This window comes from uncultured Shimia sp. (assembly GCF_947493595.1).
Lineage (GTDB): Bacteria > Pseudomonadota > Alphaproteobacteria > Rhodobacterales > Rhodobacteraceae > Shimia.
This window is the reverse complement of sequence record NZ_CANLRL010000002.1, coordinates 398,843-456,513: the sequence shown is the minus strand read 5'-3', so window position 1 is coordinate 456,513 and position 57,671 is coordinate 398,843. Positions and strand designations below refer to the sequence as shown.

Annotated in this window: 51 protein-coding genes (2 of these 51 running past the window's edge); 25 read left to right on the top strand and 26 right to left on the bottom strand. The window is 57.0% G+C overall.

From position 1 onward, the window contains the following. Positions 1–514, top strand: the 3' portion of a protein-coding gene (locus Q0955_RS07730; protein WP_299422627.1) for a DMT family transporter. The gene continues 353 nt to the left of window position 1, outside the view; 514 of the gene's 867 nt are visible here — the last part of the coding sequence; the start codon falls outside the window, past its left edge; the stop codon is at positions 512–514. A 1-nt stretch (position 515) separates the two neighbouring features. On the opposite strand, the gene Q0955_RS07725 is transcribed toward Q0955_RS07730, so the two are convergent. Then, positions 516–2,468, bottom strand: a complete 1,953-nt coding sequence (locus Q0955_RS07725) for a lytic transglycosylase domain-containing protein (RefSeq protein WP_299422624.1) — start codon at positions 2,466–2,468, stop codon at positions 516–518. Between the two features lie 163 nt (positions 2,469–2,631). On the opposite strand from Q0955_RS07725, the gene dapA reads away from it, so the two are divergent. Next, positions 2,632–3,504, top strand: a complete 873-nt coding sequence (dapA, locus tag Q0955_RS07720; protein WP_299422621.1) for a 4-hydroxy-tetrahydrodipicolinate synthase — start codon at positions 2,632–2,634, stop codon at positions 3,502–3,504. Positions 3,505–3,673: 169 nt separating this feature from the next. On the opposite strand, the gene ubiB is transcribed toward dapA, so the two are convergent. Both ubiB and ubiE read right to left on the bottom strand, forming a co-directional pair. After that, on the bottom strand, positions 3,674–5,209 hold the full coding sequence (gene ubiB, locus Q0955_RS07715; protein ID WP_299422619.1) for a 2-polyprenylphenol 6-hydroxylase: 1,536 nt from the start codon (positions 5,207–5,209) through the stop codon (positions 3,674–3,676). Further along, the gene (gene ubiE, locus Q0955_RS07710; RefSeq protein WP_299422616.1) at positions 5,206–5,955 is read right to left on the bottom strand and encodes a bifunctional demethylmenaquinone methyltransferase/2-methoxy-6-polyprenyl-1,4-benzoquinol methylase UbiE; all 750 of its coding nucleotides are present in this window, start codon (positions 5,953–5,955) and stop codon (positions 5,206–5,208) included. Before ubiE ends, ubiB begins: the two co-directional genes overlap by 4 nt. 153 nt (positions 5,956–6,108) lie before the next feature. Between ubiE and mutM the strand changes: the two genes are divergently transcribed. The 7 genes from mutM (at position 6,109) to Q0955_RS07675 (ending at position 14,139) form a co-directional block, all read left to right on the top strand. Beyond that, positions 6,109–6,960 carry a bifunctional DNA-formamidopyrimidine glycosylase/DNA-(apurinic or apyrimidinic site) lyase gene (mutM, locus tag Q0955_RS07705; RefSeq protein WP_299422613.1) on the top strand — a complete coding sequence of 284 codons (852 nt, stop codon included), beginning with the start codon at positions 6,109–6,111 and terminating at the stop codon, positions 6,958–6,960. A 63-nt stretch (positions 6,961–7,023) separates the two neighbouring features. Then, on the top strand, positions 7,024–7,800 hold the full coding sequence (locus Q0955_RS07700; RefSeq protein WP_283424760.1) for an enoyl-CoA hydratase: 777 nt from the start codon (positions 7,024–7,026) through the stop codon (positions 7,798–7,800). A gap of 137 nt (positions 7,801–7,937) precedes the next feature. Beyond that, positions 7,938–9,065 carry a cytochrome c peroxidase gene (locus tag Q0955_RS07695; RefSeq protein ID WP_299422608.1) on the top strand — a complete coding sequence of 376 codons (1,128 nt, stop codon included), beginning with the start codon at positions 7,938–7,940 and terminating at the stop codon, positions 9,063–9,065. A 131-nt stretch (positions 9,066–9,196) separates the two neighbouring features. Continuing rightward, entirely contained in the window at positions 9,197–10,456 is a 1,260-nt protein-coding gene (locus tag Q0955_RS07690) for an imelysin family protein (protein WP_299422606.1), read from the top strand. A 76-nt stretch (positions 10,457–10,532) separates the two neighbouring features. Continuing rightward, positions 10,533–12,044 carry a di-heme oxidoredictase family protein gene (locus Q0955_RS07685; protein WP_299422603.1) on the top strand — a complete coding sequence of 504 codons (1,512 nt, stop codon included), beginning with the start codon at positions 10,533–10,535 and terminating at the stop codon, positions 12,042–12,044. Positions 12,045–12,046: 2 nt separating this feature from the next. Beyond that, positions 12,047–13,063: an imelysin family protein gene (locus tag Q0955_RS07680; protein ID WP_299422600.1), complete on the top strand. Its 1,017-nt coding sequence runs from the start codon at positions 12,047–12,049 to the stop codon at positions 13,061–13,063. Continuing rightward, positions 13,063–14,139, top strand: coding sequence for a DUF1513 domain-containing protein (locus tag Q0955_RS07675; RefSeq protein ID WP_299422597.1), 1,077 nt, complete (start codon positions 13,063–13,065; stop codon positions 14,137–14,139). Before Q0955_RS07680 ends, Q0955_RS07675 begins: the two co-directional genes overlap by 1 nt. 8 nt (positions 14,140–14,147) lie before the next feature. On the opposite strand, the gene Q0955_RS07670 is transcribed toward Q0955_RS07675, so the two are convergent. Continuing rightward, complete coding sequence (locus Q0955_RS07670) at positions 14,148–14,906, bottom strand: hypothetical protein (RefSeq protein WP_299422594.1); 759 nt, start codon at positions 14,904–14,906, stop codon at positions 14,148–14,150. Positions 14,907–15,051: 145 nt separating this feature from the next. Here Q0955_RS07670 and Q0955_RS07665 point away from each other — a divergent pair, with 145 nt between their 5' ends. The 7 genes from Q0955_RS07665 (at position 15,052) to Q0955_RS07635 (ending at position 19,818) form a co-directional block, all read left to right on the top strand. Continuing rightward, positions 15,052–15,663 (top strand): ribonuclease D, encoded by a 612-nt coding sequence (locus Q0955_RS07665; protein WP_299422591.1) that lies wholly within the window; start codon positions 15,052–15,054, stop codon positions 15,661–15,663. A 12-nt stretch (positions 15,664–15,675) separates the two neighbouring features. After that, the gene (locus Q0955_RS07660) at positions 15,676–16,650 is read left to right on the top strand and encodes a KpsF/GutQ family sugar-phosphate isomerase (protein WP_299422588.1); all 975 of its coding nucleotides are present in this window, start codon (positions 15,676–15,678) and stop codon (positions 16,648–16,650) included. A gap of 4 nt (positions 16,651–16,654) precedes the next feature. Continuing rightward, the gene (lptC, locus tag Q0955_RS07655) at positions 16,655–17,266 is read left to right on the top strand and encodes an LPS export ABC transporter periplasmic protein LptC (RefSeq protein WP_299422586.1); all 612 of its coding nucleotides are present in this window, start codon (positions 16,655–16,657) and stop codon (positions 17,264–17,266) included. 4 nt (positions 17,267–17,270) lie between these two features. Next, positions 17,271–17,753, top strand: coding sequence for a lipopolysaccharide transport periplasmic protein LptA (gene lptA / locus Q0955_RS07650; RefSeq protein WP_299422583.1), 483 nt, complete (start codon positions 17,271–17,273; stop codon positions 17,751–17,753). Positions 17,754–17,755: 2 nt separating this feature from the next. Then, positions 17,756–18,514, top strand: coding sequence for an LPS export ABC transporter ATP-binding protein (lptB, locus tag Q0955_RS07645; RefSeq protein WP_299422580.1), 759 nt, complete (start codon positions 17,756–17,758; stop codon positions 18,512–18,514). Positions 18,515–18,744: 230 nt separating this feature from the next. Next, complete coding sequence (raiA, locus tag Q0955_RS07640; protein ID WP_299422577.1) at positions 18,745–19,311, top strand: ribosome-associated translation inhibitor RaiA; 567 nt, start codon at positions 18,745–18,747, stop codon at positions 19,309–19,311. 42 nt (positions 19,312–19,353) lie between these two features. Next, positions 19,354–19,818, top strand: a complete 465-nt coding sequence (locus tag Q0955_RS07635) for a PTS sugar transporter subunit IIA (protein ID WP_299422574.1) — start codon at positions 19,354–19,356, stop codon at positions 19,816–19,818. Between the two features lie 59 nt (positions 19,819–19,877). Here the strand turns inward: Q0955_RS07635 and Q0955_RS07630 are convergent, their stop codons facing one another. From Q0955_RS07630 to Q0955_RS07600, 7 genes are all read right to left on the bottom strand, one after another. Further along, on the bottom strand, positions 19,878–21,302 hold the full coding sequence (locus Q0955_RS07630) for a sulfotransferase family 2 domain-containing protein (protein ID WP_299422572.1): 1,425 nt from the start codon (positions 21,300–21,302) through the stop codon (positions 19,878–19,880). 5 nt (positions 21,303–21,307) lie between these two features. Further along, entirely contained in the window at positions 21,308–23,005 is a 1,698-nt protein-coding gene (locus Q0955_RS07625) for a beta-1,6-N-acetylglucosaminyltransferase (RefSeq protein WP_299422569.1), read from the bottom strand. Beyond that, positions 23,002–24,012: a glycosyltransferase family 2 protein gene (locus Q0955_RS07620; protein WP_299422566.1), complete on the bottom strand. Its 1,011-nt coding sequence runs from the start codon at positions 24,010–24,012 to the stop codon at positions 23,002–23,004. The genes Q0955_RS07625 and Q0955_RS07620 overlap by 4 nt, the downstream gene beginning before the upstream one ends. A gap of 48 nt (positions 24,013–24,060) precedes the next feature. Continuing rightward, positions 24,061–25,269, bottom strand: a complete 1,209-nt coding sequence (locus Q0955_RS07615) for a glycosyltransferase family 1 protein (RefSeq protein ID WP_299422563.1) — start codon at positions 25,267–25,269, stop codon at positions 24,061–24,063. 22 nt (positions 25,270–25,291) lie between these two features. Beyond that, positions 25,292–26,275 carry a UDP-glucose 4-epimerase GalE gene (gene galE / locus Q0955_RS07610; RefSeq protein WP_299422561.1) on the bottom strand — a complete coding sequence of 328 codons (984 nt, stop codon included), beginning with the start codon at positions 26,273–26,275 and terminating at the stop codon, positions 25,292–25,294. 23 nt (positions 26,276–26,298) lie between these two features. Beyond that, positions 26,299–27,192 (bottom strand): UTP--glucose-1-phosphate uridylyltransferase GalU, encoded by an 894-nt coding sequence (galU, locus tag Q0955_RS07605; protein WP_299422553.1) that lies wholly within the window; start codon positions 27,190–27,192, stop codon positions 26,299–26,301. Positions 27,193–27,390: 198 nt separating this feature from the next. Next, entirely contained in the window at positions 27,391–28,467 is a 1,077-nt protein-coding gene (locus Q0955_RS07600) for a polysaccharide biosynthesis/export family protein (RefSeq protein ID WP_299422540.1), read from the bottom strand. Positions 28,468–28,925: 458 nt separating this feature from the next. On the opposite strand from Q0955_RS07600, the gene Q0955_RS07595 reads away from it, so the two are divergent. Further along, on the top strand, positions 28,926–30,773 hold the full coding sequence (locus Q0955_RS07595; protein WP_299422527.1) for a nucleoside-diphosphate sugar epimerase/dehydratase: 1,848 nt from the start codon (positions 28,926–28,928) through the stop codon (positions 30,771–30,773). A 6-nt stretch (positions 30,774–30,779) separates the two neighbouring features. Here the strand turns inward: Q0955_RS07595 and Q0955_RS07590 are convergent, their stop codons facing one another. From Q0955_RS07590 to cysQ, 4 genes are read right to left on the bottom strand one after another with little or no spacing between them, the layout of a single operon-like run. Beyond that, entirely contained in the window at positions 30,780–31,808 is a 1,029-nt protein-coding gene (locus tag Q0955_RS07590) for an SDR family NAD(P)-dependent oxidoreductase (protein ID WP_299422517.1), read from the bottom strand. Beyond that, positions 31,805–33,106 (bottom strand): glycosyltransferase, encoded by a 1,302-nt coding sequence (locus Q0955_RS07585; protein WP_299422508.1) that lies wholly within the window; start codon positions 33,104–33,106, stop codon positions 31,805–31,807. Before Q0955_RS07585 ends, Q0955_RS07590 begins: the two co-directional genes overlap by 4 nt. Then, on the bottom strand, positions 33,103–33,903 hold the full coding sequence (locus tag Q0955_RS07580; protein WP_299422501.1) for a manno-octulosonate cytidylyltransferase: 801 nt from the start codon (positions 33,901–33,903) through the stop codon (positions 33,103–33,105). Before Q0955_RS07580 ends, Q0955_RS07585 begins: the two co-directional genes overlap by 4 nt. Further along, entirely contained in the window at positions 33,903–34,700 is a 798-nt protein-coding gene (cysQ, locus tag Q0955_RS07575; protein ID WP_299422484.1) for a 3'(2'),5'-bisphosphate nucleotidase CysQ, read from the bottom strand. Before cysQ ends, Q0955_RS07580 begins: the two co-directional genes overlap by 1 nt. Before the next feature lie 118 nt (positions 34,701–34,818). On the opposite strand from cysQ, the gene Q0955_RS07570 reads away from it, so the two are divergent. Then, positions 34,819–35,640, top strand: coding sequence for an ABC transporter permease (locus Q0955_RS07570; RefSeq protein ID WP_299422476.1), 822 nt, complete (start codon positions 34,819–34,821; stop codon positions 35,638–35,640). Next, a complete protein-coding gene (locus Q0955_RS07565; RefSeq protein ID WP_299422469.1) occupies positions 35,637–36,233 on the top strand; it encodes an SH3 domain-containing protein in 597 nt (198 codons plus the stop codon). Before Q0955_RS07570 ends, Q0955_RS07565 begins: the two co-directional genes overlap by 4 nt. A gap of 23 nt (positions 36,234–36,256) precedes the next feature. Here the strand turns inward: Q0955_RS07565 and Q0955_RS07560 are convergent, their stop codons facing one another. Beyond that, positions 36,257–36,871 (bottom strand): alpha-ketoglutarate-dependent dioxygenase AlkB, encoded by a 615-nt coding sequence (locus tag Q0955_RS07560; protein ID WP_299422459.1) that lies wholly within the window; start codon positions 36,869–36,871, stop codon positions 36,257–36,259. 206 nt (positions 36,872–37,077) lie between these two features. On the opposite strand from Q0955_RS07560, the gene dnaK reads away from it, so the two are divergent. After that, positions 37,078–38,994, top strand: coding sequence for a molecular chaperone DnaK (dnaK, locus tag Q0955_RS07555; protein ID WP_299422447.1), 1,917 nt, complete (start codon positions 37,078–37,080; stop codon positions 38,992–38,994). A gap of 80 nt (positions 38,995–39,074) precedes the next feature. Continuing rightward, positions 39,075–40,226: a molecular chaperone DnaJ gene (gene dnaJ, locus Q0955_RS07550; protein WP_299422435.1), complete on the top strand. Its 1,152-nt coding sequence runs from the start codon at positions 39,075–39,077 to the stop codon at positions 40,224–40,226. A 144-nt stretch (positions 40,227–40,370) separates the two neighbouring features. Here dnaJ and Q0955_RS07545 read toward each other — a convergent pair whose 3' ends face one another. Together Q0955_RS07545 and Q0955_RS07540 are read right to left on the bottom strand one after the other, a co-directional pair. Next, complete coding sequence (locus tag Q0955_RS07545; RefSeq protein WP_299422426.1) at positions 40,371–41,033, bottom strand: hypothetical protein; 663 nt, start codon at positions 41,031–41,033, stop codon at positions 40,371–40,373. Between the two features lie 132 nt (positions 41,034–41,165). Continuing rightward, positions 41,166–42,005, bottom strand: coding sequence for an amino acid ABC transporter substrate-binding protein (locus tag Q0955_RS07540; RefSeq protein ID WP_299422412.1), 840 nt, complete (start codon positions 42,003–42,005; stop codon positions 41,166–41,168). A gap of 205 nt (positions 42,006–42,210) precedes the next feature. Between Q0955_RS07540 and radC the strand changes: the two genes are divergently transcribed. Further along, complete coding sequence (gene radC / locus Q0955_RS07535) at positions 42,211–42,972, top strand: DNA repair protein RadC (RefSeq protein ID WP_299422400.1); 762 nt, start codon at positions 42,211–42,213, stop codon at positions 42,970–42,972. Between the two features lies 1 nt (position 42,973). Here the strand turns inward: radC and Q0955_RS07530 are convergent, their stop codons facing one another. Genes Q0955_RS07530 through secA form a run of 3 tightly spaced genes read right to left on the bottom strand, consistent with a single transcriptional unit; the run spans position 42,974 to position 48,374 of the window. Next, on the bottom strand, positions 42,974–44,533 hold the full coding sequence (locus Q0955_RS07530) for a phosphate ABC transporter substrate-binding/OmpA family protein (RefSeq protein WP_299422388.1): 1,560 nt from the start codon (positions 44,531–44,533) through the stop codon (positions 42,974–42,976). Positions 44,534–44,554: 21 nt separating this feature from the next. After that, the gene (locus Q0955_RS07525) at positions 44,555–45,709 is read right to left on the bottom strand and encodes a translocase (RefSeq protein WP_299422375.1); all 1,155 of its coding nucleotides are present in this window, start codon (positions 45,707–45,709) and stop codon (positions 44,555–44,557) included. Then, a complete protein-coding gene (secA, locus tag Q0955_RS07520) occupies positions 45,663–48,374 on the bottom strand; it encodes a preprotein translocase subunit SecA (protein ID WP_299422364.1) in 2,712 nt (903 codons plus the stop codon). The genes Q0955_RS07525 and secA overlap by 47 nt, the downstream gene beginning before the upstream one ends. 170 nt (positions 48,375–48,544) lie before the next feature. On the opposite strand from secA, the gene Q0955_RS07515 reads away from it, so the two are divergent. From Q0955_RS07515 to mutT, 3 genes are read left to right on the top strand one after another with little or no spacing between them, the layout of a single operon-like run. Next, positions 48,545–49,417, top strand: coding sequence for a peptidylprolyl isomerase (locus tag Q0955_RS07515; protein ID WP_299422341.1), 873 nt, complete (start codon positions 48,545–48,547; stop codon positions 49,415–49,417). Beyond that, positions 49,418–50,647, top strand: a complete 1,230-nt coding sequence (gene argJ / locus Q0955_RS07510) for a bifunctional glutamate N-acetyltransferase/amino-acid acetyltransferase ArgJ (protein ID WP_299422330.1) — start codon at positions 49,418–49,420, stop codon at positions 50,645–50,647. Beyond that, on the top strand, positions 50,644–51,042 hold the full coding sequence (mutT, locus tag Q0955_RS07505; RefSeq protein ID WP_299422319.1) for an 8-oxo-dGTP diphosphatase MutT: 399 nt from the start codon (positions 50,644–50,646) through the stop codon (positions 51,040–51,042). The genes argJ and mutT overlap by 4 nt, the downstream gene beginning before the upstream one ends. 380 nt (positions 51,043–51,422) lie before the next feature. Here mutT and infB read toward each other — a convergent pair whose 3' ends face one another. From infB to Q0955_RS07480, 5 genes are all read right to left on the bottom strand, one after another. Further along, positions 51,423–53,915, bottom strand: coding sequence for a translation initiation factor IF-2 (gene infB, locus Q0955_RS07500; RefSeq protein ID WP_299422307.1), 2,493 nt, complete (start codon positions 53,913–53,915; stop codon positions 51,423–51,425). Next, positions 53,912–54,544 carry an RNA-binding protein gene (locus Q0955_RS07495; protein WP_299422295.1) on the bottom strand — a complete coding sequence of 211 codons (633 nt, stop codon included), beginning with the start codon at positions 54,542–54,544 and terminating at the stop codon, positions 53,912–53,914. The genes infB and Q0955_RS07495 overlap by 4 nt, the downstream gene beginning before the upstream one ends. A 23-nt stretch (positions 54,545–54,567) precedes the next feature. Then, positions 54,568–56,184: a transcription termination factor NusA gene (nusA, locus tag Q0955_RS07490; protein WP_299422282.1), complete on the bottom strand. Its 1,617-nt coding sequence runs from the start codon at positions 56,182–56,184 to the stop codon at positions 54,568–54,570. Positions 56,185–56,188: 4 nt separating this feature from the next. After that, complete coding sequence (rimP, locus tag Q0955_RS07485) at positions 56,189–56,782, bottom strand: ribosome maturation factor RimP (protein WP_299422269.1); 594 nt, start codon at positions 56,780–56,782, stop codon at positions 56,189–56,191. A 142-nt stretch (positions 56,783–56,924) separates the two neighbouring features. Next, positions 56,925–57,671, bottom strand: the 3' end of a protein-coding gene (locus tag Q0955_RS07480; protein WP_299422258.1) for an ABC transporter substrate-binding protein. The gene runs 759 nt beyond the window's last position; 747 of the gene's 1,506 nt are visible here — the last part of the coding sequence; the start codon falls outside the window, past its right edge; its stop codon occupies positions 56,925–56,927.

Here is a 57,671-nt window from a genome sequence, read left to right as displayed (position 1 = left end):
TTTAGGCGAGCGTGTCGGCTGGCGTCGCTGGGCCGCAATCGGCGTCGGCGCGGTTGGCGTTTTGATCATCCTGCAACCCGGCTCCGGCGTCTTCAGCCCCGCCGCCATTGTGCCACTTGTTGGCGCGCTGATGTTTGCGGTCTACGGCCTCATGACCCGCTACGTCGCCCGGGGTGACACTGGCCAAACCAGCTTTTTCTACACTGGCGTGATCGGCTGCATCGTCATGACCGCCATTGGCCTGTTCTTTTGGGAGCCCATTTCGGGCAACGACTGGCTCTGGATGGGCACGCTCTGTTGCACCGGTGTCTTCGGCCACTGGTTGCTGATCCGCACATATGAGGTGGCCGAGGCCAGCGCGGTGCAGCCCTTTGCCTACCTGCAACTGCCCTTTGCCGCCGCGCTTGGCATGGCCGCCTTTGGTGAGACTTTGCGCCTAAACGTGGCCATTGGCGCAGGCATTGTGCTGGCCGCAGGTCTGTTCACTTGGTGGCGAGAACGCCAATCCGCCTGAGTCATTCGCGCACTTTGATGGTGCCACCCGTGATCTCCTGACCAAACGGCACCGGATGTGGATCTTTACCCAACCGCGCACGATAGACTGGCAAGCTCTCGGACACCCGCATCACATAGTTGCGGGTTTCGTTGAACGGGATCATCTCGATCCAGTCAATCATCGCCTCAACCGATCCACCACGCGGATCTCCATTGCTCGCCATCCAGCGTGTAGGGCGATGTGGACCCGCATTATAACCTGCAGAAATCATGATGATATTACCGTCAAACCGTTCCGCCAACCCAGCCAGATAGGCACTGCCCAACCGCGCGTTGTAGCCCGGATCAGAGGTCAGATTACCCAGCACATAGACTTCCCCAATCTCCGCAGACACATCCCGCGCCGTGCCCGGCATCAACTGCATCAAGCCCCGCGCGCCTGCATGGCTCACCACCAACGGATCAAACTCGCTCTCTCGCCGCGCAATTGCCAAGGACAGCTCATCCGCCACCGGCAGTTTCTGATCGACCAGCGGATGCAGCGGATAATACGGCCCCGGCAGAGTTACCCCCATGCGCACCATTTGTTTGCCCAGCATCACCGCAATATGCGGTTGCCCCAGGTCCAACGCCATCTGGCCCAGTTGGCCCAGACCCGTGCGATCCTGTGTCTCGCTCAAATGCACCCAAAACCGTTCCGCCAGGCTCAACTCGCCCGCCGCCAACAAGGCACGCGCCGCTTTGTGCACACTTGATGTGGTCCAGCTCGCCTTCTGCCAATCCGGAAATCGCTCTTGGCCAGACAAGGCCGGATCATGCGCAATCCCGGCCTTCTCCGCCGCCAATAGCCCATAGAAACTGGTCTGATGCGCGCCACCCGCCACGTAGGCCTGTTGCGCGGTGGTCTTATCGCCCATCGCCTCATAGGCACGGCCCAGCCAATAGCCCGCGCGCCCCAGCGAAATTGGCGTTTCCACCGACTGGGCAAAATTCAAAAAATGCGCGGCAGCCTCCTCCGGCCGGTTCAAAAACCGCAACGCCAGATAGCCCGCCAGCCACTCACAATCGGAATAGGCATAGCCCGCCTCAGGCGTCAGCTTATGGGTCGCAGCCAAGGCATAGGCGGTTTTGTAGTTCCCCGCGCGCATCTGATTTCGGATCAAGGACCGGCGCCGTGGGGCCCATTCCTCTGGCTCCCCCAACGTGCCCGCTTTGCTGCGCGCCAGGATCAACTCAATGGCGCTGTCGTTGCGGTCTTTGCGATGCCGCCAAACAAACCGCTCATGCGCCAACCCCGGATCATCCTGCAAACTGTCCGGCACAGCCGCAATCAACCCGTCCACACCTTTGGCCATCGCCCGCAGCCCAAGCCGTGCCTTGGCCAAAGCCACCCAACCTTCCGGCACATGGGCATACATCGCCTCAGAGTTGGAGGTCCAATTCTTCCACAGCATCGCATCCAGCCGCGCTGTGTGATGTGGTTTTAACAAATCCCCATAACGCGCAAGATAGTCCGCCTTGGTGGTGTTGTTCATCGCCATGGTGCGCCAGGCTTCCACAATCGTGGCCTGCGCCGCGCCCTCCTCACCGGCCTGCATCAGAACCTTGGCCTGCGCCAATGCCCCTTCGGCAGTCTGTGCCGGACCATGCACAAAGAACGACAACGCCATCTCGCCGCTCACATCCTCAAACGCTGCCTCCGACTGCTTACGCAAATAAGGCAACCCCGGCCAATCGCCGCGCCGATCCAAAAACGCCAAGACCTGATCTGCCGAGCCTTCGCCCGCGCGCAATCTATGCCACTCCACAATGTCACGTGTGACCTGATCGGTCTCACGCACCGCCTTGGCGGCTCCGTCCCAATCTTTGGCACGGATTGAGGTCATCGCAGCGCGAAGTTCGTCGCGAAACTGCGCATTTGCGGGAACAGCGACCAGCAAGGCCACAAACAGAGTCAGAAAAAGACGCAACATGGCTTGCATTTTCCTATGCCAGACAGGATAGAACCCGCACGATACGCCGCGCACCCGAAGGCCTCAACTCACAATCTTGGCAAGTGGGCAACTTCCCGCTAGGGTCCGCGCGATTTACCAAAATGGGCAATTCCGCCCAGCTACGCATAAAAAGGAGCGTGCCATGTTCAAAGGGTCCTACCCCGCACTCATCACGCCGTTTACGAACGGCGAGCTGGATTTGGAAACGCTCAAGAAGATCGTCGAGTGGCACATTGGTGAAGGCACCGATGGTTTTGTGCCCGTGGGCACCACCGGTGAAAGCCCAACGCTGAGCCACGAAGAGCACGAAACTATGGTGAGCGAAGTGGTGAAAGCCGCCGCTGGCCGCGTGCCAGTGATCGCAGGCGCCGGCTCCAACAACACTCTGGAAGCCATCCGCTTTGCCCAGCACGCCGAGAAAGTGGGCGCAGATGGCATCCTTGTGGTGACACCGTACTACAACAAGCCAACACAACGCGGCCTGATCGCACATTTTACCGCGGTGCATGACTGCTGTGAGTTGCCGATCATCATCTACAACATCCCTGGCCGCTCGGTTGTCGACATGACACCGGAAACCATGGGCGAGCTGGCCAAGCTGCCACGTATTGTGGGTGTGAAAGACGCCACTGGCGATCTGGCCCGTCCAAGCCAGCAACGTGCCAGCTGTGGCGCAGACTTCATTCAGCTGTCCGGCGAAGACGCGACAGCTCTGGGCTTCAACGCGCACGGCGGTGTCGGCTGCATCTCCGTGACAGCCAACGTCGCGCCAAAACTCTGCGCCGAATTCCAGGCGGCCACTCTTTCTGGCGACTACGCCAAAGCGCTGGAGTATCAGGACAAGCTGATGCCACTGCACGAGGCCATCTTTGTTGAGCCCGGTCTGGTGGGTGCGAAATACGCGATGTCCCGCTTGGGCATGTGCAACGAAGAGGTCCGCCTGCCACTGACCGGTCTGACCGACGCCACAAAGGCACAGATCGACGCCGCCATGGCGCACGCAGGTCTGCTTTAACAAGGCGGCAAGCCCCCCCCAAAAAAAAGAGAGACGCCCCAACGGGCGCCTCATTTGCGTTGGGTCCGGCTCAGCTTACGCAGAGCCTGGGGCAGCGCCTAAAGCCTTCATTTGGCAAGAAATATCCCGGGGTGAATTGGCCACAGGCCAAGAGGGGCTGGCCCCTCTGTCAGTGCCAGAGCGCCAAGCCAAACGCCAAAGTTGCCACCGTGCCAAAAACACCAAGCCCGATGCCGGATATCATCCAGGGCCATACGGGACGAGATAGCTGGGCCTTATCCTCGGACTGCGCAATCAACGCCGCCTCCACCATCGCCGGCAGTCGTGGCCCAAAGCGTGACAACACCCGCGCGGTCTTGGCCAGATCACTGAGCACTGCCCGTGGTCCAATGCTGCCTTTGATGTAGTCCGCCACAACAGGTTTCGCCACATCCCAGATGTTCACGCGCGGATCCAACGATCGCGCCACACCTTCCACCACAACCATGGTGCGCTGCAGCAGGATCAACTCGGTGCGGGTCTCCATGCCAAAACGCTCTGTGACTTCAAATAGGTAGCTCAACAGCCGTCCCATCGAAATCCGCGTCGCGTCCATGCCAAAGATTGGCTCGCCCACCGCCCGCAAGGCGCGTGCAAATTCATCCACATCCTGATCTGCCGGCACATAGCCCGCCTCAAAATGCACCTCGGCTACACGTTTGTAATCCCGCTGAATGAAGCCATAGAGAATTTCCGCATAAACCCGACGTGTATACTCGTCGATGTAGCCCATGATGCCAAAGTCATAGACAATGATATCCCCGTTGGCGGCAACCTTCATGTTGCCCTGGTGCATGTCCGCATGGAAATACCCATCGCGCAACGCATGGTTCAGGAACAGTTCCAGAATCCGACTGCCCAGCGCATGGCGATCATGTCCTGCTGCATCCAAAGCCTCGTTGTCGCCTATGGGCGCGCCTTCCGCCCAGCCCAGCGTCATCACCCGGCGCGCGGAATGCTCCCACTGAACGGTGGGCACCTGATACCCAGGATCCTCCGCCGAATTGGCCGCATATTCACTGGCATTTGCACTCTCAAGACGCAGGTCCAGTTCTGATGTCACACCACGGTCAAAATGCTCAATCACATCCCGCGGCCGCAATCGGCGCGAGCCAGGCGACAGGATTTCGATGGTGTTGGCCGCCAGATAGAAGGCATCGATGTCTTTGCGAAACGCCTTCTCGATACCTGGACGCAGGATTTTCACCGCAACCTCTTCACCGGTTTCCCGCAACCGGGCGCGGTGCACTTGCGCAATCGACGCCGCAGCCACCGGCTCCGAAAACTCGGAGAAAATCTCATCCACAGGCTGACCCAACTCAGATTCAACCTCTGCCTTGGCTGTGACCAAATCAAATGGCGGCAGCTTGTCCTGCAACACGCGCAACTCGCCGGCCAAATCGCCGCCCACAACGTCGGGACGTGTCGACAGTACCTGTCCAAACTTGATGTAAGCGGGCCCCAGCGCTGTCAGCGCACGCGGCAAAGGCGGCGCCTCTGCATCCCCCTTGTAGCCCAGCCATTGAAACGGCCAAACCAATCCACGCAGCACGACGCGCACCAAGGTAGGTGCCTCAAACGCATCCATCACCACCTTCATCGCGCCGGTGCGCTCTAGCGTGGCGCCGGTGCGGATCAGTCGGATAATATTGTGCGGCCCTCTCACAGCTTCCAACCCGAATGCAGTGCGGCAATGCCCATGGTCAGATTGCGGTACTTGGCATTCTCAAACCCAGCGGTTTTCACCATATCCAGGAACGTGTCCTGATCCGGGAATTTACGGATGCTCTCGACCAGATACTGATAGCTGTCGCGATCATTGGCGATCACTTTGCCCATCTGCGGAATGATGTTGAACGAATAGAGGTCATAGACCTTCTGCATCATGTCATTGGGAATCTGACTGAATTCCAGAACCATCAAGCGCCCACCGGGCTTCAGAACCCGAAACGCTTCATTCAGCGCTTCCTGCGGCCGCGTCACATTCCGAATGCCAAAACTGATGGTGTAGACGTCAAACGTGTTGTCCTCAAACGGCAGCGCCATCGCGTCCCCAACCACCCAGTCGAGGCTCTCAGACATATGGTCCGCTTCCGCTCGCTGGCGCCCTGCCACCAACATCGGTTCCGTCAAATCACACACTGTGGCATGGCCACTTCCCGCGCGTTTCAGGAATTTGAACGACACATCGCCGGTCCCGCCCGCCACATCCAGAAGCTTCTGCCCCGGACGGGGTGCCAGCCAATCCATCATCGCGTCTTTCCAGATGCGGTGGATGCCCATCGACATAACATCATTCATAATGTCGTATTTGCTGGCAACCGAGCCAAAAACGCCCTGTACGCGCCCGGCCTTCTCGGCCTCAGGCACAGTTTCAAAGCCAAAATGGGTGGTGTTATTGCTATCCGCCATGATGCGAAATCCTCTTGGTTGCCACATTCATATAGGGCTGTCCAAACAGGTACAATGCGCTGATTTGGCACCGGCTTTGTGCGCCAAAACGCGGCTTGATCCCGCCCAGCAACCTCGCGCATGGTCTGAGTGTCTTGGAACCCAGAGGTGAGAATGCCTGAACTGCCCGAAGTCGAAACCGTACGCCGTGGTCTGCAACCTGCCATGGAAGGGGCGACCATTGCCCGTGCGCAGGTCAATCGCCCCGACTTGCGCTGGCCCTTCCCTGAGCGCATGGCCGAACGGCTCACCGGCGCAAAAGTGACACAGCTGCGCCGCCGCTCCAAATACATCCTCGCAGACCTCGACACCAACGAGTCGTTGCTCATCCATCTTGGCATGTCTGGCCGCATGACCGTCTCCGGCGACCCGCTGGGACAATTTGCCCACGACCACCCGAAGGCTGAAAAACATGACCATGTGGTGTTTGACATGGACAACGGCGCACGCATCACCTTCAACGACCCCCGCCGCTTTGGTGCCATGGATCTTTTGCCAAGCGACAACACCGAAACACACACCCTCATTGCCAAGCTTGGCCCCGAGCCACTGGGTAATGATTTCCACGAATCCTATCTGGCTAAGCGACTCAGCAAAAAGAACACGCCCATCAAATCTGCCCTGCTCGATCAACGCATCGTGGCGGGCTTGGGCAACATCTATGTCTGTGAGGCGCTCTTTCGCGCAGGGATAGCGCCAAAACGCAAAGCAGGGGCGATTTCGCAAGCGCGCGCACACAGTCTTGTGCCTATCATCCGCGATGTTTTGCAGGAGGCCATAGACGCCGGAGGAAGTTCGTTACGTGACTTCCGCCAAGCCGACGGCGAACTGGGATATTTTCAACACAGTTTTGACGTCTACGGACGCGAGGGAGAACCCTGTAAAACCCCCGATTGCACTAGCAAAATATGCCGAATCACCCAATCTGGCCGCTCGTCTTTCTACTGCCCGCAATGCCAAAGATAGCTTGATCCAGTTTCATCAAATGGTAATCAATCACTCCTGACCGGAACAATGAAAGCATAACTCATGGCTTTTGAGACGATCATCGTCGATATCGAAGACCACGTCGCCCTTATCAAGCTGAACCGCCCAGACGCATTGAACGCCCTGAGCCAGCAGTTGATTGGGGAACTCCAGGAAGCGCTGGAAAGCGCCGACGCCAACGACAAGGTGCGCTGCATCGTCATCACGGGCTCCGAGAAGGCTTTCGCCGCAGGCGCCGACATCAAAGAGATGTCGGCGATGAGCTTTGCGGACGTGAACCTCTCCAACCTGTTTGCCGAGTTTGGCGACCGCATCCAAGACATCCGCAAGCCTGTCATCGCGGCCGTATCCGGCTACGCCTTGGGTGGCGGCTGTGAATTGGCGATGGCTTGTGACTTCATCATCGCTTCTGAGACCGCGAAATTTGGCCAGCCAGAGATCAATCTCGGCGTAATCGCCGGCATCGGCGGCAGCCAACGCCTGACCCGCGCTGTGGGCAAGTCCAAATCCATGGACATGAACCTGACCGGCCGCTTCATGAACGCCGAAGAAGCGGAGCGTTCCGGCCTTGTGAGCCGTGTTGTGCCTGCCAAAAAGCTGATGGAAGAAACCATGAGCGCCGCGCAGAAGATCGCAGAGAAATCTCTGATCGCCGCGCGCACCGCCAAAGAGGCTGTGAATCGCAGCTTTGAAAGCTCCCTGCGTGAAGGTCTTCTGTTCGAACGCCGCGCCTTCCACTCGCTGTTTGCGACCGAAGATCAGAAAGAAGGCATGGCCGCCTTTATGGAAAAGCGCGAAGCACAATTCCGCGACCGCTGATCCGACCGCACAATTATTGAAAAGCCCTCGCAATGCCGGGGGCTTTTTGTTTTTTGGGGTGCGGCAAGACGGCAGTTGACCCGCTCAATAAACAGGCGCAAAAAACTGACAAAACTAGTCAGAAATGGGACACCCCAATGTATCGCTCTCTCGCTATTGCATGTGTGCTCGCCTCCTCGCCAGCTTTGGCGGAAGACGTCCCCACCACTCTAGAAGCCCTCGGTGAACGCCTGTTCTTTGATGTGAACCTCTCGGCCAACCGCACCCAATCTTGCGCCACTTGCCATGATCCAGAGCGCGGCTTTGCCGACCCGCGTGGCATGGCCTCGATTGGCGATGATGGTGAGTCGCTCGGAGATCGCAACGCACCCAGCGCCGCTTATGCCGCCTTCACACCAGAGTTCCACAAAAACGCAGATGGCATTTGGACGGGCGGCCAATTCTGGGATGGCCGCGCCAACCGCCTGGAGGATCAAGCCGGCGGCCCGCCGCTGAATCCTATCGAAATGGGCATGGCTGATGAGGCCGCTGTGATCACACGCCTTCTCGAAGATCCGATCTACACACAGGCTTTCCCGGCCCTGTTTGACGGGGATGTTCTCAGCGATCCGGCAACCGGCTACACTGCCATGACCGACGCCATTGCCGCCTTTGAGCGCACCGAGGTGTTTGCGCCGTTTGACAGCAAATACGACCGTTTCCTGCGCGGCGAAGTCGAATTGACCCGCGAAGAAGACCTCGGCCGCGTCCTGTTTTTCTCTGAGCAGTTCACCAACTGCAACCTGTGCCACCAGCTGGGCACAAACGCGATGGACCCACAGGAGACGTTCTCCAACTACGAACACCACAACATCGGCGTTCCGGAAAACCTGTCCCTGCGCGCCCTCAACGGCGTGAAACCCGGCACCGTGGACGTCGGCCTTGCCGCGCATCCGGATATGGACAGCAACCCGACCCTGCGCGGTAAATTCAAAACCCCCACCTTGCGCAATGTGGCCGTCACCGGTCCCTATATGCACAACGGCGTGTTTGAAGACCTGCGCACCGTTGTGTTGTTCTACAACCAATTCAACACCACCGATCCCGCACGCCGCACCAACCCGGAAACCGGCAAGACCTTCCGCATGCCTGCCGTGCCTGCAACCTTGGCATTTGAAGAGCTAACGCACGGCCCAGCACTCGATGATCAGCGTGTCGATGCCATTGTCGCCTTCCTCAAGACCCTGACCGACGCGCGCTACGAACACCTGCTCGACGCGCAATAAGATCTATTTTCGGCACCTCTTTGAGTGCGGGGCATTCCGTCGCACTCAAAAACATACAAAATTAATAAGGATTGACGAAGTCGACAAAAGTAGTCAGTTATGCCCGCAATTCTCAACAGGGACCGGATTCCATGACTCGTACATTTTTGACCACTTCTGCGGCTGTGCTCGCACTGACCGCCCCGGCTTTCGCCGCCAACAAAGCGGACGTCGTTGCCAACTACGCAGACATCGCCGCCGCCAAATACGAAGACAGCCTGATCACCGCCAAAACACTGCAAGCGGCTGTGAACGCGCTGATCGAAAACCCATCCGCCGAAGCGCTGCACAACGCCCAAGGCGCATGGTTGGCCTCCCGCGTGCCGTACCAGCAGACCGAAGTTTACCGCTTTGGCAACGCCGCTGTGGATGACTGGGAAGGCAAAGTGAACGCTTGGCCACTGGACGAAGGTCTGATCGACTATGTAGACGCTGCCTACGGTGGCCCATCAGACGAGAACCCGCTAGCCGCGCTGAACGTGATCGCCAACGCGTCTTTCGAAATCTCCGGCGAAACCATTGACGCCGCAGAAATCACCCCAGCCCTGCTGGAAAGCCTGCACGAAGCTGACGGCGTAGAAGCCAACGTTGCCACCGGCTACCATGCCATCGAATTCCTGCTCTGGGGCCAGGACATGAACGGCCACAACCACGGCGCGGGTGACCGCCCTTGGACCGACTTCGCAGCGGGCGACGCCTGCACCGGCGACAACTGTGACCGTCGCGGCGCCTACCTGAAAGCCGCAACCGACCTGCTGGTCTCCGATCTGGAATTCATGGCCGCTCAGTGGTCCACAGACGGCGAAGCCCGGGCAACAGTTACCGGCAACGCGGACGCTGGCATCGTGGCCATCCTAACCGGCATGGGCTCCCTGTCCTACGGCGAGCAAGCTGGTGAGCGTATGCGCCTTGGCCTGCTGCTGAACGATCCAGAAGAAGAGCACGACTGCTTCTCCGACAACACCCACAACAGCCACTACTACGACGGCCTGGGCATCCAGAACGTCTACCTTGGTGAATACGTGCGTGTAGATGGCTCCTTGGTGTCTGGCCCATCCGTGTCTGATCTCGTGGCAGAAGTGAACGCCGATCTGGACGCAGAGCTGCAATCCAAGCTCTCCACCACCATGATGTCGCTGGGCCGCATCAAAACCGCCGCCGAGGCAGGTTTCTCCTACGACCAAATGCTGGAACGCGGCAACGCAGCTGGCGAAGCACTGGTCATGGGGGGCGTGGACGGTCTGGTGGATCAGACCAAATCCATCGAAGCCGCTGTGACGGCGCTTGGCTTGGACAACCTGGCGTTTGAAGGCTCCGACAGCCTCGACAACCCAGACGCTGTGTTCCACTAATACCAACGTCACCGACGTAAGACATGTGAGGGGCGGCCATCCCGCCGCCCCTTTTTTACTTTCCAAGGCCCCGCCAATGCGACTTTCCTCCGCCACGGTCTTCTGCACACTCTTTGCCAGCACGTCAGCCCACGCACTGGATGACCGCCACCTCAACGTCGTGCCCCGCACCGACGACGAGGTCCAGCGCATCCAAAGCGTCACCGCCGCCCCCACCGATTTTTCCAAACCGCATAGGTTTGAATCCCGCCCTGCTGGCGCCGCCACGGTCCCGGCTCGCACCGATGCCTTTGCTTTCAAACAACCCTCAGCCAATCTCAGCAAAGAAGATGGCCTCACCTTCCGCATGGGTGAAGCGATGTTTGACAAACTCTGGGTCTCCTCCCCCAGCTCCACCCTGGCCTCCGACGGCCTCGGCCCGCTGTACAACGCGCGCAACTGCCTTGGCTGCCACCAACGTGCCGGACGCGGCCACGCACCGGACAGCCCTGAGGATGACGCGCTATCGCTGGCGATCAAGCTGGCCATCCCCGGCCAACAAGGGGACCAAATTCACCAAATCGAAGATTTCCTCGCAACACGTCCTGAGCCGACCTACGGCAGCCAAATCCAGGATTTCAGCCTGCCCGGCCACCCCGCCGAAGCTCGCATTGAAGTCACCTTCGAAGACTTCGACGTCGTGTTGTCCGGCGGCGAGACCGCGACACTGCGACGCCCATCTTATGCCCTGCAAGACCTCGGCTATGGAACGCTACACGCGGACGTGATGCTCAGCCCCCGCGTTGCGCCGCAAATGATCGGCCTCGGCCTTCTAGATGCCATCCCCGCTGATGACATCCTTGCAAACGCCGATCCCGACGACGCAAACGGCGATGGCATCTCCGGGCGCCCCAACATCACATGGTCGGTTGAATACCAACGCCCCATGCTGGGCCGCTTTGGCCTCAAGGCGGGTGCCCCCACCCTGCGCCAACAATCCGCCGCGGCCTTTGCGGCAGATATCGGTATCTCCACTCCCCTGTTTGAAGCGGGCCACGGCGACTGCACCACCGCGCAGGTCGACTGCATTAACAGCCCCCATGGCGACGGTGATGTGCGGGTGTTTGAGGTTGATGAGATCGGCCTCGACCTAGTGACCTTCTACAGCGCCAACCTCGCCGTACCCGCCCGCCGCGACGTGGATGATCCAGAAGTGTTGCGCGGCAAAAAAGTCTTTCACACCACCGGCTGCGCCTCCTGCCACACGCCGTCCTTTGTGACCCACCGGCTCCAAGACCAGCCCGCCCAAAGCTTTCAGCTGATCTGGCCCTACACCGATATGCTGTTGCACGACATGGGACCGGATCTGGCTGACAACCGCCCCGAAGGGCGCGCGACGGGACAAGAGTGGCGCACACCACCGCTCTGGGGCATTGGCCTCACCGGTCAGGTGTCCGGCCACACGCAATTGCTGCACGACGGCCGCGCCCGCAATATCCTCGAAGCCATCCTCTGGCATGGCGGCGAAGCGCAGCCTATGAGAGACACCGTGATCACCATGCCACCCGAAGACCGTGCCACCCTCATCCGATTTATCGAAAGCCTCTGACCATGCGCCTGCTTGCCCTGACCACCTCCCTCCTGCTTGCGCATCCCGCCTGGGCGCTGGATCCCGCTGCGCTGGTGGACACAGCAATCGACAACCACATCTTACCCGGCTTCACCGCCTTGTCAGAGGCCACCGGCGCGCTCAAAAACACCGCAGCAGAAGACTGCGCCAACAACTCCGCCGCCCTGCGCGCCGCCTATCACGAGGGCTTTAACGCTTGGATGGCCGTCAGCCACCTGCGCTTTGGCCCCACCGAAGAGGAAGAGCGGGCTTTCTCCCTCGCCTTCTGGCCTGACACCAAGGGCTTTACCCCCAAAGCGCTCTCCAAACTCATCTCCACCGAAGACCCCGCCGTATTGGACGCGGAGGCTTTTGCGGAGGTCTCTATCGCCGCGCATGGCTTTTTTGCTCTGGAGTTCCTGCTCTATGATGAGCGCATCCAAACCCTCGGAAGTGACGCCTATCGCTGCACGCTGATCCAAGCCGTCACCAAAGACATTGACCGCAATGCCAATGCCATTCTGGCGGATTGGCAAAACGGCTACGCCGATCTCATGCGCACCCCGTCAAAAGAGGGCCGTTACACCACTGATCTCGCGGCTGTGGCCGAGCTGTTCAAAACGCTCGACACCGGCCTGCAATTTAACGAAGAGGCCCGCCTCGGGCGCCCGCTAGGCACCTTTGACAAACCCCGCCCCCTGCGCGCCGAAGCTCGCAGATCGGAACGCAGCCTGCAAAACATCACAGTGTCTCTCGCCTCTTTGGAGCAACTTGCGCATATCCTCGCCACACAAACACCGACCCCGGCCAAATCGCTCAACGGCGCATTTTCTCTGGCCTTGGGACACGCAACAGAGTTGGAAGATGACCCAGCCTTTGCCGGCGTTGCCAACATTCAGGGCCGCCTGCGTGTCGAAATCCTACAGCAATACATCGGCAACATCCGCAGCTTTGTCCTGTTAGAACTTGGCCCAGCCCTCGATGTCACCGCTGGCTTCAACGCGCTGGACGGCGACTGATGGTCACCCGCCGCCGCATGCTCGCAGGCCTCGCCGCCACAAGCCTTCTGCCCAGCGCGGGCTGGAGCAGCGTCGGCACACCCGACTACCTCTCCGCCGCCCGCGCGCCCAACGGCAGCTACCTGCTCGCAGGCCTCACCACGACCGGTGAGATCACCTTCACCATCCCGTTGCCCGCCCGCGGCCACGCAGCCGCTGCACACCCAGAACGGGCTGAGGCGGTTGCTTTCGCCCGCCGTCCCGGCAGCTTTGCTTTGGTGATGGACTGCCGCGACGGTACAGTCCTGACAACGCTCACCACCCCGGAAGGCCGCCACTTCTACGGCCACGGCGCGTTTTCCACTGACGGCAGCACGCTCTTCACGTCCGAGAATGACTTTGAAGCGGGGGAAGGCATCATCGGCCTCTGGGATGTCACCCAAAACTACACCCGTATCGGGGAATTCTCTTCCGGCGGCGTCGGCCCGCATGATCTCAAAATCATGCCAGACGGCCAATCACTTGTCGTTGCCAACGGCGGCATCGAGACCCACCCCGACATGGGCCGCAGCAAGCTCAACATCCCGGTGATGCAACCTAATCTCAGCTATGTTAGCTTGGCGGGAGAAGTCCTGGAACAGGTCGAACTGCCCGCCGCGCTGCACAAAAACTCAATCCGTCATTTGGCTGTGCGCACTGACGGGCTCGTTGCCTTCGCCATGCAATGGCAAGGCAGCAAATCCGTCGCTCCACCCCTGCTTGGCCTGCACCGACGCGGCACTGAGGCGGAACTCCTCACCGCGCCCCCGACAGCACAGCAACAACTGCAAGGCTACGCCGGCAGCGTGGCCCTCTCAAACGACGGTCGCCTCGTCGCCATCACCTCGCCGCGCGGTAATGTCCTGCATGTCTTTGACACCGAGACTGCCCAGCCCAGCGCGATCCTTTCGGCAAAAGATGTCTGTGGCATTGGCCCGGCATCAGACGGGTTTCTCTTCACCACCGGCACGGGCATCATCGGCACACTGCAAAGCGACACCGCGCAGCACGCCTTGCAGTGGGACAATCACCTGATCGCGATTACACCGCAAACCTAGGTCACATCTCAGACCAGCGGTTTGTTCTCGGACAGAAACAGATCCATCACCACCGGAATCGCCTTGAACTCCAAGGCCCGCCCCTCCGGCCGCTTCTGCAACGGTTTGGTCACCCATTCTGTCCACCGCAACCAGCGACACCAACGCTGCGCCAAAGGCCAAATCGCCGGATCCGCAGCACCGCGATAAGCCTCCACAGCCTCCCGCAAACTGCCCCGCATCTGTGGCGAATGTGCCGCCACATTAAACGCAAACACCACCAAATCCCGCGCCTGCCCGACCGGCGTGTTGTTGGCATGCTTGTAACGCTCAAAATCCAAAAGCAGCATCTGCCCGTCCACATGACACATGTCTTTAGGACTGGGCCGCCCATGGGCAAACCCCAACTTATGGAAACCAGCCAACATCTCACTGGCGTCCAAAAGCATCTGATCCCGCCTTGCCGCGTCCGTTTCATGGTTCAGCAAGTGACGCAAATCGCGGCCACAATCCGGCAACACCAAAAAATCAGCCCCTTCAGCCATCAATCTCGGCACTGGCGCGTTTGCTGCGTTCATCTCCTGATACGCGAGCCGCTCCCGCTCAAACGCTTTGCGCGGATCACCTTTCTGCAAGCGGTAGCGCAGCTCCAGTTGCTCCACCCGCTTGATCCAGAACACCTGCCCTTCAATCTCGATCCGCTGCACACGCGGCCCATCTTTACGCGCTTCGGTCTCAAGCGTCGCACGCAGCGCATCACTCACGGTTTGGGGGGCTTTGTTATCCATGGCCGATACTTAGGATGTCGCGCCTGCGCCGTAAAGCCACGCGGCCCAAGCAACCCCATGCCACATTAACAACAATCCCGTGCGAAACATTGAAACACGCCACACAAAGCCGTAAGTGCTTGTCATCAGAGACATAGAGGCACCCATGGCAAATTTCCTGTATCAAAACGACCTGCCTGACGACCTGGACCTTGGTCCGGTTGTCGCGATTGACTGCGAAACCATGGGGCTGAACCCCCACCGCGACCGGTTGTGTGTTGTGCAAATGTCTGGTGGCGACGGCAACGCGCACCTCGTACAGGTGGCAAAAGGCCAAACCGAGGCGCCCAATCTTTGCAAAATGCTCGAAGACCCAAATGTGTTGAAACTCTTCCACTTTGGCCGTTTTGACATTGCTGCAATGTATCACGCCTTTGGCGCCCTCACTGCGCCGGTCTACTGCACCAAAATTGCCTCCAAACTGGTGCGCACGTACACTGATCGCCACGGCCTGAAAAACCTGCTGCAGGAATTGCTGAGCGTCGACGTCTCCAAACAGCAGCAAATGAGCGATTGGGGCGCAAAAACCCTGACCGAGGCACAGCTCGACTACGCTGCTTCCGACGTGCTCTATCTGCATGGCCTACGCGAGAAGCTGAACGAACGCCTTGCCCGCGAAGGCCGGACCGAAGTGGCGCAGGCCTGCTTTGATTTCCTGCCCACCCGCGCCAAACTTGATCTGGCCGGCTGGCCGGAACAGGACATCTTTTCGCACTAACGGAGCCGCCCCATGACGGATGCCGACAAGCAGACATTTCTGGACACCGCCCGCCGCGTGATCTCCATTGAGACCGCCGCCCTAACGGCCTTGGGCGAGGGGCTGGGCGTGGAGTTTGGCGAGGCGGTTGCGCTGCTTTTGTCCGCCAAAGGCCGGGTGATCATCTCCGGCATGGGCAAATCCGGCCACATCGCCCGCAAAATTGCCGCCACCTTTGCCTCCACCGGCACCCCGGCGCATTTTGTGCATCCCGCGGAAGCCAGCCACGGTGACCTTGGCATGATGGCGCAGGGCGACGTTGCACTGGTGCTCTCCAACTCCGGCGAAACTCCGGAGCTGGCCGATCTCGTGGCCTATACACGTCGCTTCAACATCCCGCTGATTGGCGTCGCCAGCCGCGCGGAAAGCACCTTGATCAAACAAAGCGACGTGGGTCTGATCCTGCCCAAAGCCGAAGAAGCCTGCGGCACTGGTGTGGTGCCCACCACAACCACCACCATGACGCTCGCGCTTGGCGATGCCCTTGCTGTGGCGCTCATGGAACACCGCCGGTTCACGCCGGAAAACTTCCGCGAGTTCCATCCGGGCGGCAAACTGGGAGCGCAGCTTTCCCGCGTGCGCGATTTGATGCATGTTGGCGAAGCACTGCCCCTGATCAACGCACAAACCCCGATGAGCGACGCGTTGCTGGAAATCAGCCAAAAAGGCTTTGGCGTTGTTGGCGTCACCAATGACAGCGGCGCGCTCCTCGGCATTGTCACCGACGGGGACTTGCGCCGCCACATGGACGGCCTGCTGGACCGAACCGCCATCGAGGTCATGACCGCCGATCCGCAAACCATCGCGCCGGGCGCCTTGGCCGAAGAGGCGGTAGCAATCATGAACCAACGCAAGATCACCTGTCTGTTTGTGATTGACCCCAATGGCGCAGGCACCCCCGAGGGCCTCTTGCACATCCACGACTGCCTGCGCGCTGGGCTCGGCTAAACCGGTGGTACGCCGGCTCACATATTCCAACTTGGTGGCCTGGCTGAAGGTGCTTCTGCCCCTGACCGCGCTTGGCATCCTGTCAACGCTGTTTCTGATTTCCCACGAAGTGGATCTGGAAAGCGCGATCCCCTTTGCAGACGTGGAACTTGAAAAACGCCTGCGCGATCGTCAAATCACCGCACCGTATATCTCCGGAAAAACCAACGACGGCCATCACATCACGCTGACCTCCGCCACCGCGCACCCGGATATCGACGACCCGTCCCGCATCATCGCTGATCAAGTTGGCGCCTTGATCAGCACCACAGAGGGCACCGAAATCACCGTGCGCGCTGAAGCCGGAGAAATGAGCAGCACGTTCAACGAAGTCGAGCTGGCTGGGGAGGTCGAAGTGGTCACCTCCGCGGGCTACACCATCACCACCGACAGCATGTTGTTTGGCCTGGAAGACGCCCGCGCCGAAACCGCCGGCAGCATCACCGCAGAAAGTGCCTTGGGCACACTTGAGGCAGGCCGCATGGCTCTGCGCCCCTCTGGGGAAAACAATGAAATTTATTTGTTTTTCACAAAAGGTGTGCGACTGGTATACACGCCCCAAAATGAGACGAGGTGACCCTGTGAAATTGATCCGTGCTTTGGCAATCTCCCTTCTGGCGGTGACTCCCGTCGCAGGGATGGCACAGGGGTTTCAGGTTGGCTTTGGCCAGATGCAACAGGACACCGGCCTGCCCGTGGAAGTCACGGCAGAGGCCCTTTCTGTAAACCAATCAGATGGCAGCGCTGTTTTTGAAGGCAAAGTGGACGTGTCCCAGGGCGACATGCGTATGACGGCCGACAAGGTCAATGTGCACTACAATCAGGATACCCAGGCCATTGCGCGCCTTGTGGCCGAAGGCAATGTGCTGCTGGTGCAGGGCCCCGATGCAGCAGAAGCCAATCAAGCGATCTACAGCATCGACGATGGCACCGTAGAGATGACCGGCAACGTCACTGTGGTGCAGTCCAAAACCACGATCACCGCTGATAAAATGCGCCTCAATCTCACCGACAACACCGCGCAGATGACCGGCAACGTTAAAACAGTTCTGAAGTCTCAGTAACCATGGCCAAACCCGATCTCTCCGTCACCCAAGGCAGCTCTGGCTTGCAAGTGCAAAGCCTGCGCAAGGCGTATCGCAAACGTGTTGTGATCCGTGATTTTTCGATGGAGTTGAACCGTGGCGAGGTTGTGGCCTTGCTTGGCCCCAACGGCTCCGGCAAAACCACCACCTTCTACGCTGTGGCCGGTCTTCTGGTGCCGGAAGGGGGGCGCGTCTCCATCGATGGGCGCGACGTGACCACCCTGCCCATGTATCGCCGCGCCAAACTTGGCATTGGCTACCTGCCGCAGGAAATGTCGATTTTTCGGGGTCTCTCTGTAGAAGACAACATCACCGCAATCCTCGACATCACGCACAAAGACCGCCACAAGCGCCGCGAGCGCCTCGAGGAACTGCTCAGCGAGTTCTCCATCGAGCACCTGCGCCGAGCACCTGCGCTGGCCCTGTCTGGTGGCGAACGCCGTCGCGTGGAAATTGCCCGCTGCCTCGCAGCGGATCCAAAATACTTGTTGCTCGACGAGCCGTTTGCCGGTGTGGACCCTATCTCTGTCGGGGACATCCGCCATCTGGTGGCCGACCTCAAAAAACGGGGCATCGGTGTATTGATCACCGACCACAATGTACGTGAGACTCTTGAGATTGTGGACCGCGCCTACATCCTGCACGACGGCAAGGTGCTTATGTCCGGCACGCCGGACGAGGTGGTCGAAAACGAAAACGTGCGCCGTGTCTACTTGGGCGAGAACTTCCGTATCTCCTGACCCTCTCGCGGAAATCCGCATAATCTTGCGCTCGATCATTGACTCTTTCCCGTCGGCCTACTCAAATGGATTCATGACATTTGATCGACCCCCCGCAGTGACCGTGGTGGCCTTCGTAAAAAGGCCTGGTCTTTCGCAAGGGTTGGCAATGTCGATTTCCAGCATTCGGACCTAACTGATAACGGGCAGCTCAAGCCCGTGGTCCGACATGTCATCGAAAAGGAGACAGGATGCGCTATCAGATTACCGGAAAACACATCGACGTTGGTGATGCTCTGCAAACTCACGTGAAAACGGAGTTGGGCAGCGTGCTCGAGAAATATGCGGGCCGACCCACCGACGCGACGATCACGTTCTCCAAACACGCGCACGAATATGTCTGCGAGGCCACTGTGCATCTGTCCACTGGACTGACCGCACAGGCCAAAGCACATGAAACTGAAATCTACGCCGCTTTTGACAGTTGTGCGGAAAAAATGGACAAACAACTGCGTCGGTACAAGCGCCGACTGAAGGATCACCACAAGGAACGTCAGGACCCGGTTGAACTTTTCGGCGCTTCCTCGTATATCCTCGCGCCTGAAGCTGAAGAACATGAAGCCGAGCCTGAGCTGCAGCCAGTCATCGTCGCAGAGATGGAAACCAAGATCCCATCCTTGAGCGTTGGCGAAGCCGTAATGCAGATGGAACTTGCGGGATCGCCGGTGCTGGTCTTCAAGAACGAAGGTAAAGACGGATTGAACGTGGTCTATCGCCGTGAGGACGGCAATATTGGCTGGATCGATCCGCAAGCATAAGTGAGTAAGCGCATCAAAGCGCGCTCCGGAGATACAGGCCCTATGGACCTTTCTACGATCCTCAAGCCTGAGGCGGTACGTGTTGTCACAGCCGCCTCAAGCAAAAAGCGTTTGTTGCAAGAATTTGGCGACCTCGCGGAGTCGGCCTACGGGCTGACAGCGCCGGCTGTTGTCGAAGCTCTCATTGAACGCGAAACTCTTGGCCCCACTGGCGTGGGTCACGGGGTTGCCCTGCCGCACGCCCGTTTCGAAGGGCTACAAAGCGTTGTCGGCGCCTTTATCCTTTTGGAAAAGCCGGTTGATTTCAACGCGGTGGACCGCCAGCCCATCGACATCGCCTTTGCGCTGTTTGCGCCGGAAGAAGCAGGCGTTGAACATCTGAAAGCTCTGGCAAAGGTCTCTCGGCACCTGCGTGAGGCCTCGATCTGCGCCAAGCTGCGCGCCAATCCGGACGCAACAACGTTGTTCACGATCCTAACGGAAAGCGACAATGTCCAGGCTGCCTAAGCCAGCCCAAAAATCGAGAGTTTACCACGCGCCGCAGCCCTGCTGACGGCGCGTTTTTTTTACTTCCAGCTCTCAAACCCAAACGCAATATAGTCGCGCTTGTAGATGTCCTTACAGAGCTTCTCGATCTCTGCGTCATAAATCTCTTCGAGCGACACCGGATGCCCGGGGTCAACAACTTCAGGATCAGGCGCGTCCACGCGCCCAACCTGCATCGCCAGCGCCGGCAAATAGCTCATCATCTCGTCTTCACGCACAATCATATCTGGCAAGGCCAAGTCACCGAATCCCTGCATGGCCGTGGCCTGGCTCACCCAATGCGCATCCTGCCTCAGGCTGGTTTGCCCCGCCAGATTCGCCTTTACGAACCCTAGGAACGCCACAAATCCGGCGCGGTGCTCCTCTGCAGTATACCCCGCGCCTGGTGGGTCTTTTGGCAAAGGCATCTTGTAGACACGCCGCAGCGTTTTTCGGATCTGCTTATAAACGCCCTGATCGGCCGCTAGAATGCACTCACAAAACGCCGCATGAACCCGCGCCACCGGATGGCGAACCACCGTAAAGCTTCGGTGCCCTTTGTGGGTTTTCTTCCACTGACGCAGGCTTTTCTGACTAAAATTTCGGATCAATCCATCGTCCGCAACCCGGTCCAGTTGAGCCATCCATTGCGTCACTGTCGCCTGTGGTCCAGACCGCATCGGCAGGTACAACAATGGCGCCGCTGCACAGGCCACATAGCTTGGCACCGTCGCCCCGCGTCGCGGTTCAAAGTTCGGCGTGCGATTGAGGTTGAACCTGTCCAAATCAGCCAGCGCCAGCGTCACTTCGCCAAAATTGGACACTTTTTCCGACAATGGGCTTGGGTTCTGCCGCTTGAGCTTCTGATTGAGCGCTTCAAGCTCTTCCTCATGCCCTAGGAAGCGCGCCAGACCATTCATCACCTGAATGTCCTGTAAGTCCTCATAGGCCACATAAAACGCCGTCTGTCCGCTCAATTGCAGCGCCCGCATCAACGACACCTGAAAGTCCTGCAGCTCTTCCACATGGCGTCGGAATTCAAGCCCGTCAAATTTGACTGTGCTGTCACGCCGGCGACGCACGTCGGTCAATTTCCACTGGCCGGTTTCCTGGGCAATTTTCCAACTCACGTAGCTGTCCAAAGGGTTGCGCGTCAGCACAATCTTGGCACAGCGCGGATCCTCCAACATCGTATTGAGGACACGGGGTTCATGATCGTGGAAATATCGAAACCCAGACAACACCTCATTCGATTTCACAGCATCAATCATGACCTGCGGATCATCGGTCCGTTGCTCAAGCGTCACCCCAAGGCTGTCATCCTTGTTGGGGTACCCAATAAAGTGAGGATTGAACACTTCGCCCAAACAACTCAGCCCCTCAAACTCATTGATATTGGCTTCAAGAAAGTTGGATCCGGTCCGCATTTCGGCAAAGACCACAAAGTAATCAAAGGGGCTGGTCATAATATTTACTGCACCAAATAGGGTTTCCGTGGCGGCTTCTTCTGATCCGCCTCACCTTGAGATACTGGGAAATCTCCCATCAGGTAAGGGTGCATGCCTTGGTTTTTCAGGTTTTGCAGGAACTGACCAAAACCGGTCAAATCCGTCATTGTCGGCGCCTCAGCTAAGCGGCGGGCCTTTTCCGGGCCAATCTCGTCAATAATGGTCTGCAACGGCTCCATGGGGGCTTCGATGAACTCTGCCAAAGTCCAAATACGCACCCGCGCCTTGGCATAGGGGCTGCGCAACGCAAACAACTGGTCATTTTCCAGTTTCTGAAGCCGCGCGGCCTCTTTGCGAATATCCGCAAAGTTCAGGTTCGACTTGAACAACGGGATCGCCCACGCACCGCTGATCACCGACACCTGCGCGTTGGGGTCTTTGGCAAAGAACCACACCGGTGCCCCTTCGTCACGCGGCCCCACCTGAAAACACTGGCGCTCACCACGTGTGTTCCAGATCAAGCTGGTCAAAAAGGCAATCGAGTTGTAATCGCGGTTTTTTGGCGCGTCACTCAACGCCCCATTGATCACTTTCTGCCCCCCATCAAACTCAGCACCTTCTGGCGCAAACAAATGCCCATGCACCCGTGCACCTGTCGCGCGCGCCAACCACGGCTCAAAGTCCTCAAAAAGCTGCGTGAACCCCTGAAAAACGGAATATCGCCCAAAGGTCATGCCGTTTTCCCAACCTTCATTTGGAAACCGGCTTTGCATATAGAGGCCCGTGCGCCCTTTGGTCCGGCGCTCCACCGCTTTGGCAAAAATCCGGTCGATCTTGGCCGGATTGGGCTCGCTCATCTTGATCGCCCCCTCGGGGCTGCGCAAAAATCCGTTGTAAAGCTTGTTGGCACGTGGCCAGATCTTACGGGCCACAAAACAATCTGAGCGCCGCAAGAGCTGCAAATGATCGTCGTAAAAAATATGCGGCTTACCTTGGAAATCGAATTTCGAAAGCGTCAGAGACCGGCTTTCGATATTGCTCGAATACAGCCGTGACAGGGTTTGGAAATAGCTCTCATCCGGGATCCACACCCGCTTGAAATACTTGTCAAACGTGTCGCGATCCGGATCCTGCAAAATCGCAGATAACGTCTGGCGTGTCAGACACCACCACTGGCTGCCCATATGTGGCACAACCCCGTTTGGAATCTTGCGCTTCACCCGCAAAAACCGCTGAATATCCACCCATTTGTCAAACAGGAAGCGGTGCTTCTTCCAGGAAAACGGGAAGTGCAGCGTAAACCGTTCCGCATCCAAGCCGCCCACGGTCCAGGGCACATCCGCCGTGGTCGCACTCTCGATAAAATCCGTACGTGGCCGCGCCGCCAAATAGTCTTTGAGCTCCTGCACCGGCCGCAATGGCAAGCAGGATCCAGACGACAGGTAGATGTGGCGCACCTCCGGGAACTCTGCCAGCATGGTCTCCCCTGCGGCTTGGCTGGCCGCGACCAACCCCCAATTGCCCCACTCACATTTGTGCCGCTTGCAAAACCGCACATCCGGCACGTCTTCCAACGCTTTGACAAACTTCTTGTGGACCTTCGGCTTCACTGAGGCATCCACATGGATCACCACCGGACAGCCATATTTGGTCCAATGCCGCGCCACTTGCTCCGCCCGGTCAAACGCGGTGTGCACCAACATGAGAATGCCCACACTCATGCCCAGTTCCCCTTGGACATGAGCCCCAGAATCTCAAGCTGGCGCCAATTGATGTATTTCTCGCTCCATTTACACCACAACTCCGGCGCATCCCGCAGCCGCTCGGCATATGCCTTGTATTCCACACTGGCGGAGTAGTGCTGATTGCGCTCCAGCTCCTCTTCCGCCTTGGCGGTAAACGTATCAAGGAACTTCGCATGAAGCAGAAGGCCGGAAGCCTTCTCCCCGCCCCATTCGTCATAAACCTGGTTCAAACCACGCGGCAGCAGCATATGGGTCGAGCTGGCATAACAATAGCGCCGGTTCCATTTCACCAACGGAATTTTGTTTAGCGCAGGCGCCAATTCCGGTTCATTTGGAAAGAACACCCGCGACCGGGGCCCACCTTGAATCCAAAGGTTCCCGTACTGCGGGTTCTTGGTCATTGTGTAATTGCCCGCATCAAACCAGCAGGCAATCTCCATAGGGTCTTGCCCCGCCTGATACGGCTGCTCGGTGATTGGTCCACGCGGATACATATCCAGCAACATCGCGCTGAACGACTTGATCGAACTCGCATCCAGCCAATCGGTCAACGCCCGAATCGGACGCGTGTCACAGAACGGGTAGATAAAGAACTCATCGGGGTCCACGGTCAGGCACCAATGATTGTGCCCATAGCGAAACTGCAACCAGTTGAGCCAATCCACGCCAAATTTGGATTTCTTATAGCTCTTGCGGGTGTGCCAGACAGACACATCCGGCTGCTCCATCAGATACTCCAGCGAACCGTCATCGCTGTCGTTGTCCACAATGAGAAAGTGGTTGATACCCTTATTACGGTAGTAATCGAGAAAATACGGCAGCCGGACATGCTCGTTGCGCAGAGTGGAAAATGCCAACAAGTCCGACGACTTGATCTGCGCCGTGCGGTCCACCATGCTGCGCAATTCACGCCGCTTACGGATGGCGCGCGCAAGGCGATGCCGGCGTCTGATCCGAAGCCGATATGATTGCAGCGCGCTCACCCCTGTCTCAACCTTTCCTATTCTCTGAAGGTCCGACCACAGGATCTATCACGTGACCCTTAAGACCGTGTTGAAATGCCCCTCCCAGGTAGGGGGAGAAAAGCACGCTTCTGGTCCCGATCCGGACTCCTGTGCCACCGCCTGTGCTGTCGCCAGAGACCTGATTATTGTTTCCCATAGATAAACATCTGAAACGCTTGCGTAAATGGGATAATCCCCAAGAATTTCCCGTAAAACGGGGAGGGTATTTGCCACCACTGGCCGCCCCATCGCCGCTGCTTCCACCGGTGGTAGGCCAAACCCCTCCGCAAAACTTGGAAACAGAACCCCTGCCGCTCCGGTAACAAGATCACGCAACGCAGCGTCATCTAAATCGTTAAATTCCAACAGAAACCTGTCTCTCAACGGTGTTGATTCGAGACGCTCCAGAACGTCCCGACTTTCCCATCCACGACGCCCTGCAATCACCAGACGCGGGATATCCGATGCGGGCCACCGCTCAGCAAGGCCTTCCCAAAGATCCAACAAGAAGCCGATATTTTTGCGCGGCTCGATTGTGCCCACATGCAAGAAATAGGGCGCTTCAATCTTTGGATCGGCGTCATTGTTCTCGTTTTCGAAAAAATCGAGCTCCACCCCAAGGTGCGCAACCTCAACGGGAGGCACGGACCCCAAGGGCGACATATGGCGAGCAATGTCACTGCCCGACACATGTGAATTGGTCAGGATCAAATCCGCATAACTGGCACAGCGCTTCAAAATGGCCGCCAGCTTTTGGACAGATTGCGGCGTCTGATACTGCGGGTGGTCCAGCGGGATGGTGTCATGCAAAAAAACGGTGATCTTGCCGCCCTTAATGCTCTTCACCGCCTGTGCCACACGGGTTGTAAATGTGGTCTGATCGACATTGATGTAAACGCAGCCCTCGGGCAAATGCCGCCGTAGAATGCGCGCCAACACCCTCGGGCGCGCCCGCGCTATCGCCACCTGTCGCGCCAGCGTGTCCGGCACCCGCCGCGGACTGTCTGCACGGTGCCGCATCCGGGACACAAAATCCGGTGCCGGCCACCCCCGCCGCCCCTCAATGGCGTCCAGACAAACCTGCATGCCATCCCGATCCAGCAGCACATACCCCAGCCCGGTGCGCACCAAACCAAAGCACGGTACACCATCCGCCAAAAGCGCACGCAAATACGCCAGACACACTCGGTCCACGCCAGACGGCCGCCGCCCCGAAAGGGCCAGCACCCGTGTCATTTCCAGAAGTCGAGCGGGAGGATTACTTGTCGTAATACCCGGTCTGATGCCATCTCCATGCATCGGCAATCATCAGGTCCATTTTGGAGCGTTTCGGCTCCCACCCTAGCTCTTTCTCGGCCCGTGTCGAGCCGGAGACCAGCTTTGTGCAATCCCCTGCACGGCGTGGACCCTCATTGTATGGCACTTCGCGATTGGTCACCGCACGCGACTGGTCAATCACCTCACGCACGGAAAATCCGGTGCCGGTGCCCAGATTGAACACGCGACTGCCATGCCCATCCAAAAGACGCTTCAACCCAAGCACATGGGCATCCACAAGATCGCAGACATGCACGTAGTCACGAATGCAGGTGCCATCGGGCGTGTCGTAATCGGTGCCAAAAATGGTCAGCGCATCGCGTTTTCCGTCAATCGCATCCAACATAAGCGGGATCAAATGGGTTTCCGGCTGGTGGAACTCGCCAACCTCGGCATCCGGATCCGCCCCCGCCACATTGAAGTACCGGAAGATCACGGAATGCAGCCCATACGCCGCATCAAAGTCACGCAACATGTCCTCAATGGCCCGCTTGGACGCGCCATAAGCATTGATCGGCAATTGCTCGACACTCTCGTCCAAGGTCACGTTGTCGTGGTCACCATAGGTCGCACAGGTGGAGGAAAACACAAAGTTGCGCACGCCGGCATCCACCGTCGCTTCAATCAGATTCAGCGAGCCCTGCACATTGTTGCGCCAGTACTTGCCCGGCTCCTTCATGCTTTCGCCAACCTGGGACAATGCTGCAAAATGCATCACCGCAACCGGTTCATATTTGGCAAACATCGCATCCAGTTGCCCACGGTCAAGCAAGTCCCCTTGCTCAAACGGGCCAAACTTCACCGCATCTTCCCATCCGGTCACGAGGTTGTCGAAAGTAACAGGAATAAAACCTGCATTGGCCAATGCTTTACAGGCGTGCGAGCCAATATAGCCCGCGCCGCCAGTGACGATTATGTGGTTCACAATCGTAGTCCTTTCAGGGAGTCTTATTCCGCCGCGCGACGCGCCACCACCAGCTCTTCAAGATACTGGGACAACTCATCACGCAGATCGTCTCGCTCTAGTGCAAAGGCCACAGTCGCCTGCAAGAAGCCCGCTTTGGAACCACAGTCGTAACGGCGTCCCTGGAAGCGATAGCCAAACACATTTTCACCTTTGGCAATCTCGGTGGCAATCGCATCGGTCAGCTGGATCTCACCGCCCGCGCCTTCACCCTGTCCTTTGAGGTTGGTGAAGATGTCCGGCGTCAAAATATAACGGCCAATCACCGCCAGATTGGACGGCTCGGTCCCTGGTGCAGGTTTCTCCACCATGCCCTTAACAGAAACCATCGCCCCCATGTCTTCTTTCACATCCAGCACGCCATAGGAGGAGGCTTTTGCCGGCGGCACTTCCATCGCCGCAACCATGCAGCCACCGGTTTCCTGATAAGCATCCACCATCTGCTTGAGACAGGAAGTTTCACCGGCAATCACATCATCCGGCAGGATCACAGCAAATGGCTCATCCGCCACCAAACGGCTGGCACAGGCCACCGCATGTCCAAGCCCCATGGCTTTGTGCTGACGAATATAAGCAATTGCACCACTTTCCATATTGGTGGCTTCCACAGCCTCCAACAGCTCGGTCTTGCCTTTTTCGCGTAGGGTTTGCTCCAATTGGGGCGCACAGTCGAAATAGTCCTCAAGCGCACCTTTGCCGCGCGAGGTTACAAAGATGAATTCCGTGATTCCCGCCTCACGCGCTTCGTCAATCGCATATTGGATCAGCGGACGATCCACCAATGTCATGATTTCCTTGGGTACTGATTTTGTCGCCGGCAAAAACCGGGTCCCCATGCCCGCTACAGGAAAAATGGCCTTGGTAACTTTACGCTGCATTAGTCGCTCTCTCTGGTCACTGTGCTGTGGCGTCACATAGTTGGACACCAACCTACAAACTATCGATTAAGTGATGAAAATTCTGTTTCAAATTACTTTTGGCGATAACACGATTTTGCGTCCATTTCTACACAAACAAAGCAAGCCGTTCGTGTCTTGCCAACGTCGCCTTTCTAACGTGCGGTTTTTACAACCGCATTAGTTAAATGCGTTCGATATCGCAAACATCGAACCCAACAAAGCAATCACCGCCTGGGCTGGCTTCACCGCCGACTCACTGGCAACCACGATATCTGCCGGCTGCACATGAAAGTTCTTGGCACCAAACAACTCGTCTGCCTTGGTCAGATCAAACCGGAAAATCACGTGCTGCGACGATGGACCTGTCCCATCTTGACGGACGGCGGACTCCGGATACTGACGCAACACAAATAGCCCCTGCGGGTTGGCGCGGGCGTCATTCAAGCCCCCCAACAAAGACACCGCCTCAAGCGCGGTAATGTGCTCCTGGTGGAAATAGACCAGCTCTTCCTTGGTGGTAGAACCTACCGCTATAAAATAGCGCTCTTCTTCCTCAACAATCAGTTGATCGCCACCGCGCATAATAACGTTCTTGGCTGGATCTTTCAGCAGGCTATCCAGTGGGATTTCGTAAGACTTTCCTTGACGCTGCAACCGCACCAGCGGATTTTTTATGCTTTCACTCACTCCACCGGACTGCGCAACTACCGACAGGATAGAAACATTGCGATCCGAAAGCGGCAACCGGCTGGGCGACGCCACACCAGTGACGACATCCACCGAATTGGCCGGTCCGGGCGTAACATCAATCTGAACCTGAGCGGACGGTGCAATCGGTGTCATCTGCCCCTGAATTTTTTCACGTGCCTGATACGGCGTTAGCCCGGCCACCATAATATCATTCACGTATGGCACAAAAATCGTGCCTGCTTCCGTGACCTCCACTGGCCGTAGTGGCACGGACCGGTCCGCCGGACCAAGCAACAGCGAGTTTTCCTGATTGTCCCAAACCGTCAGCGTGACCCGATCGCCGGTCTGGATGACCCGGCTTTTCGGCCCCGGCGCGCGGGCAAACCAATGGTAATGGCCGTGCCAGCCGGTCTCAGGCCACTTACCGATCTGGGTGACATTTTTTCGGGAAACTTCTGTGACCTGGATATCTTCGGGCACCGCAGACTCGCCGACGAGTTCAGACGCGATAGGGCCACCACGCGGTAGCGAGCACGCAGCAATGGAAAGCATGGCCAGCGCCAATACTGCCTTCAAACTCAAGTGCCCCATAACTTGCCTCATAAAATTTTCCACTCTTTTAGAACCGGTTTCCGCACAAAAACAAGCACCGATTGTTAACTTTTACCAAGACTGTGTCCCGTCTGACTCCGTGACGTGTCGGTGAAGGTACCAACGCTTCCTCTTGTGCAAGAGGCCAATATGCCTCCAATTTGGGCACGCTCATCAAAGGATCGGCAGTTATTAACAAAAGCACTAGAAACCAATTCAAATTTTTCAAAACCTGTAATATAAGCAATCTGTGTTTGCCCCAAAGCAGCGCAACCAGACGACCCACGACAAATACTCTCCGGGAAGAACTCCCACATTTTTGAGCGAAGTCTCAAGACGTATTTTTAGACGATCTTATTTGACCCGATTTGTGAGCAAACATTATGCTTTTCAAAGTCCTATCCAATCTGACGCATTTTCAGAAAGCGTGCGTGCTTTTGCTCGTCGACTTGTCAGCCGCTGCGCTCGCGCTCTGTTTGGCCTTTTCCAACACCACCGAATCGACTTCCTGGACCACCGTTGCCTGGTACCTTCCGATTGTGCTCGCTCTTAGCGCCATTACCTTGCACGGCCTTGGCCTAAACCGTGTAAAATTAAACACTTTTGGCATGGACGAAGTTGCCAAGGTGGTGGTGGTTGCCGTCGTTGTATCCGGCATTGGATACGGTGTGACCAAAGTCTTTGGCCCGTCGTATTTCACTGTCGAAACTATGGTAGAATTTGGCGCATTGTTTGCCTTTCTCTCGGTTGGCAGCCGCTTTCTCATGCTGCGCATCGTCGAGCGGATCTACGCCTCCCAAATGCCGCGCAAACAGGTGCTCATCTATGGCGCGGGGCAAACCGGTCAGCAAATGGCCGCCGCCCTGCAAACCGATGACGAGTTCAAAGCCTTTGGATTTGTTGACGACGATCCAGGCCTCTTAAAGCTCACCATTTTAGGCCTGAAAGTGCACTCACCAAAGCGCATCGCCTCTATCGTGCGGCGCAACCGAATTGACCGTGTTGTGCTCGCCATGCCCTCCGCCAACCAAGCTGTACGGCTACGGATTGGCAAACGCCTGTCTGGGTTGAACTGCGAAGTGCTGGCCCTGCCCTCCTTTGCCGACATTGTTTTGCGCGGCGAAGAAGTCACCGCTGCGGCGCCTATTAAGCTCGACAGCCTGCTTGGGCGTGATGCTGTGGAAAATGAGCTGCCCCAGACCGAAGGCACTTATCGCGACCATCGGATCCTCGTGACAGGCGCCGGTGGGTCCATTGGCGGCGAACTCTGTCGGCAAATTGCCCGATGCCGCCCCAAAGAATTGGTCCTGGTCGATCACAGCGAGTTTGCGCTTTATAAAGTTGCCAGTGAGCTGAAACAGGAAAACCCAGGTCTTCGCATGACTGCCGTTTTGGGCAGCATCGAACACCCGGAACTGATGCGTGAAATCTTAATCAAGCATCAGATCGAGGTGGTGTTCCACGCCGCGGCTTACAAGCACGTGAACCTGGTCGAAGCCAACGCCTTTGAAGGCGTGCGCAACAACGTGATTGGCACCCGTGTGTTGGCCGAAGAGGCGCGTCTGGCACGCGTGGATCGTTTCATCTTGGTCTCCACTGACAAAGCTGTGCGCCCGTCGTCGATGATGGGCAGCACCAAACGCATGGCGGAACTTGTCATCCAGGATCTCGCCAAACGGTCTGAGCACACCAAATTTTCCATGGTGCGCTTTGGCAATGTTCTGGGCTCTTCCGGCTCGGTGATCCCGTTGTTCCAGCAACAAATCCGCGATCTCGGACCAGTGACAGTGACCCATCCAGAGGTCACCCGTTACTTCATGACCATCGACGAAGCCGTGCGATTGGTTCTGCTGGCGGGCAGCTTCTCCCGCGGCGGCGATGTGTTTGTCTTGGACATGGGTGAGCCGGTGTCGATCTATGAAATGGCCCGCAAGATGATTGAGGCCGCAGGCCATTCCATTCGCGATGAAGACAACCCCGGCGGCGACATCGCAATCAGCTTCACGGGGCTGCAAACCGGCGAGAAAATGCACGAAGAGCTGCTCATCGGCAGCGACATGTTGACCACGCCACACCCCAAGATCATGCGGGCGCAGGAAAAAATGCTTTCTGAGCTGCAAGTTGCTAGCGCGCTGCAAGATCTCCGACGCGCCATCGAGGCCCGCGACCTCCCCCTGCTGACCGCGACCCTGCAACGCTACGTGGAAAACGAAGAAACCGAAGTTGCGGCACTGACTTCGCCCAAAACTCCGGCCCTCTCTGTTGTGGGTGAATCCTAAGCGCCTTTAAACGCTGTAATACTCGCGATACCACGCCACAAATTTCGCAACGCCCTCTTCCACGGGCGTTTGCGGAATGGTGCCCGTCAACTGCTCCAGCAAACTTGCATCCGCCCAGGTTGCCGGAACATCACCCGGCTGCATGTCCATGAAGTTTTTCTTTGCCTCTTGGCCAAGTGCGGCCTCAATGGCCGCCACATACTTCATCAACTGAACCGGCTGACCATTGCCAATATTGACCACCCGCCATGGTGCCACCGGGCTTAGGCTATCACCTGTGCGCGCCACGTCGCGTGCCTCCGCCGCCTCTGGCACAGCCTCAATCAGGTTCACAATCCCGGTCACCAGATCATCGATGTAGGTGAAGTCCCGGCTCATATCACCGTGGTTATAAATGTCGATCGCGCTGCCTTCCAAAATCGCCTTGGTGAATTTGAACAGCGCCATATCCGGCCGCCCCCAAGGGCCATAAACCGTGAAGAACCGGAACATCGTCGTCGGCAGGTGATAGAGATGCGCATAGGAATGCGCCATGACCTCATTGGCTTTCTTTGTGGCTGCATAAAACGACATCTGATTGTCTGTCTTATGGGTCTCTGCATAAGGCATCTCGGTGTTCGCGCCGTAAGCCGAACTGGTGGACGCCAACAACATATGCTGCGGCGGATAGGCCCGCGCGGCCTCCAGCAACTCAAACGTGCCTACAAGATTGGCCTCCACGTAGGAGCGCGGCGCATCAATCGAGTAGCGCACCCCGGCCTGCGCTGCGAGGTGGATCACCACATCCGGCTTGTGCGCCGCAAACAACCCCATCAACACGCCGTCACCTTCCAGCCGATCTTCCACAGCGGTGAACTGTCCGCTCTGCTTCAGGATCGCATGACGCCGCTCCTTTAAGGTCACATCGTAATAGTCGGTCATCGCGTCCAACCCGACAACCTTCCAGCCCTCCTGCAACAACCGCTCCGCGGTGTGAAAGCCAATGAACCCGGCGGTGCCTGTCACCAGCGCGGTACGTTGTTGATCCTGCGTCATGATCTGCTCCGTTTCTGAGCCTGTTGTTTTGATTGCAATCGTTTGGGAAGCAGTGTCTCCGACAAAAGCCGCTGGGCTGCAACCCGTTGAAATTCTTGCCTCAGGCGCGCGCCGTACCCGCCAATGCGGAACAATGACTGTCGCCGCTCGGACCGACCAAACAGCCCACCGCGTTGCAGCCAAAACCCGGCTGGATCAAACCGCACCGAATGGAACACGCCCGTACGTGAAAAGATGAACACTGAAGGGGATTTCCCGTCCTGAGCCGCCTGCTTGGCCTCGCGCAAAATTGCCTTGCGCCGCCAATAACGGCCAAAAATCACCACCTGCGTGCCGGTCTTTATCTCCAACGGCGCAAAGCCATCCGCCGCCCGCGTCAGTTCCGGTGTCTGGCCCAGCGCTCGCGTCTGCCCGTCCGCGTAGCCTTGATGCAGGCCGCGCATCAATCGCCGCACATCGCCCGGCATGATGTGACCCGCCACCATATGGCGCAACAATCGCCGCCGCTGCCCCTGACAGAATGACGTCCACACCGTATCCCGCTGGCCTTCCGGACAGTGCTTGCGCAGGAACATCGCCTTGCTCGCGCCAATCTCGCTCAGATCCCGCGGCACCCGCGCCGCTGTGCGCTGACGGTTCTCCGCAAAACCGTGATGCACCTCGGCACGCGGCACAATCGCGGTCTTATACCCCGCCGCCGCCAGCCGTAGATTCAGATCGGTTTCATCCAGATAGTAATGAAACGCCGGATCAAATCCGCCCAGTTCTGCCAACACCTCACGCCGAAACGCCATATTGGTGCCTTCGGTCTTGATCGCCCGCTCCGCATTGGGGGTCAGTACCACCGGATCATCACCTGTGACCTCAAGCGGCAAGCCCGCGCCCGTGCCATCCACGCTCTGCGCCTGCCATTGAAAACTGATCCCGTTGCGCCCCCGCACGAAGCCCCCTGCGGCCGCCACCTCAGGCTTGGCAAACGGCGCCGCCAAATGGTGCAGCCAACCGGTTTCCGGTACCGCATCATCATCGATAAACGCCACAACTTCGCCCGCGGCATGGGCAATGCCACGGTTGCGCGCCGCCGAGATATTGGGCGTCTCGTATTCCACCGTTTTGAGCTGATCGCCAAATGGCAAATCCTTGGCCGCCGCCAATCCCGCCGCATCCGCCACCACCACAACTTCAAATGCCGGGTAGCGCAGCTGTGAAATGCCCACCAAAGCACGCTTCAGCGCCTCCGGGCGCCGCCGGCTCACCACCACCACACTGATGGTAGGTTGTCCGGCGGACGGCATCATGCGGTGCCCATCTGCGCCATCATCGCTTCGATACGGGGCACGTCTTCAGGGTTGTTCAGCTCCCAGAACTGCCGCCCTCGTGCCTCTACCTCGACGCAGAGCACCTGCCGCCCTTGTTCCATGAACCGCAACTGCTCCAACCCTTCCAGCTGCTCCAGCGGCCCGGCATCCCAACGCGGATACGCACCCAGCGCCGATGGCCGGTAGGCATAAACCCCAACGTGGTGGAACACCGGCGTTTCGTCCTCATCTGCAAAGGTGGCATCGGTAAACGGCACCACTTCCTTGGAGAAATAGAGCGCGTGGCGATCTTTGGAAAACACCGCTGTGGTGCCGCCAACGCGCCCGGCCTTACGATCTTCCAAAAACCCGTTAAGCGCCCGCCCGTCACAGCGCAACACCGGCGTCGCCACCTCCGCCACCGGATCGCCGCGCAGACCGTCGACCAGATCTTCGACAAACCAGGCCGGTGTCAGCGGCGCATCGCCTTGCAGGTTCACCACAATCTCATAGCCGCCGCCCAAAACGTCAAACGCCTCGGCACAGCGTTCGGTGCCATTGGCGCAGGTGGGCGAAGTCATCACCACCTCTGCGCCAAAGGCTTCGCTTGCTGCCTTGATGCGATCGTCATCCGTCGCCACAACCACACGATCCACGCCTTTCACCGAAATGGCCGCTTCCCAGCTGCGCCGGATCAGGCTTTTGGCCTCTCCCGTTGCGCCTTTGAGTTCCGCCAGCGGCTTGCCGGGATAACGTGTGGACGCATATCGCGCCGGAATGACGATCAAGACAGACATCAGGCTTCTTTCAGCTCCACTTTTGGGGCGTAGGCAATGAAGAACGGGTTGGCAAAATCCTCTTTGCCGTACTTTAGCGGCGTGTGGTCATCAAAGCGCACAACGTCCCCACCAGCGCCCAACAGCACCGCGTGGCCCGCTGCCGTGTCCCACTCCATGGTTCGACCCACACGCGGATAGACATCCGCCTCGCCAGTGGCCACCAGGCAGAACTTCAGCGAAGAGCCCGCGCTCTTCAGGTCTTTGACGTTGTATTTGTTGATGTAATCATCGGTTGCCTGATCGCGGTGCGACTTGGACGCCACTACGTAAAGCGCACTGTTGTCGCTGTCTGCCACATTGATGGCTTTCACATCGCCCACAGTGTCCGGATCAAATGCCCCGGTCTCTTCCACCGCCTGACCATCGGCTTGCGTGAAGAACATCCGCTCCCGCGCTGGTGCATAGACCACGCCGCGCTGCGGCACGCCGTTTTCCACGTAGGCGATATTCACGGTGAAATCACCGCGACGGTGGATGAACTCCTTGGTGCCATCCAGCGGATCAACGATCAGAAATGTTTCGCCTTTCGCTGTGTGGCTCTCCGCCTGCTCTTCCGTCACCAACATCACGTCCGGAAAAGCAGCCCGCAAACCAGCCGAAATCAGCGCATCTGCCGCCTCATCCGCCGCCGTCACCGGGCTGTCGTCGCTCTTGACTTTCACGTCAAAGTCATCCGCCTGATAAATCTTCATAATTTCGGCACCGGCCTCAATGGCCAGTTTACGAATAACCGGAATCAAAGTGTCGTAATTCAATGATCTGCTCCTAAAAGGCATTTGTTGTTTATTTTCGTCGCGCCCCTTATGCTCTTTGCGTAACAGAACGGCAAGATTTCCCTGTCATCCTAAGGGCCCTCCGCAACCGGCACAGGCAATGTTTCAGCAATCCGCACCCAAAACGACCTTCGCGTCGGCGCTCAACATCGCCGAACTGATTTACCACGCCATTGTCCGCAGTGTGCGCAAAAGCCATGGCAACGCGCTGATGTCGATTGTCATGAACATGCTGCAAACCGTGATTTTTGTGATGGCGTTTTTTGTCATGTTCTCCGTGCTTGGCCTGCGCGGTGCCGCCCTGCGCGGAGACTTCCTCATCTACATCATGTCCGGCGTCTTCCTGTTTATGACCCACACCAAAACCATGGGGTCTGTGGTCAACTCCGAAGGCCCATCCTCGCCGATGATGAAACACGCGCCAATGAATACCATCATTGCCATTCTGTCTGCCGCGCTTGGCACACTCTATATTCAGGTTCTGTCTTTGGCCGCGATCCTGTTTGTCTATCACGTGGCCTTCACGCCATTTGATATCGACCAACCTGTTCCGACCTTTGGCATGTTGCTGGTGGCTTGGTTCACCGGTCTGGCCATTGGTACCGTATTTCTTGCACTAAAACCCTGGTTTCCGACTTTTGTGGGCATTGCCAACACCATCTACGCTCGCGCCAATATGATTGCCTCAGGCAAAATGTTTGTCGCAAACACCCTGCCGCCTTTCATGCTGGCGATGTTTGACTGGAATCCGCTGTTCCACTGCATCGACCAAGCCCGAGGCTTTGCGTTCATCAACTATTTCCCACGCAACTCTTCCATCGAGTATCCGATCATTGTTGGCGTGGTGCTGTTGATGGTGGGTCTGATGGGCGAATTCTACACACGCAAACACGCGTCCCTGTCTTGGAGTGCCCGCCGATGATCCGTCTGTTCATCGTTGCCCTGTTGTGGCCAATGTCCGTTTTGGCCGAACCCCTGCCGGCTCTCTACGATGTTGCGGGGGTTGCTGCTGACGATGTTCTCAACGTGCGTGCCGCCCCCACTGGTAGTGCCGAAAAGCTGGGGGAGTTGCTTCCGAATGACAAAGCCATCGAAGTCACTGCCATAAACGCTGCCAAGACTTGGGGCCGCATCAACTTGGGCGAAGTGCCTGGCTGGGTTTCCATGCGCTATATGACACGCCACGAAGACAACCCCGATTTTGCTTTGGCCCATGCTTTGACCTGTTATGGCACGGAGCCATTTTGGCGCGCCGACATCACCCAAGGTCAAGGGGTGACAATCAAGACGCCAGAAACCTCTACAGATTTTCCCGGCGCTGGATTGTTTGTGCAGGCCAATGGAACACCAGGCCACTACGCCATCGGTTTTGGCGAGTCTTCAGCACAAGTGACACGATCAGAGTGCAGCGACGGCATGTCCGATCGGTCGTTTGCATTGCGTGTCGGCCTGTTCCTGCGCCACGATCAAAGCCAAACCTTTTATTCTGGCTGCTGCTCCATCACCATGCACTAATAAGGCGCCCAACGCCTCCCCCTTCACACCGCCTCTGAAACCACGCGCAGTGTGATGTTGATCCGTCCGCCATCCGGCAAAAGTGATGAACTGCCAAATCGGATGCGGTCCACCCCGTGATAGGCCAGCCGTGCCGCCCCGCCCATCACCACCACATCTCCCGAGCTGAGCCAGACCGACTGCGTCTTACCGCCCCGCTCTGTGCCTCCCATGCGAAACAAACCTTCATCCCCGAGGCTCACCGACAGCACCGGAAACGAAAAGTCCCCCTCGTCATTGTCCTGATGCAACCCCATCCGCGCACCCTCGCCGTAGAAATTGATCAGACAACAATCCGGCTGACGCTCCAAATTGGTTATGTTTTGCCACAGGCGGAGCAAGCTCTCAGGGATTGCAGGCCAATCCATACCGTCTGGATGTTGCGCCTCATAGCGATACCCACGCCTGTCGCTGATCCACCCCAACCGCCCCGCGCTGGTCATCTTCACACTCATCTGCTTGCCGCTGCGAGTCACCGGGTGACGCATAGGGGCGGTCCGCACCACAGCCCTCAGATCCGCGACCATCGCCGCCTGCTCTTTGACATTCAACTGCGCTTTGAAGATCTCAAAACCGGCAATTTTTAAGGGTTCGGTCACTTTTCACCGCCTCATATCTAAAATGCAGCATAATTTGTAGCGAATCCGCCACAATCCCCCAATCGAGACGCTTGCAGCACAAATTCATGCTCCCTATATACGCTCCGAAGCGCATACCGGCACACCGTCGGAATGCAACTGGATCGAGGCTTGGATGCCACAACGGGTCCGACCTCGAAAATCGCCTTACGTGAAAGGGATCAAATATGAGCAAAGTTATTGGTATCGATCTCGGTACAACAAACTCCTGCGTAGCCATCATGGATGGTTCCCAGCCAAAAGTGATTGAAAACGCCGAAGGCGCGCGCACCACGCCGTCCATCGTCGCTTTCACCGACGACGAACGTCTCGTCGGCCAGCCGGCCAAGCGCCAGGCTGTCACCAACCCGGAAAACACCGTTTTTGGTGTGAAACGCCTGATCGGCCGTCGTCGCGACGACGCTGCCCTGGCCAAAGATCTGAAGAACATGCCGTTCTCCGTGGTCAACGGCGGCAACGGCGACGCATGGGTCGAAGCCAAGGGTGAGAAATACTCCCCATCGCAACTGTCCGCTTTCATTCTTGGTAAGATGAAAGAAACCGCAGAGTCCTACCTCGGCGAAGACGTGACCCAGGCGGTCATCACCGTACCAGCCTACTTCAACGACGCGCAGCGCCAGGCGACCAAAGACGCCGGTAAAATCGCTGGCCTCGAAGTGCTGCGTATCATCAACGAGCCAACCGCAGCCGCACTGGCCTATGGTCTGGACAAAGAAGACACCCAAACCATCGCGGTTTATGACCTCGGCGGCGGTACCTTCGACGTAACCATCCTGGAAATCGACGACGGCCTGTTTGAAGTGAAGTCCACCAACGGTGACACCTTCCTCGGTGGTGAAGACTTCGACATGCGCATCGTGAACTACCTCGCAGAGCAGTTCAAAAAAGAGCACAACGTCGATCTGACCAAAGACAAGATGGCTCTGCAGCGTCTGAAAGAGGCCGCAGAGAAAGCCAAGATCGAGCTGTCCTCCTCTTCCCAGACCGAGATCAACCAGCCGTTTATCTCCATGGACCCAGCCACAGGCACCCCGCTGCACATGGTCATCAAACTGACCCGTGCAAAGCTGGAAAGCCTGGTGAACGACCTGATCAAAGCCTCTCTGAAGCCTTGTCAGGCCGCTCTGAAAGACGCCGGTCTGTCTGCCAACGAGATCGACGAAGTTGTGCTCGTGGGTGGTATGACCCGCATGCCAAAAGTCATCTCGGAAGTGACCAAATTCTTCGGCAAGGAGCCACACAAAGGTGTGAACCCTGACGAAGTGGTTGCCATGGGCGCCGCCATTCAGGCCGGTGTTCTGCAGGGTGACGTGAAAGACGTGGTTCTGCTGGACGTGACCCCACTGTCCCTGGGTATCGAAACCCTCGGCGGCGTATTCACCCGTCTGATCGACCGCAACACCACGATCCCAACCAAAAAGTCTCAGGTGTTCTCCACCGCCGAAGACAACCAGAACGCCGTGACCATCCGCGTGTTCCAGGGTGAGCGCGAAATGGCTGCGGACAACAAGATCCTCGGCCAGTTCAACCTCGAAGACATCCCGCCTGCCCCACGCGGCATGCCTCAGATCGAAGTGACCTTTGACATCGACGCCAACGGCATCGTGTCCGTGGGCGCAGCTGACAAAGGCACCGGCAAAGAGCAGAAGATCACCATCCAGGCATCTGGTGGCCTGTCTGACGCGGACATCGAAAAGATGGTTCAGGATGCGGAAGACAACGCCGAGGCGGACAAAGAGCGTCGCGAGATGATCGAAGCCCGCAACCAGGCTGAAAGCCTCGTGCACGACACCGAAAAGCAGGTGGCGGAGCATGGCGACAAAGTGGACCCATCCACTGTCGAAGCCATCGAGCTGGCCGTGGCCGCACTGAAAGACGAGCTGGAAAACGAAGACGTCACCGCTGAGAAGCTGAAGTCCGGCATTCAGAACGTCATGGAAGTGGCGATGCGTCTGGGTGAAGCGATCTACAAGAACGCTCAGGAAGAAGCCGGTGAAGAAGCGCCAGACATGGACGCCGGTCCTGCGGCCGACGATGACATCGTTGACGCTGACTTCGAAGACCTGGACGACAACAAGCGCTAATCACAGCGTAACGGACCTGAAAATCGGGCCGGTCCGACTTCCGGATCGGCCCTTTTCAATCCGGCCAAAGGAGTACCCCCATGGCAAAACGTGACTTCTACGAGGTGCTTGGCGTCAGCAAAGGGGCCTCGGCAGACGAAATCAAAAAAGGCTATCGCAAGAAAGCCAAAGAACTACATCCGGACCGTAACAAGGACAATCCGGACGCCGAAGCACAGTTCAAAGAGGCCAATGAGGCCCACGAAATCCTCAAGGACGCAGAGAAAAAAGCGGCCTATGACCGCTTTGGCCACGCCGCCTTTGACGGCAGCATGGGCGGCGGCGGCGGTCAACGCGGCGGTCATCCCGGTGGTGACTTCTCCTCTGCCTTCTCAGACGTGTTTGACGACCTTTTTGGCGACTTCATGGGCGGCGGCGGTCAACGCGGTGGCGGACGCCAACGTGCCTCTCGTGGTGCCGACCTGCGCTACAACCTGCGTGTGACACTCGAAGAGGCTTTTAGCGGCCTGCAAAAGACCATCAACGTGCCCACCTCCGTTGGCTGTGACAGCTGCTCGGGCTCCGGCGCCGAAGGCGGCGCGGAACCGGCCACCTGCCCAACATGCTCCGGCATGGGTAAGGTGCGCGCTCAACAAGGTTTCTTCACGGTGGAGCGCACCTGCCCGACCTGTTCGGGTCTGGGGCAGATCATCAAGAACCCTTGTAAGTCGTGCGGCGGCCAGGGCCGTGTCGAAAAAGACCGCGCCCTGTCTGTGAACATTCCTGCAGGTGTTGAAACCGGCACCCGCATTCGTCTTGCAGGCGAAGGCGAAGCGGGCATGCGTGGCGGCCCCTCTGGCGACCTCTACATCTTCATCGAGGTCAGCCCGCACAAGATCTTTGAGCGCGACGGTGTGAACCTCTACTGCCGCGTGCCGGTATCCATGTCCAGCGCCGCGCTGGGTGGCGACATCGAAGTGCCCACCATCGACGGTGGCCGCTCGCGTGTGAAAATCCCGGCAGGCTCGCAATCCGGCCGTCAGATGCGCCTGCGCTCCAAAGGCATGCCTGCCCTGCGTGGCGGTGGCTCCGGTGACATGATGATCGAACTGGCGGTGGAAACTCCAGTGAACCTGACAAGCCGCCAGAAAGAGCTTCTGCGCGAGTTCGAAGAACTGTCGTCCGACAACAACCCGGAAAGCAGCAGCTTCTTCAGTTCCGTGAAAGGCTTCTGGGACAGCATGAAGGGCTAAATTGCCCATTACCTCTAAAACAAAATCGAGCGCCTCAAGCGAGGCGCTCTTTTTGTTTGTCGCATCTTCTATGTTGGTCGCTTTGTCACAAGAAGACTCACTTCTTCCTATCCAAAACGGCCCTGCTACAGCTCTGAGCGAGCTTCAATTATAATCTGGCTTTCTAATGAAGTATCGGCTGCTTAGGTTTTTCGTGCGCCCGTCTAGCCCTTGGACAGGCATCCAATTTGAGTAGCCATCCATCCAATCCAGAACCTGCCCGACCTGGCCGCTGGTGACCGGATCTCTTGTCACTTCCACGAATGCACTCTTCAGCGTGTAGCCATCTCCGAAGGACTTTGCGATGTCATGCGGGTCTACAAGCGCAATACTGGTTGGATCGTTGACGTCAGTAAACGTCACCAGCGTTGGCAAATCTCCCAATGGTACCTGCCTGGCTTCAAGCCCGACCAAGCCTTCAATCACGCGGTAATACTCTTTTCCGCCAGTCGTTTTTTGCGACAGTAAGTCTCCAAAAGCGCCGTAGATCGGATCGCCATTTATCGGCAACGCAAAGAGAAATTTGCCTTCCCCAAGATCGACAACCGCCGCTTCTCCACCCCACTTCCGGTCTTGGTGTCCCGCGTCGGGCAGTATCTGGGGGTAGAACCAGTGCCGTATCCACACTACCGAACTGCCTTGCCTGTCGCCCTGCGGTGTTTCCACCACCAAAGTCAAACGGCGGCTCCACTCAAAACTGGGATAGGCGATGCGGTAGGCAAACCAACACGCAAAAAAAAATGACGCAAGATCCGACAACAAAAACAACTGGCCACTTCATACCAAAACCCACTCAAACCCGGGAACAAAGGGGCCGCTTCAACCAGCCCCCAGCACCAACCTAACGTTCGTGTACCGCCCATCAATCAAGTGAACGGGCGGCACAGAGAGTTCGATCAATCACTCAACAATCGGCGCCATTGTGAATACCGCGATGTGAATATCCCCCGGTTGCACACCTGGCAGCGTTTGCTGGAAAATCCCCTGCATCGCGCCAACCGCATACATGGCCGACAGCAGCCGGTCGATCAAAAGGCGGAAGTCCGTATCGCCGCGCGCCATCGCCAGCCCGTGCTTCTCCACCGTCAGAAGATTGTTGCTCACCTTGATAGCGTCGCGCTTCGGACTGTTGAGCCACAAGGTTGCCAGAATGGACTGATCGCCAAAATACGCATCGATCTCGCCGTTTTCCATCGCGGTCATGGCCGCGGCGTGGTCGTTAAACCGCACCACCTCGGCAAAGGTTGCGGTTGAGGCCAACGTATTGTTCAGCGCGGTCTCCGTAGTGCTCTCGCGGCGCACCCCAAGTTTCTTTCCCGCCAGATCGGCAAAATTTTCTGATCCAGTGGCTGGCAACATCACCGTGGTGCCATCGGCAAAGGTCGGGATCGAAAAATCCACAATCGCACGGCGGCCCAGCGTGATGGACGACGCGCCACACAACAGGTCAATTTCTCCAGCGGCCACTTTCTCAAACTGGTCCTGCATGCCCACCGGCACAAACTCAACATCAAGGTTGGGAATTTGGAGGGCGGTCAGGATACCCTGCGCCAGCTCTGCACAGACCATCGGCGTGTAGCCAGCAGGGCTGCCGTCTTCGGTCTGAAACGACAGCGGTGCCGCGTCCAACCGGTAGCCAAATTTCAAAGTTCCGGTTTCTTTGATCCGGTCGATGGTCTGCGCCTGCGCGGCACCGGCCAGCAACACACCGGCCAGTAGGGGCATCAAAAATCGTTTCATCATCTATCCTGCCAAACATTCATTTTTGTTGGGAGCACAATCACAGGTTCACAATCACACCACAACCGCGTTTGTGGCTGCAAAGGTTAACGAAATTGGCACCTCCGCAAAACAGTCGCGATACCGACGTGATACCGACGTGCCAAAGCCCCTAATTGCGACTGAGATTAACCTTTGATTTACCTTGTTAGGACAGTGTTAAGACATGTCCAAGGCACGTGACTTTGTCGAAAGGCCGCTCCCGCTTTTTGAAGCGGATGAAGCTCCCATTTTGCCACTGCCATCCGGCAAATTGCCCTCTTATGTCGCCGATCACCGCAAGCGTCTGCGCAGCCGTTTTCTTTCTGGCGGGGCGCAAGCCTTGCCGGATTATGAGCTACTGGAATTGCTTCTCTTCCGCGCCATCCCCCGACAGGATGTGAAACCTCTGGCGCACGAACTTCTTGAAATGTTTGGAGATTTCAACGGCGTCGTGAGCGCTCCTACAGCACGATTGGCTGAGGTCAAAGGGGTCGGCGACGCGGTGATCTGTGAATTAAAAGTGGTTGAAGCCGCTGCCCACCGCCTCGCCCGTACCCGCGTTATGCACCGTCGGGTGCTTTCGGATTGGCAGGCCTTGCTGGACTATTGCCACACCACCATGGCACATCGCGACACGGAACAGTTTAGAGTGTTGTTTTTGGACACAAAAAACACGTTGATTGCGGATGAAGCTCAGGCCCAGGGCACCGTGAATCACGTGCCTGTATATCCTCGCGAAGTCGCCAAACGCGCTCTGGAACTCAACGCCAGTGCCTTGATTTTGGTGCACAATCACCCATCCGGTGACCCAACGCCATCAGAGGCCGACATCACCATGACTCAGCAGATCAACCTGGCCTGCCAGGCCCTATGTCTGACCCTGCATGACCATATTATCATTGGAAAATCTCAGGAACTCAGCTTTCGCAGCCAGGGTTTGTTGTAGGTCACTTGACCCACACCTCCACCCGCCGGTTCACCTGCCGCCCCCAGGCGCTGTCATCACACGCCATCGGCATCGCCTCGCCAAACGCATGCACCTGCAAATCAATCCGCTCCGGGTTCGCGGTTTCCGCCGCCGACAGCACAGCCTCCTTCACCACCTTGGCGCGTTTTTCGGCAATTTGCAGGTTCCCTGTTGCAGGCCCCTCACCGTCCGAAAACCCAACAAAATAAAGGCTTCTCGCATCATACATCCCCGCTTCCAGTGCCCGCGCCAGTTGCTGCACGTTTGAACGTGACTGTGCGTCCAGCTTGGTGGATCCGGTTTGAAACCGGAAAGAAGTCGACAGCCGTTTCATGCCAGACAGAGTGCCCACCATCCCCTGGATCGCCTCCAGCGACACCTCTTTGCCAGAAGACGCAATCGCGTTGGCAAACCGATCTCCTTGGTGATTTATCGAAATCTCTTCCGCCGTCTGATCGACAAACCCCGCGCGCCGAATGACAAGCTGCGCCGAAGGACTCCGCGTGTAGGTCAGGAAGTCCCGCGCCAGCTTGGGAAGCCGCCGCGCCGGAAAATATAGAAACATCGGGGCGTTAAGGGGATAGTCCTCGGTTTTGATCGTCCGCTGCGACGCTGCCAAAGAGTAGCCGCATTGGCCAGTCAACGTCAGGTGTTTGGCATTACCCGTCTCTGCATAAGACGCAATGCCAATCGCAAACGGATCGCGCTCAACAGCACTCACCATCGCTAAGTTCCGCTCGTGACGCACAACCGCTTCGGCCAGGGGCATTTTCGTGGGCTTCATCAACTGATCCTCGGCAGCCTGCGCGAAACCAGATTGCGGCGCCATCAAGTGCAACGTAATCGGTGCGTCTGGCCCACCCAATTCGCTCCAGTTCGAAATTTTTCCTGCAAAAACATAAGCCAACTGATTAAGGGACACCGAGGAAACGGGGTTCCCCGCAGACACCACTGGCACCATACCATCCAAGGCCAACACCCGGCTGCGGTTCGCATCCCCCATATCACCCAAGCCAGCCTCATATCCCAGCTGAGCCTCTCTTGGTCGAATCTCACGCAAAGACATCGCAATGTCCGCTTCATCGGCCAAAAGATCCGCAAACCCCTCATCTGCATTGCTGGCATGAAAATCAAAAGTCGCCAGCCGTTGCTTCGTCTCCGGTTCACTCAGGTGGTATGTGAAACGGTGCACAGACTCACTCTCGCGTGTCACCAGATAGCCTTCACTCAAGGCAAAAGCCTCCAGCAATGCCGGCATCAGCACTTCCGCCATGGTCGAAGATCCAGAGATCGAAACTTCGGCTACATAGTTGATAAGATTGGGACATCCTGGCCCCTCACACCACACACCGGAGCCGTCAACAGTTAGCTCGCCATAGATGGTTTCGACACGATAAAACTCGCCGTCAAACCCAAGCAACGTCCCTGAGATTTCGACTTCGCCATCGTGCGATTTCAAAAACACGTCCTGTGCATGGCCAGAGGACACTCCAACCAAAACAAAAAGTGCGGCGCAAACCGCCGCACGAAACTGCATCATGATGATGTCCTGACCGCCAGCTTAATTTTGCGCAATTGTCAGGTCTTCGACGAGGTTTTTCAACACCAGAAATTCGCCAATTGCCGAGCAGTCCGGCATTTGTAACTCTAGATCATGCTGCCCCTCTACGCGTCCCTGCCGCAAGGTCCAGCTTTGAGCTATTAGACGTTTACCGCAATTGTTTTTGGTCACTTCAGCTTCAACGCTAACCTTAACATCACCAACTTGGGTCGAGAGGCCTGTTGGAAACGTATATATTTCAGCCTGGCCGGAAACTGGCAGCTCCGAATTTCCGAGCGAAACCAAAAAGCCCCCCTTGCCACCAGCCAGAGAGCCAACATCACGCGGTTGCTCTCGCCACACATGACCAGCCTCTCCGTATTGCGCCCCAAACTCCCGTGCGTGAAGTTCCGCGCCTTTGTGGCCACCCCAAGCAATCACCACCCGGTCGTAAAAAGAAAGACTATCCACAACCGTTTTCGTTTGAGCAGTATCGCCGTTTGCAAAAGCCACACTCACATTTGCCTCTTCTTCTAGTGCGGGGATCAAAACCGCCATCGCACCTTCATCTGGCATCAGCATGTGAAAAATCAAATTCGCGTGCTTGAACATAACCACTTCATTGGCATGGCACGGCGCCGAGAGCCGCAAATCGATAAGCGCTCCTGCCGCAGGCTCGGCAGACATGGCAAGCCCACACCCCAAACGAGGTGCGGTCTCTTCTGTTGGCAAAATGGCGACGGGAATATCATCCGCAACAGCGATCAACACTGGCTCCTGCAAAAGCGCCACGCCGTGCCCGTAGTCATTTGGCAGCGATGGCAATGCCATACGGTCAATCCTCTGCGGACCTACAAAGTTGTGAGGAACTGGACCAGGGGCCCTTTCAAAATGACCCTGAGCATTCTCATCGGTAGCCAAAATGGCAGCTTCGGACGTCTGCATTGCAAAACCAATGCACATTGCCACCGCCACAGTGGCAAAGGACATCGCATACCGTCGATAGACATGTTTAAAGGTGGGCATGATTGCTCCCGTGTCTGGATCCTGCTTCCGGGGCAATTTCACAAAGAAAAAGGGCGCCCATAAGGCACCCTTTTGATCTTTGTCTGTCGGATTTTGGCGCTGATTAGGCCAAGCGTCCGTGGCAATGCTTAAACTTTTTACCAGAGCCACATGGACAGTCGGCATTTCTACCAGGATTACCCCAGGTCGATGGATCGCTCTCATCAAACCCCGCCAACGCCTCTCCATTTGGCTCTGAAGACGGTTGCGCCGGCGCGGAACCCGCCTGTGCTTGCGCGATTAGGGCTTGCTGGCGCATCACCATTTCCTGCTGCAACTGTTGCTGCTCTTCCTCGGAGATTGGGCGCACCCGAGACAAAGTTGTTGTCACGTCTTCGCGCAAACTGTCCAACATGCTTTCAAACAGTTGGAACGCTTCGTTTTTGTATTCGTTCAGTGGATCACGCTGTGCATAGCCACGGAACCCCACCACCGAACGCAGGTGTTCCAGTGTCAAAAGGTGCTCGCGCCACTTTGTGTCGATGGTTTGCAGCAGGATTTGCTTTTCAACCATGCGCATAGCTTCCGGACCAAAGTTGGTCGCTTTAGCCGCCATCATCTCGTCTGCGGCGTCCTCCAGGCGTTCGCGAATGCTATCATCATCCACACCTTCTTCTGCCGCCCATTCAATTACAGGCACATCCACACCAAGATGTTCAATAGAAGCTGCGTACAGACCTTCGGTATCCCACTGATCCGCGTAAGTCTTGGGTGGCAAGTGTTGTTCAACCAAGTCGTCAATCACTTCGTGGCGCATATCCTGAACAATCTCAGACAGATCCGCTGCTTCCATAATCTCACGGCGCTGAGAGAAGACCACTTTACGCTGGTCATTCATCACGTCGTCAAACTTCAATAGCTGCTTGCGAATATCAAAGTTTCGACCTTCAACTTTGGCCTGAGCACGCTCAAGTGATTTGTTCACCCACGGGTGCACAATTGCTTCGCCTTCTTTCATACCAAGAGAAGACAGAACTTTATCCAGACGATCAGAGCCGAAAATCCGCATCAGGTCATCTTCCAAGCTCAGGAAGAAGGAAGACCGGCCAGGATCGCCCTGACGACCAGAACGGCCGCGAAGTTGGTTGTCGATTCGGCGGCTTTCATGGCGTTCGGTTGCCAAGACAAACAGGCCACCAGCATCTTTGACAGCTTGCTCATCGTCTTCATGCGCCGCCTCAATCTCCGCACGAATTTTCTCGTGGTCGCCATCGGGGTTGGCGGCGATGGCTTCCAACACTTTGAATTCGACGTTGCCACCAAGTTTAATGTCAGTCCCACGGCCAGCCATGTTGGTAGCAATGGTTACGGCGCCCAACTTACCGGCATCCGCAACAATCTGTGCCTCCTGCTCGTGCTGCCGTGCGTTCAAAACGCTGTGTTTAACACCCGCTTTTTCAAGCATGCCCGACAGGAACTCGGATTTTTCAATTGAAGTCGTACCGACAAGGATCGGCTGGCCCTTTTCGTTGGCCACTTTGATCGTATCAACAATTGCATCAAACTTCTCACGCGCAGTTCGGTACACGGCGTCATCTTCATCCAAGCGCGCCACACCACGGTTGGTTGGAACCTCAACGACACCCAAACCATAAATCTCTTGGAACTCTTCTGCTTCAGTGGCCGCCGTACCGGTCATGCCACCAAGTTTGTCGTAAAGACGGAAGTAGTTTTGGAAAGTCACCTGCGCCAGCGTCACGTTTTCAGGCTGAATGTCACACGCCTCTTTGGCTTCAATTGCCTGATGCAGACCTTCGGACAGACGACGACCAGCCATCATACGGCCCGTAAACTCATCAATCAGAACAACTTGTCCGTCTCGAACAATATAGTCTTTGTCTTTGATAAAAAGCTTATGAGCGCGCAGACCCTGGTTCACGTGATGCACGATGGACGTGCTCTCCGGGTCATAAAGGCTCTGACCTTCCGGCAGCAAACCGCGTGCGTGAAGATGTTCTTCGAGGAATTCGTTGCCATCGTCAGTGAAGGTCACGTTCTTGGATTTTTCGTCAAGCGTATAGTGATCATCCCGCAATTCCGGGATCAGCTTGTCAATCGCGTTGTACATGTCCGAGCGGTCCTGAGACGGCCCGGAGATAATCAGAGGTGTCCGGGCTTCATCGATCAGAATGCTGTCGACCTCATCCACAATTGCGTAGTGATGTTTACGCTGCGACATGTCGGCCAACTCGCCTTTCATGTTGTCGCGCAAGTAGTCAAAGCCCAATTCGTTGTTGGTAGCATAAGTCACGTCGCAGGCGTAAGCCGCGCGCTTTTCGTCCTCTGGCTGCTGAGGATACACAACACCGGTGGTCATGCCCAAAGCGCCAAATACATTGCTCATCCACTCAGCGTCACGCTTGGCCAGGTAGTCGTTCACGGTCACAACATGAACGCCCTTGCCGGTCAAGGCGTTCAGATACGCTGGGAAAGTTGCCACAAGGGTTTTACCCTCGCCAGTCTTCATCTCTGAGATATTGCCCTGATGGAGAAAAATGCCCCCCATCAACTGAACATCAAAAGCCCGTAGCCCCAATGCTCGCTTGGCGGCTTCGCGACAGTTGGCAAAGGCTTCCGGCAAAAGAGTATCCAGGAGCTCACCACCTTTTGCACGATCGGACAACTCTTTGGTTTTGTCCTTGATGCCTTCGTCGGTCAGCTTCTCGAACTCAGCTTCCAACGCATTGATCTTTTCAACGATCGGACGTGTCGCCTTGACCTTACGATCATTAGGCGTGCCAAAAACTTTTTTGGCGATTTTTCCGAAACCGAGCATATAACTTGTCCTTCGTTGACGCTTGTTGCGTGGCTACTTCTTGCTGTCCCGGCTCTGTGCTCCTAGAAACGGGGAAACAGCCTGTTTGCCTTGACCATAAAGCGATGTAAGGGGCGTCAGGAACAGTGTCAACGCCGCCAACCCGCGCGGCACAAGCCAAGGACAAAACGATGTCAAAACACCTCAACTTCTTGCATGCCGGCGTGATCGCATTCTGTGGCGCTTTGCCTGCCGTTGCTCAGGAAACGCCATCGCTTGACACCGTCGTGGCATCTGTAAACGGAGAAGTCATCACGCTTGGCGAAATGATCTCGGTCCGCGCAGGTTTGCCTGAGCAATATCAATCAATTCCAAGTGACGTGCTATTTGGCAGTATCCTAGACCAACTGGTACAACAAACTGCGCTGGCGCAAAGTTTGGGCGATGCCATACCCCAACGGGTCGAGATCGCTTTGAGCAACGAACGTCGCACGCTGCTAGCCGCTGAGGCACTCGAAGCCTTTGTGTTGCAAAACGAATTGAGCGAAGACGAATTGCGCGCTGCTTATGATGACAAATACCAAGGTTTTGTTGGAGAAGACGAATACAACGCGAGCCACATTCTCGTTGCGACAGAGGAAGAAGCGCAGGCGATCCGCAAGGAGCTAACCGACGGCGCCGATTTCGCCGAAACAGCAATGGCCAAATCCACCGGCCCGTCCGGTGCGTCAGGCGGTAGTCTAGGGTGGTTTGGCACCGGGCAAATGGTTAAGCCGTTTGAGGAATCTGTGATGGGCCTTGCAGTAGGAGAAATTTCTCAACCCGTGCAAACACAATTTGGCTGGCACCTGATCCTTCTGAATGACGCTCGCAAATCTCTCGCACCATCGTTTGAAGATGCTCGCTCGGAGATCGAAAATGACGCACAGCGACGCGCGGTGGAAGCCTTTATCGCAACCACAGCCACAGAGGCAGATGTTGACCGCTCAGGCGCCGACGCCGTCGATCCCAACGTGTTGGGGCAAATCCAGTTGCTGAGCCCAAATTCAGGGCAGGATCAGTAAATGGCAAAGATCGAACATATTTCGCCGCTTGCGCCCGAGCACTTTCCTGACCTTCCGGTCATCAAGGGTGCCTCCTTCTCCGCCCTAGAGGCAGGCATTAAATACAGTGGACGCAAAGACGTCATGCTGGCCGTTTTGCAACCTGGTAGCACCATCGCAGGCGTGTTTACCAAGTCTGCAACGCGATCTGCCGCGGTGCTGGATTGTCAGGCCAAGATTGGTTCAGATGAGCCCTCAGGAGCGGCCATTCTGGTCAATGCCGGCAATGCAAATGCCTTTACTGGAAGTAACGGCGAAAGCTCGGTTCGCGCCGTCACGCAGGCTGTTTCCGCTAGCACCGGTTTACCCGAGAGCCGGGTTTTCACCTCCTCAACAGGTGTGATTGGGGAGCCTCTTCCTCACAGCCGGATCACCACCAAATTGGAAGAGTTGCGCGGCGCATTGTCGGAAGACAATATCGAAGATGCTGCAGAGGCCATTCGAACCACTGATACTTTTGCCAAAGGGGCGTGTAAGTCCATCAAGGTCGGGGATAAATCGGTCAACATTGCCGGAATCGCCAAGGGTTCCGGCATGATCGCGCCTGACATGGCAACAATGCTGGTCTATATTTTCACCGACGCCAAGATCAGCCGGGCGGAGCTTCAAACTCTGGTTTCCGAGCTCAATGAAGTCACTTTCAATGCCATCACCGTTGATAGCGATACCTCTACGTCCGACACACTTCTTGTGGCGGCGACAGGTGCCTCAGAAGTGGAGTTGTCCAGCTACTCTGTAGAGTTCAAACATGCGCTTCACGAAGTGATGCGCGATTTGGCCCATCAAGTTGTGCGTGATGGCGAGGGCGCAACAAAGTTTGTCGAAGTCAAAGTAACAGGTGCCCAGACCTCAACCGACGCACGCATCCACGCCTCCGCCATTGCGAATTCCCCGCTCGTCAAAACCGCAATCGCAGGCGAAGACCCAAACTGGGGACGCGTGATAATGGCCATTGGCAAGTCAGGTGCAGCCGCGGATCGCGATCTCTTGAGCATTCGATTTGGCGACCTCTTGGTGGCCGAAAACGGGTGGGTGTCTCCTACTTATAAAGAGGAAGATGGCTCCGACTACATGAAACAACAGAACATTGTTGTGCACGTCGATTTGGGCCTGGGGGACGCTGAAGACACCATGTGGACCTGTGACTTGACCCACGGCTACATCACCATCAATGCGGATTATCGCTCGTGAAAACTGTTTTGGTGGCCGCTGTCGCACTTATCGACGTCGATGGGCGCATCTTGCTCGCTCAAAGACCCGAAGGCAAATCCATGGCTGGACTGTGGGAGTTTCCTGGGGGGAAGATCGAAGCCGGTGAGACCCCCGAGGTGGCTTTGGTACGTGAACTCAAGGAAGAGTTGGGCATCGACACGTGGGAAAGTTGCCTAGCGCCTCTGACCTTTGCATCGCACAGTTACGACGACTTCCACCTACTCATGCCGCTCTTTGCGTGCCGCAAATGGAACGGCATCCCATCTGCACAAGAGGGGCAGACCTTAGCTTGGGTAAAGGCCAAAGATCTGCGCAACTACGAAATGCCACCTGCAGATATTCCGCTGATTCCGATCCTCAGGGATTGGCTCTAAGGGTACAAGATGTGCATCTGGCCGTCTTTTGGGCGACATTTTGTGGCAGTTTGGGAAACCGAAACCTTTCTTAAGGAAAGATTGTGTCCTAATATGAAACCTATGTAACGGGCCATGTGCACGAAATGTTAACCAATTTACTGTTTCTTCGATGTCAATCAAATGGGGATTTTTGACATGCTTAAGACGATCACAGTTGGAAGTTGTGTTTCTATTCAGGGTCAGGTGATCAAAAACCTACCTGATGGCCGGGTTTCGATCCGCGTAGGAGACACGGTGTACTCTGGGAAGCCGATCTCCTAAGAGCCAAGACAATCTAAAGAAAAAGGCCGCCTCTCTCGAAGGCGGCCTTTTTCTTGGCTTGTCGCGCAGACGCTGGATTAATCCAGCGTCCTTGTCACTTCTTCACGTTCGAAGATTTCGATGACGTCACCAGCGCGCACATCGTCATAGTTCTCAAATGCCATACCGCATTCTTGACCAGACTGAACTTCCGCGACTTCATCTTTGAAGCGCTTCAGCGTCTTGAGCGTGCCTTCGTGGATAACCACGTTGTCACGCAGCAGTCGTACACCCGCCGAACGGCGTGCCACGCCTTCGGTGACAATACAGCCAGCCACTTTGCCAACTCCGGTCACCTTGAAGACTTCTTTGATCGCTGCATAGCCAATGAAGTTTTCGCGAATTTCTGCAGACAGCAAGCCAGAAGCCGCCGCTTTCACATCATCCACCAGGTCATAGATCACCGAATAGTAGCGGATCTCAACGCCCTTTTGGTTGGCTGTGTTACGTGCGGACGTGTTTGCCCGAACATTGAAGCCCATGATCGGAGCACCGGACGCTTCGGCCAACCCAACATCGGTTTCTGTAATCGCGCCAACTCCGGAGTGCAGTACCCGCACACGAACTTCGTTGTTGCCGATTTTCTCCATCGCCTGAACGATCGCTTCAGCGGAACCTTGCACGTCAGCCTTAACGAGAATTGGCAGCTCTGCCACATTCTCATCTTCTTTGGCCTTCTGCATCAGCTGCTCAAGCGTTGTGGCTGCACCAGCCGCCGCACGTTTGTCCTTCGCAGCTTGCTCACGGTATTCAGCAATTTCACGCGCTTGCGCTTCGGTCTCTGTGACGTTCAGAACGTCGCCCGCTTCCGGTGTACCATTCAGACCAAGCACCTCTACTGGCACCGATGGACCAGCTTCTTTGACGCGCTCACCTTTGTCGTTAATCAGCGCACGTACTTTACCGTACTGCTCACCGACAACAAAGATATCGCCCTGACGCAATGTGCCTTTCTGAACCAGAACAGTAGCAACTGGACCACGGCCAACATCAAGTTGAGCTTCAATCACCGCACCCTGTGCAGCGCGATCCGGGTTGGCTTTGAGTTCCAGAATCTCCGCCTGCAGCGCGATCGCTTCCAGCAACTGATCCAGACCCTGCCCAGTGTGCGCGGAAACTTCCACGTCTTGCACTTCACCGGACATCGCTTCCACAATCACTTCGTGTTGCAACAGCTCTGCGCGAACCTTGTTCGGATCAGCCGCAGGGCGGTCGATCTTGTTGATTGCCACGATCATTGGCACTTCGGCGGCTTTTGCGTGTGCAATCGCTTCGACAGTTTGCGGCATGACAGAGTCGTCTGCTGCAACAACCAAAACCACAATGTCTGTTACCTGAGCACCGCGAGATCGCATCGACGTAAACGCCGCGTGACCCGGTGTATCGAGGAACGATAGCGTCACATCTTCGTCGGTTTGTACCTGATACGCACCGATGTGCTGTGTGATTCCGCCGGCTTCACCGGACACCACTTTGGCATCCCGGATGGCATCCAGCAGAGAGGTTTTACCGTGATCAACGTGGCCCATGATGGTGATAACAGGAGGACGCGGCTGCATTGCGCCGTCATCGTCTTCCACATCGGAAATCACGTCTTCAACGTCGGCATCGGAAACACGTACAACGTTATGGCCAAATTCCTGAATGATGAGTTCCGCAGTATCTGCATCAAGCGTTTGGTTTTGCGTCACCATCATGCCCATGTTCATCAACGCTTTCACAACGTCAGCAACACGTTCTGCCATACGGTTCGCCAGCTCGGAAACCACGATGGCTTCTGGCAGCTGAACGTCACGAATAACCTTTTCACGTTCAACCTGGCCACCCATGGCTTTTTGACGCGCACGCTCTTGCTTACGCTTCATCGCCGCCATGGAACGGTGACGGTTGTTCTCACCACCAGTTGCCTGGCCCAATGTCAGCTTGCCGGATCGACGTCCGTCATCACGGCCTTTGCCACGACCACGCTGGTCGCGCTCACGGTCAGCCTTGCGCGGTGTTTGCGCTGGCGCAGGTTTGCCAGTTGGCGCCCCACGACCTTGTGGCGCAGAAGAAGGCGCAGGCGCAGCAGCTTCCGCCGCGGCACGCTTGGCAGCAGCATCAGCAGCTTCTTTCTTCTTACGCTCTTCGTCCTCTGCCTTTTTGCGGGCGCGTTCTTCCGCTTCACGCTGCTCGCGTTCTTTGGCCTCAGCCTCCAACCGGCGGCGTTCGCGGGCTTCAGCGCGGGCTTTTTCTTCAGCCTCACGCTTCGCTGCATCCTCGGCTTCGCGCGCTTTGGCGGCCTGAAGCGCCTTCAGGCGGCGTTCCATTTCCGCGTCGGAAATTCCAGACGGACGCCGAGAGGGGTCGCCACCAGCTCTTGGAGATCCGCCACCAGTTTTGGCCGCGCCGGGCTTAGGCACCACAACGCGCTTACGCTTGGTTTCCACCACGACATTTTTCTTACGTCCATGGCTGAAGCTCTGCGTTACATTGCCGGGGCGGTTGCCGCCGCGCAGACCCAAGGTTTTTTTACCGTCGTTATCGCTCATCTGGCTGTCTTGTCCTTCCCGGAGGCCGCTGCCACCGTTTCTTCGCGTACGCCTTTTAATCTTAGGGCTTCCTCTACAACACGTTTTGTGAGTCCGCCAGACGCAAGCGCTCCATGTATCACAGTTTGTCGCCCAAATGCCAAACCCAATTCAGCAGATGAGAGCCAATCTATGTGGTGACCTCCATTTGGAGGCCTTAGTTTCGATTTGCCGCGCTCTGAACCATCGCTGGCCTGCAGCAGGACTTTGGCTTCGCCTTTGACTAACCAGTCCTTTACTTTTTCGTACCCTGTCACCGCCGAGCCGGATTTGCGTGCCAAGCTGATCAACTCAACCGTCCGGCGCCCCAACTGACGGGTCACTTCCTCCACCAAGTCATCAGGCACAATCACCTGCTGTTTGGCAGAACGGGCAAAGACACCCTTTTTGGAAGCCTTTGCCAAAATCTCCGCCGACGCCGTCACCCACATGCCCCGTCCGGGCAACTTGCCAGTGACATCCGGCACAACCTGCGCATCCGGCCCAACGACGAACCGCAATAGCCCTTCTTTTGGCGCCACAGCGCCAGTGACAATGCACTTACGCTCTGGCGTTTCACCCTTTTTGCCGGGACGGCCACCGCGACTCATCTCACGCCCACTGAGGCCTGAGATCAGGCCTCAGCCTCCTCAGATGTGTTTTCGTCATCTTCCGCGGCTTCCGCTTCCAACTCGGCAGGATCAACCCATCCCAAAACGATGCGGGCGGTCATGACCATGTCCTGCGCCTCTTCCAACGTCACGCCAAAGGGCTCAAGCACACCGTCATCTTTGATCCGTTCGCCGCCATCGGTGGTCCAACCACCAGCAAGCTCCCAGTCGGCGCAAGTTGCAAAATCTTCGAGGTTCAACACACCGTCTTTGGCCAACGCTTCAATCATCTGGGGTGTCAGGCCCTCAAAGGCAACCAAGCTATCCTGAACACCCAGCTCACGGGCAGCATCCAGAGCCGCTTTGTTTTTCGCGTCGATGAAATCACGCGCACGCGCCTGAAGCTCACCTGCGGTGCCTTCGTCTACACCATCAATGACCAGCAGTTCATCAATCTCAACATAAGCAACCTCTTCGAGGTTGGTGAAGCCTTCGGACACCAAAAGCTGAGCAAAGAACTCGTCCAGATCCAGAGTTTCCATAAACAGTTTGGTACGCTCTTCGAACTCTTTCTGACGGCGCTCGGATTCTTCCGCTTCGGTCATGATGTCAATGTCCAGCGCGGTCAGCTGGCTGGCGAGACGCACGTTCTGGCCACGGCGACCAATCGCCAAAGACAGCTGCTCGTCTGGTACAACAACTTCGATTTTGCCGGCTTCTTCGTCCAGAACAACTTTGGATACTTCGGCAGGTTGAAGCGCATTCACAAGGAACGTCGGCTGATCTTCGTTCCATGGGATGATGTCAATTTTCTCGCCTTGCAGCTCGTTCACAACGGCCTGAACGCGGGATCCACGCATACCAACACAAGCACCAACCGGATCGATAGAACCATCGTGTGAGATTACAGCTATCTTGGCGCGAGAACCTGGGTCACGCGCCACCGCTTTGATGTCGATGATGCCATCATAAATTTCAGGCACTTCCATCTTGAACAGCTCGGCCATGAATTCTGGCGCGGTCCGGCTCAAGAAAATCTGGTGGCCACGGGGCTCACGACGCACTTCTTTGATGAAGGCACGCACGCGGTCGCCGGACCGGTAGCTCTCTCGGCCGATTTTGTCGTTGCGACGCAGCACAGCTTCGGCACCACCTACGTCGACAATCACATTGCCAAACTCTTCGCGCTTCACGGCGCCGTTGATGATGGTACCGGCGCGGTCTTTGAAGTCTTCATACTGACGATCACGCTCAGCTTCGCGCACCTTCTGCAGGATCACCTGCTTAGCGGATTGCGCGGCAATGCGGCCCATTTCAACCGGCGGCACTTCTTCGATGAACTGCTGGCCGATTTCCGGGTTTGCCATATACTGCTTGGCCTGCTCGACGGTGAACTCAGCCTGGTAGTTTTCCAGAAGATCGTCTTCAACAACCGTACGCACACGCGTGAAAGTCGCCTTACCGGTTTTGCGGTCAATAGACACACGAATGTCCATTTCGGCGCCGTAACGGCTTTTAGCGGCACGGGCGAGCGATTCTTCCATCGCTTCAACCACGAGACCCGGGTCGATCATTTTCTCCCGAGCAACGGCTTCGGCGGTTTGCAGCAGCTCCAGCTGGTTTGCAGAGGTGATTGCCATGGTATTACTCCTCAGACTCGCCGGGCGCTTGTTCGCCGGTCTCAATGTCGTCAAAATCGTCTTCGTTCAGAATGCCCGCTTCTTTGCGCGCTTTCAGCATTTCCTTAATCAGGTCATCCGTCAGCATCAGCTTGGCATCCGCCAACCAGTCAAAGTTCAGGCCCACCGTGACGGTCTCACCCTGATCTTCGATATTGATCAAAACGTCTTCGCCTTCGATTCCCGCCAAAACACCGCGAAAGCGTTTGCGACCATCAATGAGTTCCGCCGTTTCAATTTTGGCTTCATAGCCCTCGTATGCGTCAAAATCCTTCAAGCGGGTCAAAGGACGGTCCACACCGGGGCTTCCGACTTCAAGTGTGTAGGAATCCGACAACGGATCCTCAACGTCCAACACCGCGCTGACCGCATTGGAGATCTGGGCGCATTCATCCACTTCGATCCCACCGCCAGGGCGCTCCGCCATGATCTGCAAGGTGTGGGATTTTCCGCCCATGAGGCGCAAACGCACCAACTCGAACCCCATGTCTTCAACGACTGGGGCAACAATATCTGCCAGCTTGCGGTCGATCGCCGCTTTGGCAATGAGGTCACTCATAGGCATATTCCAAGCACAAAAAAACGGGCCCGCGGCCCGTCGATCTTTCCCGGTGGAGCGTTCAGGCTAACCCGACCGCGCCGCTGTTGAGAGGGATATACGTCGACAGAGGCGAGTCTGCAAGCCCTCTTGGAAAATATGCCTAAGCTTGCCACCACCGCTCGGCGAAACGCGCGTTGTCGAGCGCGTATTGGGCACCGATGGTTCTAGGGGGGGTGATGGCTTTTGAGGTTGCTTGCAAATGATTGGCAAACGCCGGCACAACAAGACTGCCGTCTTGCTGAACTAGGTGTTGAAGCTCGCCATAGAGACCTTGCCGCTTTTGCGCATCCATTTCAGATCGCGCATCAAACAAAAGCCGCCCCACCCTGCTATCCTGCCAGCCAGCGTAGTTCCAACGCCCTCCCGGCGCTAGATATGTCGACATCGCCCAATCCTCTGTGGCCCTGCCTGCGGAAAAATGCAGCGACGCTTTCGAGTAGCTGTTTGTGACATCTACTTGCAGCCCGACGTGCGCCATCTGCGCGACAAAGGATCCCAACACAGGGGCAAAATCTCGCATCGACTGCGGCGACACCCCAACGGACAACCGATCTGCACCAACGCTTTGCAGGAGCGACCTTGCCTGCTCCGGGTCATGCACCAGCGACGCCTGCACATCAGAAAAATATGGGTTCGCTGGCCCAATTGGCGTATCTGCACCAATCTGACCAAAACCCAGCAGGCTATGTTGTACAATGGCAGGCCGATCCAGGGCGTATTTCACCGCGCGCCGAACAGCCGCTGCCCGTTGCGGATCAAGGTTGCCGCCAACAGCAAAACTGTAGTGCTGATTTCCACTCAGGTTCTGAAGAGACATTCCAGACTGGGCCGTAATCTGATGCGCATG

What these genes read in the sequence shown, in the direction of transcription:
- Q0955_RS07725 (WP_299422624.1), bottom strand. Translation starts at nt 2,468, where the DNA reads ATGTTGCGTCTTTTTCTGACTCTGTTTGTGGCCTTGCTGGTCGCTGTT.
- Q0955_RS07570 (WP_299422476.1), top strand. Translation starts at nt 34,819, where the DNA reads ATGTTTCAGCAATCCGCACCCAAAACGACCTTCGCGTCGGCGCTCAAC.
- Q0955_RS07580 (WP_299422501.1), bottom strand. Translation starts at nt 33,903, where the DNA reads ATGTCTGTCTTGATCGTCATTCCGGCGCGATATGCGTCCACACGTTAT.
- Q0955_RS07660 (WP_299422588.1), top strand. Translation starts at nt 15,676, where the DNA reads ATGACGGATGCCGACAAGCAGACATTTCTGGACACCGCCCGCCGCGTG.
- dnaK (WP_299422447.1), top strand. Translation starts at nt 37,078, where the DNA reads ATGAGCAAAGTTATTGGTATCGATCTCGGTACAACAAACTCCTGCGTA.
- secA (WP_299422364.1), bottom strand. Translation starts at nt 48,374, where the DNA reads ATGCTCGGTTTCGGAAAAATCGCCAAAAAAGTTTTTGGCACGCCTAAT.
- Q0955_RS07680 (WP_299422600.1), top strand. Translation starts at nt 12,047, where the DNA reads ATGCGCCTGCTTGCCCTGACCACCTCCCTCCTGCTTGCGCATCCCGCC.
- Q0955_RS07675 (WP_299422597.1), top strand. Translation starts at nt 13,063, where the DNA reads ATGGTCACCCGCCGCCGCATGCTCGCAGGCCTCGCCGCCACAAGCCTT.
- dnaJ (WP_299422435.1), top strand. Translation starts at nt 39,075, where the DNA reads ATGGCAAAACGTGACTTCTACGAGGTGCTTGGCGTCAGCAAAGGGGCC.
- Q0955_RS07670 (WP_299422594.1), bottom strand. Translation starts at nt 14,906, where the DNA reads ATGGATAACAAAGCCCCCCAAACCGTGAGTGATGCGCTGCGTGCGACG.
- infB (WP_299422307.1), bottom strand. Translation starts at nt 53,915, where the DNA reads ATGAGCGATAACGACGGTAAAAAAACCTTGGGTCTGCGCGGCGGCAAC.
- radC (WP_299422400.1), top strand. Translation starts at nt 42,211, where the DNA reads ATGTCCAAGGCACGTGACTTTGTCGAAAGGCCGCTCCCGCTTTTTGAA.
- Q0955_RS07665 (WP_299422591.1), top strand. Translation starts at nt 15,052, where the DNA reads ATGGCAAATTTCCTGTATCAAAACGACCTGCCTGACGACCTGGACCTT.
- Q0955_RS07685 (WP_299422603.1), top strand. Translation starts at nt 10,533, where the DNA reads ATGCGACTTTCCTCCGCCACGGTCTTCTGCACACTCTTTGCCAGCACG.
- Q0955_RS07585 (WP_299422508.1), bottom strand. Translation starts at nt 33,106, where the DNA reads ATGATGCCGTCCGCCGGACAACCTACCATCAGTGTGGTGGTGGTGAGC.
- dapA (WP_299422621.1), top strand. Translation starts at nt 2,632, where the DNA reads ATGTTCAAAGGGTCCTACCCCGCACTCATCACGCCGTTTACGAACGGC.
- Q0955_RS07540 (WP_299422412.1), bottom strand. Translation starts at nt 42,005, where the DNA reads ATGAAACGATTTTTGATGCCCCTACTGGCCGGTGTGTTGCTGGCCGGT.
- Q0955_RS07690 (WP_299422606.1), top strand. Translation starts at nt 9,197, where the DNA reads ATGACTCGTACATTTTTGACCACTTCTGCGGCTGTGCTCGCACTGACC.
- Q0955_RS07695 (WP_299422608.1), top strand. Translation starts at nt 7,938, where the DNA reads ATGTATCGCTCTCTCGCTATTGCATGTGTGCTCGCCTCCTCGCCAGCT.
- Q0955_RS07700 (WP_283424760.1), top strand. Translation starts at nt 7,024, where the DNA reads ATGGCTTTTGAGACGATCATCGTCGATATCGAAGACCACGTCGCCCTT.
- raiA (WP_299422577.1), top strand. Translation starts at nt 18,745, where the DNA reads ATGCGCTATCAGATTACCGGAAAACACATCGACGTTGGTGATGCTCTG.
- Q0955_RS07615 (WP_299422563.1), bottom strand. Translation starts at nt 25,269, where the DNA reads ATGACACGGGTGCTGGCCCTTTCGGGGCGGCGGCCGTCTGGCGTGGAC.
- mutM (WP_299422613.1), top strand. Translation starts at nt 6,109, where the DNA reads ATGCCTGAACTGCCCGAAGTCGAAACCGTACGCCGTGGTCTGCAACCT.
- Q0955_RS07530 (WP_299422388.1), bottom strand. Translation starts at nt 44,533, where the DNA reads ATGATGCAGTTTCGTGCGGCGGTTTGCGCCGCACTTTTTGTTTTGGTT.
- Q0955_RS07515 (WP_299422341.1), top strand. Translation starts at nt 48,545, where the DNA reads ATGTCAAAACACCTCAACTTCTTGCATGCCGGCGTGATCGCATTCTGT.
- argJ (WP_299422330.1), top strand. Translation starts at nt 49,418, where the DNA reads ATGGCAAAGATCGAACATATTTCGCCGCTTGCGCCCGAGCACTTTCCT.
- Q0955_RS07630 (WP_299422572.1), bottom strand. Translation starts at nt 21,302, where the DNA reads ATGACCAGCCCCTTTGATTACTTTGTGGTCTTTGCCGAAATGCGGACC.
- Q0955_RS07565 (WP_299422469.1), top strand. Translation starts at nt 35,637, where the DNA reads ATGATCCGTCTGTTCATCGTTGCCCTGTTGTGGCCAATGTCCGTTTTG.
- Q0955_RS07635 (WP_299422574.1), top strand. Translation starts at nt 19,354, where the DNA reads ATGGACCTTTCTACGATCCTCAAGCCTGAGGCGGTACGTGTTGTCACA.
- rimP (WP_299422269.1), bottom strand. Translation starts at nt 56,782, where the DNA reads ATGAGTGACCTCATTGCCAAAGCGGCGATCGACCGCAAGCTGGCAGAT.
- Q0955_RS07495 (WP_299422295.1), bottom strand. Translation starts at nt 54,544, where the DNA reads ATGAGTCGCGGTGGCCGTCCCGGCAAAAAGGGTGAAACGCCAGAGCGT.
- galU (WP_299422553.1), bottom strand. Translation starts at nt 27,192, where the DNA reads ATGCAGCGTAAAGTTACCAAGGCCATTTTTCCTGTAGCGGGCATGGGG.
- Q0955_RS07625 (WP_299422569.1), bottom strand. Translation starts at nt 23,005, where the DNA reads ATGAGTGTGGGCATTCTCATGTTGGTGCACACCGCGTTTGACCGGGCG.
- Q0955_RS07590 (WP_299422517.1), bottom strand. Translation starts at nt 31,808, where the DNA reads ATGACGCAGGATCAACAACGTACCGCGCTGGTGACAGGCACCGCCGGG.
- ubiE (WP_299422616.1), bottom strand. Translation starts at nt 5,955, where the DNA reads ATGGCGGATAGCAATAACACCACCCATTTTGGCTTTGAAACTGTGCCT.
- lptB (WP_299422580.1), top strand. Translation starts at nt 17,756, where the DNA reads ATGGCCAAACCCGATCTCTCCGTCACCCAAGGCAGCTCTGGCTTGCAA.
- nusA (WP_299422282.1), bottom strand. Translation starts at nt 56,184, where the DNA reads ATGGCAATCACCTCTGCAAACCAGCTGGAGCTGCTGCAAACCGCCGAA.